At 57.9% G+C, this 57,671-nt stretch carries 51 protein-coding genes and 5 pseudogenes (1 of these 56 running past the window's edge); 24 read left to right on the plus strand and 32 right to left on the minus strand.

Annotated elements, in window-relative coordinates; all coding sequences use genetic code 11:
• From NKH13_RS23900 to NKH13_RS23930, 6 genes and pseudogenes are all read right to left on the minus strand, one after another.
• Positions 1-602, minus strand: a 602-nt coding sequence (locus tag NKH13_RS23900; RefSeq protein ID WP_352914744.1) for an extracellular solute-binding protein, incomplete at its 3' end; no start/stop codon positions are given.
• A gap of 973 nt (positions 603-1,575) precedes the next feature.
• Positions 1,576-2,042, minus strand: a pseudogene (locus NKH13_RS23905) (transposase family protein); the annotation flags it as partial.
• A 209-nt stretch (positions 2,043-2,251) separates the two neighbouring features.
• On the minus strand, positions 2,252-3,145 hold the full coding sequence (locus tag NKH13_RS23915) for an NAD(P)/FAD-dependent oxidoreductase (RefSeq protein WP_502914578.1): 894 nt from the start codon (positions 3,143-3,145) through the stop codon (positions 2,252-2,254).
• Positions 3,142-3,348 (minus strand): hypothetical protein, encoded by a 207-nt coding sequence (locus tag NKH13_RS23920; protein WP_352914745.1) that lies wholly within the window; start codon positions 3,346-3,348, stop codon positions 3,142-3,144. Before NKH13_RS23920 ends, NKH13_RS23915 begins: the two co-directional genes overlap by 4 nt.
• Before the next feature lie 240 nt (positions 3,349-3,588).
• Complete coding sequence (locus NKH13_RS23925; protein ID WP_352914747.1) at positions 3,589-4,632, minus strand: FAD-dependent oxidoreductase; 1,044 nt, start codon at positions 4,630-4,632, stop codon at positions 3,589-3,591.
• Between the two features lie 108 nt (positions 4,633-4,740).
• Positions 4,741-5,916 carry a M24 family metallopeptidase gene (locus tag NKH13_RS23930; protein ID WP_352914749.1) on the minus strand — a complete coding sequence of 392 codons (1,176 nt, stop codon included), beginning with the start codon at positions 5,914-5,916 and terminating at the stop codon, positions 4,741-4,743.
• 366 nt (positions 5,917-6,282) lie between these two features.
• Here NKH13_RS23930 and NKH13_RS23935 point away from each other — a divergent pair, with 366 nt between their 5' ends.
• On the plus strand, positions 6,283-6,549 hold the full coding sequence (locus NKH13_RS23935) for an amidase family protein (RefSeq protein WP_352914751.1): 267 nt from the start codon (positions 6,283-6,285) through the stop codon (positions 6,547-6,549).
• Positions 6,550-7,207: 658 nt separating this feature from the next.
• On the opposite strand, the gene NKH13_RS23940 is transcribed toward NKH13_RS23935, so the two are convergent.
• The gene (locus tag NKH13_RS23940) at positions 7,208-7,774 is read right to left on the minus strand and encodes a LysR substrate-binding domain-containing protein (RefSeq protein WP_352914754.1); all 567 of its coding nucleotides are present in this window, start codon (positions 7,772-7,774) and stop codon (positions 7,208-7,210) included.
• A 431-nt stretch (positions 7,775-8,205) separates the two neighbouring features.
• Between NKH13_RS23940 and NKH13_RS23945 the strand changes: the two are divergent.
• The 5 genes and pseudogenes from NKH13_RS23945 to NKH13_RS23965 all read left to right on the plus strand — a co-directional run bounded on the left by NKH13_RS23945 (position 8,206) and on the right by NKH13_RS23965 (position 13,408).
• Positions 8,206-9,858, plus strand: a pseudogene (locus NKH13_RS23945) (MFS transporter).
• Between the two features lie 613 nt (positions 9,859-10,471).
• Positions 10,472-10,768 carry a DUF2604 domain-containing protein gene (locus tag NKH13_RS23950; RefSeq protein ID WP_352914757.1) on the plus strand — a complete coding sequence of 99 codons (297 nt, stop codon included), beginning with the start codon at positions 10,472-10,474 and terminating at the stop codon, positions 10,766-10,768.
• Positions 10,761-11,369 (plus strand): putative metal-binding protein, encoded by a 609-nt coding sequence (locus NKH13_RS23955; protein ID WP_352914759.1) that lies wholly within the window; start codon positions 10,761-10,763, stop codon positions 11,367-11,369. The genes NKH13_RS23950 and NKH13_RS23955 overlap by 8 nt, the downstream gene beginning before the upstream one ends.
• Before the next feature lie 98 nt (positions 11,370-11,467).
• Positions 11,468-11,854, plus strand: a complete 387-nt coding sequence (locus NKH13_RS23960; RefSeq protein WP_352914761.1) for a Mov34/MPN/PAD-1 family protein — start codon at positions 11,468-11,470, stop codon at positions 11,852-11,854.
• A 3-nt stretch (positions 11,855-11,857) separates the two neighbouring features.
• Complete coding sequence (locus tag NKH13_RS23965) at positions 11,858-13,408, plus strand: E2 ligase fold family C protein (RefSeq protein ID WP_352914762.1); 1,551 nt, start codon at positions 11,858-11,860, stop codon at positions 13,406-13,408.
• Between the two features lie 67 nt (positions 13,409-13,475).
• Here the strand turns inward: NKH13_RS23965 and NKH13_RS35690 are convergent.
• The 3 genes and pseudogenes from NKH13_RS35690 to NKH13_RS23980 form a co-directional block, all read right to left on the minus strand.
• A pseudogene (locus tag NKH13_RS35690) lies at positions 13,476-13,666 on the minus strand (DUF3363 domain-containing protein); the annotation flags it as partial.
• A gap of 340 nt (positions 13,667-14,006) precedes the next feature.
• Positions 14,007-14,600: a type II toxin-antitoxin system VapC family toxin gene (locus NKH13_RS23975; protein ID WP_352914764.1), complete on the minus strand. Its 594-nt coding sequence runs from the start codon at positions 14,598-14,600 to the stop codon at positions 14,007-14,009.
• On the minus strand, positions 14,590-14,886 hold the full coding sequence (locus tag NKH13_RS23980; protein ID WP_352914766.1) for a hypothetical protein: 297 nt from the start codon (positions 14,884-14,886) through the stop codon (positions 14,590-14,592). Before NKH13_RS23980 ends, NKH13_RS23975 begins: the two co-directional genes overlap by 11 nt.
• A 293-nt stretch (positions 14,887-15,179) precedes the next feature.
• Here NKH13_RS23980 and NKH13_RS23985 point away from each other — a divergent pair, with 293 nt between their 5' ends.
• Positions 15,180-16,289 carry a site-specific integrase gene (locus NKH13_RS23985; protein WP_352914769.1) on the plus strand — a complete coding sequence of 370 codons (1,110 nt, stop codon included), beginning with the start codon at positions 15,180-15,182 and terminating at the stop codon, positions 16,287-16,289.
• Between the two features lie 51 nt (positions 16,290-16,340).
• Here NKH13_RS23985 and NKH13_RS23990 read toward each other — a convergent pair whose 3' ends face one another.
• Entirely contained in the window at positions 16,341-16,745 is a 405-nt protein-coding gene (locus NKH13_RS23990) for a type II toxin-antitoxin system VapC family toxin (protein ID WP_352914770.1), read from the minus strand.
• Positions 16,742-16,975 carry an AbrB/MazE/SpoVT family DNA-binding domain-containing protein gene (locus NKH13_RS23995; RefSeq protein WP_352738937.1) on the minus strand — a complete coding sequence of 78 codons (234 nt, stop codon included), beginning with the start codon at positions 16,973-16,975 and terminating at the stop codon, positions 16,742-16,744. The genes NKH13_RS23990 and NKH13_RS23995 overlap by 4 nt, the downstream gene beginning before the upstream one ends.
• A gap of 413 nt (positions 16,976-17,388) precedes the next feature.
• Here NKH13_RS23995 and NKH13_RS24000 point away from each other — a divergent pair.
• The 7 genes and pseudogenes from NKH13_RS24000 to scpB form a co-directional block, all read left to right on the plus strand.
• Positions 17,389-17,897: pseudogene (locus NKH13_RS24000) on the plus strand (site-specific integrase); the annotation flags it as partial.
• 948 nt (positions 17,898-18,845) lie between these two features.
• Entirely contained in the window at positions 18,846-20,051 is a 1,206-nt protein-coding gene (gene repA, locus NKH13_RS24005) for a plasmid partitioning protein RepA (RefSeq protein ID WP_352810841.1), read from the plus strand.
• 75 nt (positions 20,052-20,126) lie between these two features.
• Positions 20,127-21,128 carry a plasmid partitioning protein RepB gene (gene repB / locus NKH13_RS24010; RefSeq protein WP_352914773.1) on the plus strand — a complete coding sequence of 334 codons (1,002 nt, stop codon included), beginning with the start codon at positions 20,127-20,129 and terminating at the stop codon, positions 21,126-21,128.
• A gap of 154 nt (positions 21,129-21,282) precedes the next feature.
• The gene (gene repC / locus NKH13_RS24015) at positions 21,283-22,488 is read left to right on the plus strand and encodes a plasmid replication protein RepC (protein ID WP_352914960.1); all 1,206 of its coding nucleotides are present in this window, start codon (positions 21,283-21,285) and stop codon (positions 22,486-22,488) included.
• A gap of 119 nt (positions 22,489-22,607) precedes the next feature.
• Entirely contained in the window at positions 22,608-22,877 is a 270-nt protein-coding gene (locus NKH13_RS24020) for a type II toxin-antitoxin system Phd/YefM family antitoxin (RefSeq protein ID WP_352914776.1), read from the plus strand.
• Between the two features lie 457 nt (positions 22,878-23,334).
• On the plus strand, positions 23,335-24,321 hold the full coding sequence (locus NKH13_RS24025) for a DUF1403 family protein (protein ID WP_502914581.1): 987 nt from the start codon (positions 23,335-23,337) through the stop codon (positions 24,319-24,321).
• A 4-nt stretch (positions 24,322-24,325) separates the two neighbouring features.
• On the plus strand, positions 24,326-25,015 hold the full coding sequence (gene scpB / locus NKH13_RS24030; protein WP_352914781.1) for an SMC-Scp complex subunit ScpB: 690 nt from the start codon (positions 24,326-24,328) through the stop codon (positions 25,013-25,015).
• Here the strand turns inward: scpB and NKH13_RS35695 are convergent.
• Together NKH13_RS35695 and NKH13_RS24035 are read right to left on the minus strand one after the other, a co-directional pair.
• On the minus strand, positions 24,977-25,246 hold the full coding sequence (locus NKH13_RS35695) for a hypothetical protein (protein WP_502914579.1): 270 nt from the start codon (positions 25,244-25,246) through the stop codon (positions 24,977-24,979). The genes scpB and NKH13_RS35695 overlap by 39 nt on opposite strands.
• The gene (locus tag NKH13_RS24035; protein WP_352914784.1) at positions 25,135-25,914 is read right to left on the minus strand and encodes a hypothetical protein; all 780 of its coding nucleotides are present in this window, start codon (positions 25,912-25,914) and stop codon (positions 25,135-25,137) included. The genes NKH13_RS35695 and NKH13_RS24035 overlap by 112 nt, the downstream gene beginning before the upstream one ends.
• Before the next feature lie 173 nt (positions 25,915-26,087).
• On the opposite strand from NKH13_RS24035, the pseudogene NKH13_RS24040 reads away from it, so the two are divergent.
• From NKH13_RS24040 to NKH13_RS24050, 3 genes and pseudogenes are all read left to right on the plus strand, one after another.
• A pseudogene (locus tag NKH13_RS24040) lies at positions 26,088-26,570 on the plus strand (XRE family transcriptional regulator); the annotation flags it as partial.
• Positions 26,571-27,145: 575 nt separating this feature from the next.
• Complete coding sequence (locus tag NKH13_RS24045) at positions 27,146-28,126, plus strand: AAA family ATPase (protein ID WP_352914786.1); 981 nt, start codon at positions 27,146-27,148, stop codon at positions 28,124-28,126.
• Positions 28,127-28,336: 210 nt separating this feature from the next.
• A complete protein-coding gene (locus NKH13_RS24050) occupies positions 28,337-30,748 on the plus strand; it encodes a S8 family peptidase (protein ID WP_352914787.1) in 2,412 nt (803 codons plus the stop codon).
• On the opposite strand, the gene NKH13_RS24055 is transcribed toward NKH13_RS24050, so the two are convergent.
• The 18 genes from NKH13_RS24055 to ehuB all read right to left on the minus strand — a co-directional run bounded on the left by NKH13_RS24055 (position 30,749) and on the right by ehuB (position 49,742).
• A complete protein-coding gene (locus NKH13_RS24055; protein ID WP_352914789.1) occupies positions 30,749-32,530 on the minus strand; it encodes a CHAT domain-containing protein in 1,782 nt (593 codons plus the stop codon). It abuts the gene before it with no gap.
• A gap of 136 nt (positions 32,531-32,666) precedes the next feature.
• On the minus strand, positions 32,667-33,908 hold the full coding sequence (locus NKH13_RS24060; protein WP_352914792.1) for an esterase/lipase family protein: 1,242 nt from the start codon (positions 33,906-33,908) through the stop codon (positions 32,667-32,669).
• A gap of 462 nt (positions 33,909-34,370) precedes the next feature.
• Entirely contained in the window at positions 34,371-34,580 is a 210-nt protein-coding gene (locus NKH13_RS24065; protein WP_352914795.1) for a KTSC domain-containing protein, read from the minus strand.
• A 1-nt stretch (position 34,581) separates the two neighbouring features.
• The gene (locus NKH13_RS24070; RefSeq protein WP_352914797.1) at positions 34,582-36,390 is read right to left on the minus strand and encodes an ATP-binding protein; all 1,809 of its coding nucleotides are present in this window, start codon (positions 36,388-36,390) and stop codon (positions 34,582-34,584) included.
• Positions 36,387-37,541 carry an SIR2 family NAD-dependent protein deacylase gene (locus NKH13_RS24075; RefSeq protein WP_352914799.1) on the minus strand — a complete coding sequence of 385 codons (1,155 nt, stop codon included), beginning with the start codon at positions 37,539-37,541 and terminating at the stop codon, positions 36,387-36,389. The genes NKH13_RS24070 and NKH13_RS24075 overlap by 4 nt, the downstream gene beginning before the upstream one ends.
• Positions 37,542-38,094: 553 nt before the next feature.
• Positions 38,095-38,940, minus strand: coding sequence for a sugar phosphate isomerase/epimerase family protein (locus tag NKH13_RS24080; RefSeq protein ID WP_352914801.1), 846 nt, complete (start codon positions 38,938-38,940; stop codon positions 38,095-38,097).
• A gap of 7 nt (positions 38,941-38,947) precedes the next feature.
• Positions 38,948-39,937, minus strand: a complete 990-nt coding sequence (locus NKH13_RS24085) for an alcohol dehydrogenase catalytic domain-containing protein (protein WP_352914802.1) — start codon at positions 39,935-39,937, stop codon at positions 38,948-38,950.
• A gap of 112 nt (positions 39,938-40,049) precedes the next feature.
• The gene (locus tag NKH13_RS24090) at positions 40,050-40,712 is read right to left on the minus strand and encodes a GntR family transcriptional regulator (RefSeq protein WP_352914805.1); all 663 of its coding nucleotides are present in this window, start codon (positions 40,710-40,712) and stop codon (positions 40,050-40,052) included.
• Between the two features lie 98 nt (positions 40,713-40,810).
• Positions 40,811-42,046: an NAD(P)/FAD-dependent oxidoreductase gene (locus NKH13_RS24095; RefSeq protein WP_352914808.1), complete on the minus strand. Its 1,236-nt coding sequence runs from the start codon at positions 42,044-42,046 to the stop codon at positions 40,811-40,813.
• Positions 42,047-42,230: 184 nt separating this feature from the next.
• The gene (locus NKH13_RS24100) at positions 42,231-42,551 is read right to left on the minus strand and encodes a Rieske 2Fe-2S domain-containing protein (RefSeq protein WP_352914810.1); all 321 of its coding nucleotides are present in this window, start codon (positions 42,549-42,551) and stop codon (positions 42,231-42,233) included.
• 121 nt (positions 42,552-42,672) lie between these two features.
• A complete protein-coding gene (locus NKH13_RS24105) occupies positions 42,673-43,686 on the minus strand; it encodes a sterol desaturase family protein (protein WP_352914813.1) in 1,014 nt (337 codons plus the stop codon).
• 574 nt (positions 43,687-44,260) lie between these two features.
• Positions 44,261-45,040, minus strand: a complete 780-nt coding sequence (locus tag NKH13_RS24110) for an NAD(P)-binding domain-containing protein (RefSeq protein ID WP_352914815.1) — start codon at positions 45,038-45,040, stop codon at positions 44,261-44,263.
• A 34-nt stretch (positions 45,041-45,074) separates the two neighbouring features.
• Positions 45,075-45,794 (minus strand): GntR family transcriptional regulator, encoded by a 720-nt coding sequence (locus NKH13_RS24115; RefSeq protein WP_352914818.1) that lies wholly within the window; start codon positions 45,792-45,794, stop codon positions 45,075-45,077.
• A gap of 86 nt (positions 45,795-45,880) precedes the next feature.
• Positions 45,881-46,699, minus strand: a complete 819-nt coding sequence (locus tag NKH13_RS24120; RefSeq protein ID WP_352914962.1) for an aspartate dehydrogenase — start codon at positions 46,697-46,699, stop codon at positions 45,881-45,883.
• The gene (ehuA, locus tag NKH13_RS24125; protein WP_352914820.1) at positions 46,699-47,514 is read right to left on the minus strand and encodes an ectoine/hydroxyectoine ABC transporter ATP-binding protein EhuA; all 816 of its coding nucleotides are present in this window, start codon (positions 47,512-47,514) and stop codon (positions 46,699-46,701) included. Before ehuA ends, NKH13_RS24120 begins: the two co-directional genes overlap by 1 nt.
• Positions 47,514-48,179: an ectoine/hydroxyectoine ABC transporter permease subunit EhuD gene (gene ehuD, locus NKH13_RS24130; protein ID WP_352914822.1), complete on the minus strand. Its 666-nt coding sequence runs from the start codon at positions 48,177-48,179 to the stop codon at positions 47,514-47,516. Before ehuD ends, ehuA begins: the two co-directional genes overlap by 1 nt.
• Before the next feature lie 3 nt (positions 48,180-48,182).
• Positions 48,183-48,848, minus strand: a complete 666-nt coding sequence (ehuC, locus tag NKH13_RS24135) for an ectoine/hydroxyectoine ABC transporter permease subunit EhuC (protein ID WP_352914825.1) — start codon at positions 48,846-48,848, stop codon at positions 48,183-48,185.
• Between the two features lie 60 nt (positions 48,849-48,908).
• The gene (gene ehuB, locus NKH13_RS24140; protein WP_352914827.1) at positions 48,909-49,742 is read right to left on the minus strand and encodes an ectoine/hydroxyectoine ABC transporter substrate-binding protein EhuB; all 834 of its coding nucleotides are present in this window, start codon (positions 49,740-49,742) and stop codon (positions 48,909-48,911) included.
• A 227-nt stretch (positions 49,743-49,969) separates the two neighbouring features.
• Here ehuB and NKH13_RS24145 point away from each other — a divergent pair, with 227 nt between their 5' ends.
• From NKH13_RS24145 to NKH13_RS24175, 7 genes are all read left to right on the plus strand, one after another.
• The gene (locus NKH13_RS24145) at positions 49,970-51,127 is read left to right on the plus strand and encodes a M24 family metallopeptidase (protein ID WP_352914830.1); all 1,158 of its coding nucleotides are present in this window, start codon (positions 49,970-49,972) and stop codon (positions 51,125-51,127) included.
• A gap of 69 nt (positions 51,128-51,196) precedes the next feature.
• Positions 51,197-51,412 carry a hypothetical protein gene (locus tag NKH13_RS24150; protein ID WP_352914832.1) on the plus strand — a complete coding sequence of 72 codons (216 nt, stop codon included), beginning with the start codon at positions 51,197-51,199 and terminating at the stop codon, positions 51,410-51,412.
• Complete coding sequence (locus tag NKH13_RS24155) at positions 51,405-52,811, plus strand: amidase (RefSeq protein WP_352914834.1); 1,407 nt, start codon at positions 51,405-51,407, stop codon at positions 52,809-52,811. The genes NKH13_RS24150 and NKH13_RS24155 overlap by 8 nt, the downstream gene beginning before the upstream one ends.
• 183 nt (positions 52,812-52,994) lie before the next feature.
• Positions 52,995-54,233, plus strand: coding sequence for an FAD-dependent oxidoreductase (locus tag NKH13_RS24160; protein ID WP_352914837.1), 1,239 nt, complete (start codon positions 52,995-52,997; stop codon positions 54,231-54,233).
• A gap of 19 nt (positions 54,234-54,252) precedes the next feature.
• Positions 54,253-54,519 carry a sarcosine oxidase subunit delta gene (locus NKH13_RS24165; RefSeq protein WP_352914965.1) on the plus strand — a complete coding sequence of 89 codons (267 nt, stop codon included), beginning with the start codon at positions 54,253-54,255 and terminating at the stop codon, positions 54,517-54,519.
• The gene (locus tag NKH13_RS24170; RefSeq protein WP_352914839.1) at positions 54,516-57,401 is read left to right on the plus strand and encodes a 2Fe-2S iron-sulfur cluster-binding protein; all 2,886 of its coding nucleotides are present in this window, start codon (positions 54,516-54,518) and stop codon (positions 57,399-57,401) included. Before NKH13_RS24165 ends, NKH13_RS24170 begins: the two co-directional genes overlap by 4 nt.
• 1 nt (position 57,402) lies before the next feature.
• On the plus strand, positions 57,403-57,671 hold the 5' portion of the coding sequence (locus NKH13_RS24175; RefSeq protein ID WP_352914842.1) for a sarcosine oxidase subunit gamma family protein. The gene runs 355 nt beyond the window's last position; only the first 269 of its 624 coding nucleotides appear in the window; its start codon is at positions 57,403-57,405; its stop codon lies off the right edge, out of view.

The following is a 57,671-nucleotide window of genomic DNA, read 5'->3' on the forward strand; positions in this document are numbered from 1 at the left end:
AGTTGATCGGCGGGTACGCCATCAGCCAGCAGGGCTTCCTCCCAAGGCCCTTCCGATCCGTACGCCCCTGACACCAGCGTTCGGATGCCTGGAAACTTTTCGACATCCCAGAAATCGGCCCAGGTTGTGGGCCTCGGCTTGCTGGCAGGAAACGATTCAGTATTGTAAACCATGTTGTACGAATAGACGGGCCAGGCGATGCCGGACGGTTGCTTGGCGAAGTCATACATGCCCTCTAGATCTTCCTTCTTGTAAATCGAATAATCGATCTTCTCGAGGAGGCCTTTTCCCTCTAAGGTAAGCAATAAACCTTGCCCCACAGCGCCAACGTCAAGCGTAACGTTGCTCGATTTCACCATCAACTCAATCGCGCCAGCGTTTGCATCCTCGGTGATCGGAGTCACCTTGATACCTGTCTCAGCTTCGAATGGTTTGACAAAGGCCTCGATGGTGGCTTTACCCACATCACCGCCCCCCACCGTCACCCTTAACTCACCCGATGATTGCGCCGAAGCCGGGCGAACGACGGAGGACAGTGCGCCGACTGCGACAGCCGACGAGGTCGCTTGCATGAAACGTCTACGATTTATCCAAAAGCGCATTTTAGTTCCCCTTTTCTTATGGTCTTGACTGAGACCGGCCGAGATTTCTTCTTTTCTCGAATCGGCCTGACTTCCGACCTCGGAAAGCCAGCAACGTCTCGTCCAAGTTCACCCAATGGCCTACGCCGGAAGGCTAGGACGTCGGGTTGTGCAAAACAGCGGTTGGGCCGTTGCCAAGTAATGTAAGCACCCGGCCGCACCTCGAGCATGTAGGCGAAGTCCTCCGATCCCATGCTCGGCTTGATCTTATCGTCCACAGTGGAAGCCCCACGAGACCCCGACGCCAAGCGATTGCCTCGCCCTGAACATCCCTGAAATTGTCAACGCTGGCCACGTGTACGTTCCGGAATTTGAGCGCTTTCGCTCAAAAATGCCACTGTCAGCGATAATCGGTGGAGCGGGAGTTTTCGTCAAATGCAGTTTGCATATAGCCTCATCTAGAAACGAGATGGAGCCTACATCTGAGGTGTGCTCATGTGATCCGAACTCTTTCTCATGACTGCGTTCAGGGCGGAGGTCAGCCGCTATGGTGCAAGGAGATCGGTGAGGCGTAGACGCGGCCGACGACGCGCTTCGTCTCAAAGTGGAAAGAGAAAGTGGCAGGGTGTGTGGTCGGCGAGGCTGCGGCGCTGCACGGAGTCACACTGTACGGGCGCCGACCTCTTTTTCGCTGACGGCAAACGTCGGTAGGGTTTCCGTTCAAATTCGTGTCGCAGCAGCTGGCGCCCACGATGCGGCTGACAACCGCCCTCACCCGATGGGGCCGGATCTTTCACTCCTAGCAGATTTTGCAGTTGTTGCTTCGAGCGTTCGATCTGTCACCACTGCGAGCTTAGCGACGCGATGTAGTTCCGGAGCCGAGTGGGACCGGTGGAGCCGGCGACGGCGTCGCAGTGACATTAATCACCGCAGCCGCCGCCACATGATTTAGGGTGAGGAGCCGCTATCGGCGTGTTTGCGATCGCCCCTTTTTCACCCGGATCTCGAAGTTGGGGTGAGCGACCCTGGCATCCTGCTTCAACTGCCGCAAGATGGTGTCGTCGCGGACCGGCATGCCGAGCCGTTGCATCAACCGCTCGCCAGGACGGCCGCCAGTGTGCTGTGGCCAGGCAGGCCAACAATCTCTCCGACCCTTCTCGTCCGGCGCGCATAAGGAGCAGCGATCATCGGCAGCCGGTCGGTGAACGTTTGTCGCTCGCATTTGCGATATGAGCATCGCCAGCGGCGCAGCAGAAGCTTCACCGTCACCGGCTTGGCCTGGACTGGCAGATCCTGGAGGTGACGTTGGACCAGCCATGCCGTTCGGCTTCGCCGACCACAATCGGGGCAAATGCCGATCGCGGATCTGGCAGCTGAAACAACCCAATTGTCATCAACAGAGAGCGCGACACCCAGAATCTTGACCCCTGGGCCGGGTGACCATTTCGTTTTTGTTCGCATGCAAGCCCATAGCGAGGGCGCGACTAACAGGGGATGAACCAAACCAAGTGAGGAAGAACCCCTTTAAATACAGCGCGACAGAGGCATTCGACCTCGGAAAGGCCATGACCCAGCGATGACAGAGCGAAACTCGGATTAACAACCATCCGCAATTAAAGGGCCGATTCACAGCCCAAATTCGATCAGCCGCGTCTTTTCCTCATGGACTGTTAGGCCAAAGCTGACAGCCACGCCTTGAGGGCCAACAGCATCTCCTCTGCATGGGCCTTCTTCTCAAAGCGCATGACCAAGTCGTCAGCGTAACGCACGATCACAACGCGACCGTGTGCATGGCGAGGACGCAGGCCCAGAGATCGAGGATGTAGTGCAGGAAGATATCGGCGAGGAGCGGGCTGATATTCCGCCCCTTGCGGAGTGCCCCACTCTTCAGGAAACGCCGCGACCATACCCCTCCGGCCACAACGACGGTTGAACAGCGCACCCGCCCGCCTCTCTGTAATGATAGCACTTACCCGCCCTGCCGACATTTCAAGGCCGCGCACAGCGCAATTGGTAAGGACGTGCGCACGCAGGCGGCGTGCTGCCAGTGCGAAAGCCGGGGCGACCAAAGCAGGCTCGGCTATGCCGTCGGAGGGGCAGTGAAGCGCCATTTTCCATTGCCCGCTTGCGCTCGGCAAAAGCGCGTCCAGCTCAACGCCGGCAACGCGGCGGACGTCGAGGCCGAAAGCGGCGGTCGCAACCATCCACTGTTCGTGGGCTTCGATCTCCTTGCTGGTTCGCGCCGCGAAGGTGATGCCTGAGCGGCGAAACCCGGTGGGTGCCTGCAGTTCATCTTCCAACCCGTCCCAGAGACGCTGGCTTTCAATAGCCAGAGGTACCTCCAGCGGATCCCGGCGCAGTTTACGCACCCAGCCCCAGTTACGGCTGGACTGCTCGGCGCCGACTTCACCTTTCTCACACATCAGGACCGAAACACCGGCGCGTGCGAGATAATATGCCGTGCAAGCACCTGCGATCCCGCCTCCAACTATTGCGACATCGACATGATCGGGAAGCTTCGCATCGGAGGTGACGGGCACCGGGGTGGGCGGACCGAAAATCATGAGATCCGGTCCTTGGCGCGGTAATAGGCAAATGCTGCCAGCATGAACCAGGGTGACTGGCGGTAATAAAATCTCTTCTGGAAGGCCAGCGAGTCCAGCGCTGTCGCCCCATCGGAACGACCCAGCATCTGCATGCCCACCTTAGTGCCGTAGTATGTCGCCAGCGAGATCCCTGACCCGCAATAGCCCATGCAGTAATGCACGCCGTCTACTTTCAGATGATCGAATGTATAGCCGACGAAGCCATGCCAGCTGTGCGTGATGTGGGCGCCCTTCAGCCGAGGGTACGTCTAGGATCGCGGCCCGCATGCCGGCAACCGTCACCTTCGAGCTTGATGAGCCGATCGTGATGCGCGTGCCATAGATCCGCCGGCGCTGGTCCGGCGATATTCGGAAATACGTCACCACCTCGCGTGTATCGCCGACCATCCGATTCTTCGGGATCAGGGACGTTGCCAACTGGGCGTCGAGCACCTCCGTTGCCACCATGTGGCTGGCAATCGGGATGATGCGCCGGCGCAGAAACGGATATTCCGGGCAGTATATCCGTTTGTAGCCACCAGAACCTGGCTCGACCGCACCACGCCTTCGTTGTCCTGGTCACGAAGCCCGCACCTGCCCTCGATGTCCCCAAGGCCCGGCATCTTTCGACGATACCGCGCCGGCCGCCTTCGCGGCCTTGAGTAGCCCGGCGTGGTATTGTGCCGGGTTGATTGAGCAGACTCTCGGGTTAACCATACCCCCATTGTATCGGCGCGAACCGATCTCCGTCTCCACGTCACGGGGATCGACAAGCAAATATCCCTGTCCGGATTTACCGCTGCTTTCACCTTTTGGTGGTCAAACGCACGACGGCTGTTGGCCCCAACGAAGCGACCGACCTGCTGGAAGTTGCAATCAATGCCTTCGCTCGCCACGAAGTGGGAAATGAAACGCAGCGCCTCATCTGAATCGCTCATTAACTCGGCTGCCACCGTCGAGCCGAACCGAGCGGTCAATGTCCGCAAGTCGCCCTTGATCGAGCGACTGACTTGCCCTCCGTTGCGGCTGCTGCACCCACAGCCCAGATGCCCAGACTCCAGGATGGTCACCGAGCGCCCGCCCCGAAGCAGCTGCAGCCGCGCAAAGACCAGTATAGCCGGCCCCACAATGACAACATCGCCGGCTGTGGGTGGCTGGGTTTCGCCAGCCATCCACTCTTCAACAGTATCCCACCAGTACGGCTCGAGGCGGATTTCGGATTTGTCCAACGCGCCGTGAACGTTCATGGGTAACCTCGAATCTTCCGCGTCGCGACAGGATGAGCGCCGTTGCCCGGACGTCGACCTCTGGAAACGAGGACGCTCGCCTTCCACTCCGTCGATCCAGTCAGGGACCAGGGCTTGGACGAGCAGATCTGTGCCTTGACCTAACCGTTGGCGTTGAACCAGATCGTCTTCAGGTCGGTATATTTGTCGCTCGCGAGCTTCGCGCTCGATTGCGAGCATCGTTTCGACAGCTTGAGCTCAACGCGCCTCCTCTGTTCAAGCCCAAGCCCCCTCTAATGCGCCGCCTGACCCCAGATAAGTTACCGCTCTCACCGGCAGCCTTATGCATTAGGCCCGATAAAGTGTTGGCGGGATTTCGCTCAGGAGTTCCGCGCCCCGCTCTGTCACGAGCACGTGCGCGCCGGCACCGAATAGGTAGCCGCTTTCGCTGCACAAAATGTTTGGCATGTGCAGGGTCATGCCCGCTCTGAGTGGTTCATTGGCATCGGGCTCGAGGCTCAGGTCGCCGCGCTCAGTCCAGTTAATGCCGGTTTGGTACCCTGTTCGTTGGCGAAACACTCCCTTGCGACCAGATCGCTTCAACACCTCGCCCCCAGCAGCGTGAACATCCGCCGGGGTTGCACCTGGGCGAATCGAGGAGACAAGAACTGCATTGACCTCCTCAGCCAAGCTGTGCAAAGATTCAGTTTCGGGATGTTTGCCAAGGACTGCGCATCGAACCATTCCTACGGTATACCCGTGCTTCGAAGCCCCTATCTCCAGAAAGGCTGGCTCGTTATTGCTGAGAGGATGATGGGTCGCTGGGGCATGGGGTAACTTCACCCGCTCCCCAAATAAAATGGTACCCGGCGCCAGCCCGATATCCCCAGCGGCATTGCCGGGATCATTGTTTACCGCCGCGGCCATTGCCGCAGCCATCTCGATTTCGGTTATACCGGGCCGGAGCGACTTCTGGAAAGTTCGCACTGCCAAGTCAGTAAATCGAACAGCAGCGCGCATACACGCCAGCTCAAGTTCTCCTTTCACTGAGGACACTGACGAAACCAGTCGGGCGACGTCAGTGATTTTCAGATCTGGAAGCCGGTCCTGGACTGCACGCACATCGGTCGGTGCGAGATTCCAGCATCCAAGCTCGAAACCAACTCGTTTATTGTGCAGACCGAGCCGGCGCAATACATCTGTGCAGGTCGTGCCAAAATCCGGCTGATGTGTATAGGTTACGATTTCGTCGATGCAACTATATGAACGTACTGCTTGCTCGTCATATTCTCGAACGACAAATATTGGGGCCTGCCCCGGCATCAAAATAAGCGGAAAAGGCGCAAAATATCCACCGCTCCCATCGTAACCGCTGAGATACTTCAAGTGGCCGTGCGCGGTTACCACAATTGCGTCCAAGCCTGCAATGGCAACTGCATTCAGCACATTGTTTTGCCGGCGCTCATACTCTGATATCGGGAACGGGACACCAGTCAGAGGAATCGCGGAGCGTATCGTCGCCATATCTCACCTCAATGATTATGTTGTGGTTCGGTTGCGCAAAAATGCGCGATCGGATCGATGTTCGAAGTTGTCACAGACGCTTCGCAGGCTCATCCGGTCTGACAATCCACTTTCCTGGCGGCTTACGTCAAATGCTGTTTTTATATCGGCGTCATCTGGCAGCGAGATGCAAATACTGTCCGCGCTCCACGCCAAAGGCGGCCAGCGCTTTTTTCAATCGACATCAAAAGGCGCACAACGAGGCTTGACGATCACGCCAGCGGAATTCCAGGAAGCGGTTCGGTTCGAGCTTTCCGCTCCCATGGCGAAGTTTCACGAAGACTACGATCTTCTGGTCACACCGACAATGCCTTCGCTCCGTTCCCAGTGGGACGGGACAAACCCGATGAGAGTTTCAGGGGGTGGGTCGACTGGACGCCGTTCACCTATCCCTTCAACCTGACACAGCAACCTGCAGCGTCGCTTCCATCCGGACTGGATGATCAAGGGCTCCCTGTGGGGCTCCAACTGGTTGGTGCGCGCTATTCCGACACCACCGTTCTTGCGGCGGCAGATCGAAAGCCGCCTGGGGCATGTTTCTTTGGCGAGGAACAGCTTCACCGCGGCCGCAGTAATGGAGTGAGGCCATGTTGAGACTCTCGAAGGCGACCGGTCCACTCTCCAACGCTGAGACACTCTATACATCTGCTAACGTCCTGATCCGTAGTTTGCGAAACTCGTGATGTCCCCCGCCGGGACGGTGGTTGCGGCACCCTCGGTCAAATGGCTGACAGCAGTTCATCTGCATCTCGTTGGAAACGTTGAGGCGCCCGACCCGAACATCATCATAAGGCACCCTCGGAAAGGACCATGACCCCGGCGATGGCAGTGCGAGAACCGGATTGATAACCACCCACAATTAAAGGGTCGTTTGACAATATGCAGTGGGCGAAGCAATTCGAGCACGATAGTGAACCGCAGGTCAGTCGCTGACGGAACCTGAAATCCCCGGCCCTCAGCGGCAGCCTGGTGGGTAAAACCGACGCGGTAAGTTGAGCTTGGCCAGTTCGGCGTTTCGATGGGTGAGCGGCTTGGGTGTAAGCCGATCGTGCTCGAATGAGTTGGTTTGGGCGGCCACATCCTCCCCCTGGATGCTCACCCTCACCGCAGACTGCGTTGGTGGAGCAAGTCCAGACCACCTACATTTCTACGTTATTTCCTTCGGAGCCGAGAAGCTTCAGTTGCAGCAGTTCATAGGCCAGGGTTTCAGCGAAAGCGCGCACCAGCTTTGAGAGCGGCCGGTGCGCTGGCGTTATGATCGTAAATACCAGCTCAACTTTGGGAATGAACGGCACAAGATGACTTTCTGTTCCGCACCCCTGTAAAGCCGGTAACTCTGGGCGCTGATGGGATCGATGATCGCGCATGCCAGTCCGCTTTCTACAAATGTCATCAGAGGAATAAAATACTCGGTTACGAAACGAGGATTGAAAGTAGCGCCCGCTACAACGAAGGCTTCCTTGGTTTGCTTGAATGTAGAGTGATCGTGATCGAGAGTAGCAAGCGGTTTGCCATCGAGGTCCAAGGGCGAGATCATCGTTTTTTTACTCAAAAGATCATCCGCCGGCACCGCACAAAGACATTCAAAAGGGGTGCGCCTGTGTTCGACGAGTGATGACAGGTCGTTTTCGATCAGGCTCAAATCCGCCAAACCAAGGTTGTCTTGCTGCAGCGCGATTATGTCCTGCACCTGATTGGAACTCTTGGTGATCAGGGAGGCTGTAACGTTCGGCCGGCTGCTGACGAAACGGCTGATGACGTCGGGAAGGAAAAAGACGGACGGTCCGGGCATTGCAACAATTGGGGTCGTTGAGGTCAAGCTACGGCATCAAGCTCGGCACTCCAGGCCGCGAGTCTGCCCGGCGCCCCATAGGACACCGACATGCCCGGCTGCATGCTCCCTCGACGAGGTGGACCTTCTCGCCTATCGTCCAGCGCTGCACTGAGGTGATCAATTCAACACGCCGCAGATGGGAGGCATAGTCTTAAACATAGGCGTAAGCCTCGCCTACGGTGCTTGTCCGCTCAAAACGGGTGCGTTCCAGCGGGTTTTTACTGAGCATCGCCCGATACGCCTTGAAGATTGCGTATCGCTGCACTGTTGTGGTCGATTGTCCGCCCGGGACCATCTCGCTGCTAGATGACTACAATACAAAGACTGCATTTGACGCATCCGACCGGCAATTGGATCGTGTCCCGCCAAGTGGTTTTAGTTCGGCGGGACACAATGGGACACAATCGGTCGGGGCAATGAGCAGAGCGGCGGGCGCAGATGCAGATGTAGTTTCGCCAGCGACGTTCGCGCCCCTCAGGAATCCGACGTTTCGCTCGATCTGGCTGGCATCTCAAGTGTCCTCCCTCGGCTGGCTGATGCAGACTGTTGCCATCAGTTGGCTGATAGCAACAGTCTCGACTTCCGATTTGATGGTCGCGCTGGTGCAGGCTGTCGAACCTGCCCGCTTTCATTTTGTCCGTCTTCGCCGGGGCTCTCGCCGACAATTACAGTCGGCGCCGGGTCATGTTCGCCGGCCGCTGCCTTATGGTGATAGCCTCTGCGATGCTCACTGCGTCCGTGGCGCTGGGCTTTGTTAGTCCGTGGATGATTCTCGGCTTCAGCTTCTTGATCGCATGCGGCGGCGCTCTCAATGATCCCGCCTGGCAAGCTTCGGTTGGCGATATCGTGGTTCGACGCGATGTCCCAGCTGCCGTCACCCTGCTCTCCGTTGGCTTCAACACGGTCCGGACCGTCGGCCCGGCGCTCGGCGGTATCGTGGTTGCCTCGTTCGGGCTTCTCACGGCCTTCGCTGTGACCACCCTCACCTATCTGGTACCCCTTGGCACCATATGGCGCTGCAAGTGGAAGGTTCGTTCGTCACCTCTTCCACGCGAGCCGATGAGGACGGCGATCTATGATGGGCTACGCTTTACGGCGATGTCGTCGGAAATCAAGACAGCGATCGCGCGCGGAACCCTCTTTGGCATAGCGGGCATCGCCACACTTGCGCTGTTGCCGCTGGTTGTCCGCGATCAGTTAGGGGTGGACCGCTCGCCTATGGCGCGCTCATGGCCGGCTTCGGGACGGGCGCCGTCTTCGCCGGCATCTCCAGTAGCCTGTTTAGACGCAGTCTGTCACAGGAACGACTGATAACGCTCGCCTGCGTCGCCTGCGCGGCGTGCTCCCTCTCCCTTGCACTGACCTCTTCGATCGCAGTGGCGGCAATTGGACTCGCCTTGGGCGGCGTGGGTTGGGTCACCGCCTGGTCCGGGGTTGGCGTGAGCGTGCAACTGGCAAGCCCGCGCTGGGTGGTGGGGCGCACCATCTCGATCTATTATGCATTGATAGACGGCGGCATAGCGGCCGGCAGCTGGGTTTGGGGCACGGTGGCGCAGAACCATTCCCTGTCGTGGGCGCTGGAGGGTTCAGCTCTGGCTTTGTTGCTTGTAGCTGCAGCCGGGTTTTTGTTTCCTCTTCGCGACCGCCACGAATCTGAGCCCGATCCTTTGGAGGAATTCAACGTCCCGTCAGTCGCGATTGAGCTGAAGCCGAGTAGCGGCCCAATAGTAGTCAGGGTCGAGTACTTAATACCTGAGCAAGATGTAGAGGCTTTTCTGGATCTCATGCGCGAGCGCCGGCATGTACACAGCCGCGTTGGTGCTCGGAACTGGACGCTCCAGTGCAACCTGCAGAAGCTTTTGCGATGGACAGAAACATTTCGCACGCCCACTTGGACAGATTACCTTCGCCTGAACCATCGTCTCACCGAGGCAGACAAGGAACTGGACGAACGAATCTTTCGCCTGCACGGAGGAGACCTTCCACCTCAGATCACACTTTCGATCGAGCGACCGACAAGCGCCCCTCGCAAGGCCGAGCAATCGACACCTTTTTTCTCTCGCCATTGAACCGGAGAGGACAAGAGTCTCAGGTCAAATTTGATGAGCACGGCCGGATGACAAAGATAGATGTAAGAGGACGTCACTGCAGCACAACAACGTCGAGAAGGCCGTAGAATAATGAATAACTGCCGCTCGGATTTACGGGGTAGACCTCTCCCGTGAGGCCCGCCACTTCGATCATTCGAAGCATGTCGTTTCCAGGACTGCCCACCCGGGGGCTCGCTCCGACGAAGGCAATCGACCGGGGTGCCAAAAGGGGCGCTAATTGGTGGGTCATGTGGAGCATGTCTCTGGCGCCAGCGTGCGCAAGTGGGACTAGGAAGATACGCCTTCGGTGGCGAGCTTGAGGTAATTGTAGACGGCCGCGCGGCTGGGCCATAAGACAATGTTTTTGCATTGCTCTAATCGATTATAGTTGTGAAAAGAAATTCCGGCCTCGTTTACTTGCGGCTCAAGTCAGGCATAAAAAGATGTAGCACCGATTCGGTAGCTTATCCCCTGTCTTTCACGTACTCACGGTCTAATGGCGCCGAGTGGACGATTGAAGACCACCAGCCCGCTTACTGGAAGGTCGGCACTGGCGCCTTGGGGCGGGTTGGCAAGCCACAGGAGTAGGACGATGTCGAAGCATTCGGGTAAGGGCGATAATCACGGCGGAGGGCCTGGGAAGATCGAGATCACGGTCGTGGTGAACGGCCAGCCCACGCAGGTCGAAGCCAATCCCAACCAACCGCTCCACGTAGTTCGCACCAAAGCGCTTGAGAATACGCAGAACGTCGCCCAACCAGCCGAGAATTGGGAATTCAAGGACGAGGCCGGCAACTTGCTCGACGTCGACAAGAAAGTTGGCGATTTCGGTTTCGCGAATCCTGTGACCTTGTACCTCAGCCTGAAGGCGGGCGTCGCAGGTGCCTGAACCCCAGACTGTCGATCCTGTTGTCTCCCGAGCGAAATTCGATCGGGAGATCGGCTGGTTCCTTGGACAAGCGGGTGTTTATCGGGCGCAGGGATGCTTCCTGATCGAAGCAGTCTTCCCGAGCGCCTTCTTCATCTTTGCGCCGCCGAAGTTAAAGCCACAGGTAATCGGTGCAGCTGTCGAGATCGACTTCTCCAACTACGACCTTCGACCTCCCTCGGTGGTCTTCGTCGACCCCTTTAGGCGCCAGCCGATTGCCCGCAAGGATCTACAGCTTAAGATGCTGAGACGGTCGCCTCTACCCGGACCCCCAACGGAGATTGTTCCGGTCTTGCCGCAGAACACCGTGCAGCTGACGGACTTCATCCAGGCCAATAGTATGGAACACGCGCCGTTCCTGTGCATGGCAGGCGTGCGGGAATACCACGACAATCCAGCCCATTCAGGTGATTCATGGCTTCTCCATCGGGGTTCTGGAGAAGGCTGTTTGGCCTTCATCCTTTACCAAATAATCAAGTACGGGCTCACTCCAGTAGAGCAGCTTCAGCTCCAAATTTCAGTGGTGGGGCTGGCAGCACCTCTGCCAGCCATCCCGGAATGACCGCTCTGGAGGATGTCAGGACAGTCGCCCTTCCCCGAGACTGTGTGTCCGCTGGACAGGCGCATCTGCGGTCGGTTGGACAGCAGGGCTATGAAGGCATGGCGCTCTGGGTCGGCGTTCAGCAAGAACAGCACTTTGCCGTAACAGAAACGATTATCCCGGCGCAACGTCACATCCGGACGAGCGACGGCGTATGCGTGATGGTTCCTGCCGAAGAACTGCACCGGCTCAATGTTTGGCTCTACAAACGTCGCCTGACGCTCCTGGGGCAGATCCATAGCCATCCGGGCCGGGCCTACCATTCGACGACCGATGACGCCTACGCGATCGCAACCACGGTAGGGTGCCTGTCGCTGGTAGTGCCGAATTTCGCCCGCGAGCCTTTCGATCTTGCTCGCATGGCCGCCTATCGGCTTGACGGAAAGGCCAACTGGAATGAGGTCGCGTCCGCGGCACTGACGCGAATGATCACAATAACGAGTTGAACAATGGCCTTCGCTAACTTCATCGACCGCGCCGCCACGGCGGCATCTCAGGTCTTGGCCGATTTTCATCTGGGCGACTTCAAGGCGGCACTAGACAAGCAGGTCGTGGCCGTAGCCTTCGATGATGAAGCCGCTTCTTGCGCCGAAGGCCAGGCGACGCTGGATCTTGCGGTGAGGTTGCTCGCCAGACTCTATCCGGTTCTGGCAATACTCCCCTTGGACAGTGCGGCGAGCTCTCAAGCCCAAGCGCTGGAACGCCTGGCAAAGTCGATCAATCCAAAAGTCGGCATCCGGCGTTCCGGCAAGTCTGCCACGGTCTGCCTAGTTGTGGGTGTGACGCGTCCGACACTCCGGTGCCCCACTTTTTTCATGGGATCGGACGGATGGGCGGCAAAGCTGTCGCGTACGGAACCGGTGGGCTCTGGCTCTAGTTCGCTTCCCTATGGAGCCGGCGCCGCCAGTTGCTTCGGCGCCGCCAACGTCTTTCGAACCATCTTCGCCGCCCAGTTGACCGGGGCCGAGTTGGACGAAGACATCGACCTCTCATTGTACAGCTACAACAAGAGCGAAGCCGGCGATGCTGGCCCGATTGACCTCCCAGTCGACCTTGGCGAAACGCACCTCGTTGGGCTCGGCGCGATAGGCCATGGCTCGCTTTGGGCGCTGGCGAGACAATCCGGTCTCTCGGGTCGATTGCACGTAGTCGATCATGAAGCGATCGAACTCTCAAACCTGCAGCGCTACGTATTGGCCGGTCGGGCGGAGGTTGGCATGTCCAAGGCGGTCCTTGCAACCACCGCGCTTCGCTCCACCGCCCTCGAGGTTCAGGCGCACTCGCTGAAGTGGGCAGAATATGTTGAGCGCCGGGGCGACTGGGTTTTCGACCGAGTGGGTGTGGCGCTTGACACCGCCGCCGACCGTCTCGCCGTCCAAGGTGCTCTGCCCCGATGGATCGCGAATGCCTGGACACAGGAGCACGATCTCGGCATTTCCCGACATGGTTTTGATGACGGCCAAGCTTGCCTTTGTTGCATGTACATGCCGTCCGAAAAATCCAAGGACGAGCACCACCTGATTGCCGAGGAACTCGGAATACCGGAAGCACACGAGCAGGTGAAAACGCTCCTGCAGACCGATGCCGGTGTTCCCAACGACTTTGTGGTTCGGGTGGCTACAGCGATGGCTGTCCCGTTTGAACCGCTCGCCCCGTTTGTTGGACAGTCCCTGCGCTCCTTTTATCAGCGGGCTATCTGCGGTGGTCTGGTGTTCCAGCTTAGCGGCGGCAGTCGTCTCGTACAGACCGTGGTTCCGATGGCGTTTCAGTCAGCGCTTGCCGGGATCATGCTTGCCGCGGAGCTGGTCAAACATAGTGCGGGCTTTCCCATGAGCCCGACGACGAGCACCCGCGTCAATCTCCTTCGTCCTCTTGGATCTCACCTGGACGATCCGAAAGCAAAAGAGTCCAGTGGCCGCTGCATCTGTAGCGACGAGGATTTCATTGCCGCGTATCGGCGCAAATACGGCGAACAGCTAAACAACGTGTCCGCCGCCTAAGCTAAGCAGAGTCTCCGTTACGCACGGCGGGGCGACGGGTTGTGTGCGATGACAATGCGTGGCGCCACTATGACACGCTCGGCCCGCTCCTCTGCCGCCCGACGGCCTAGGAGTCCCCTCGCCGCGGATGATTCCCGAGACGTCATGGCCGATGTGGCGGTCGAGAACCGGCCGCCATGGAACGAGAGTGAACTCCCGCGACTTATCGATCACGGCATACTTTCCGCTGGCTAGCTCGACCGATCGGCGCAGCGTCCCAGGCGCTGCCGCCAGGCGCCGGTCCATCGCTCCTGCCGGCGGACCACGCATCGAGCGCGCCATGGCGGCGCCCGCGGCGTCCTCAATGTCATCGAAATCAGCATGAATCAGCGCGGCGCTTATAGCAATCTGTAGCGGATAAAACCGCCGCGCCCGTCGCCAATCAATAACGAACGATAATGTTGCATTATCGATCGTTTTGTCCTTAAGTTAGAAATGGCCGTTGTCGCCCGCGTTTTAACGGTCGCAGGAGAGTTTCAGCGACCTTTTTGAAGTGACTGATGGTCATTAAAGGAGGTTGGACGATCACGGTGCACGGGCATATCTGCCACAGACGCTTTCAACCCTGCGGGCGCAAGTCTGTCACCGGCCGGTAGAAGATCACATGCACCGACGGAACAAGCTGGTTGAGGTAATCGAAATCCCGAACGTTGCCGGTCAGGACCGTCGCGCCCAGCAGACCGGCCTGATGAAAGATCAGCGCATCGTTGAGGAAGCGGCGTTCATGCCCCTCCGCTTTCGGCAGATGGCTGAGCCGGAACAGCAGACCGGCAAGCATGCCAGCGCGTCCCCAGGCGGTGGTGTCGGGAGCATGCAGCCGGTGCGCTGGAATATCCTCGAGCGTGTCAGCTACCACTTTCAGGACCGACTTCGTCGTGGCGTGGGCCGGGTCGAGACGGCCGAACACATGGCTGAGCTCGGCAAGGCATACGGCCGAGTGGTGGCAGAGCCGATAGGTGAGAAGGCCATCGACCCCTTCGGGCGTGCGCCCCTGCAGGACATCCAGATAGACGCTCGTGTCGAGAAGCAATGCACCGCCGACAGGCGGCTGGTCCGCTGCCCAGGACAGAGCGGAATCCGGCCGCCGTTCCAGCCCTGCGGTGCGGCGCTGTGGCTTGAGGGAACGCAGTGCGCTCCCGAGATCAAACGCCAAGATCGATGTCCGCCGGGATGCTGCCCTTGCGGCGGACGAGCCGGATGCCAAAATCATCCTCGAGGGCCAGCCGCGACAAGGCGAGCTCCAGCAGTTCGGTGTCGGAAGTCACATGAGCGCGCTTCTTTGCCGCCTCAATCAATTCCGCCGGCACCCTGCCGGAAAGGCGTGTGTTCTTGGCCGCGCCAAGAAGGCCGACCGCCCTCGCCTGCTCAAGCACCAGACGGTTCCGGGTGTGGGCAATCCGCTCCTGGCTTTCGGCTGTCGTCGCGCCACGTATGCTCATCCTGGATTCTCCTGTTGAACGAAACATAAAGGATGTTGAACGCGAGTGCAATGAACGGCAAGGAAGGGCAAGCCGTGGAAGCGATCGCCGCATCGTCCATAAGTGGCCCGCCCGACGCGGGGAGCAGCGCGCCCGGCCCTTTGTCGTGTGTGGCGGGGAGCAAAACTCGGGGCTATCGTCAGGTATCTCGCGGTGGACAATTCGGCGGTTGGGTCGCACGTTGTGCTCTTCGAATCGCACCACTGCGACATTCCAAGGAACGAAAGCCCCCAATGAGCAGTGCCCGTAATTTCATGACGCCCGTCGACGCGATCGACACCGACGACCTGCCTGACATTGTCGACGTCGTCATGGAAATGGGGCGCCCGGATGAGGCTCCCTCCCCTCCCCCGCAGGTCCTTGAGTCGCGACAAGCAACACTGCCCGCGCATCTCGAAAAGCTGGCCGACCGTGCGCGCGATTATGTCGAGGCAGCAAGTTCGGCAAACACCCGTCGCGCCTATGCCGCCGACTGGAAGCATTTTTGCGCCTGGTGCCGGCGCCAGTCGTTTGATCCGCTGCCGCCAGATCCCCAAGTTGTCGGCCTCTACATCACGGCCCAGGCCTCGGGGTCGGCAAGGGACAAAAAGTCTGTGTCGACCATTGAGCGCCGCCTGTCGTCCCTCACCTGGAACTATACGCAACGCGGTCAACCCCTCGACAGGAAGGACCGGCATATCGCAACCGTGCTGGCCGGTATCCGTAACAAACACGCCTCCCCTCCCCGTCAGAAGGAAGCCATTCTGCGCGACGATCTTGTCGCCATGCTGGAAACGCTCGACCGCGGCACGCTACGCGGTCTGCGTGACCGCGCCATGCTGCTTTTAGGCTTCGCCGGCGGTTTGCGCCGTTCTGAAATTGTCGGCCTTGATGTTGCGCGCGATCAAACCGAGGACGGTCGCGGCTGGATTGAATTTTTCCCGGACAAGGGCGTGCTGGTTACGTTGCGGGGCAAGACCGGCTGGCGCGAGGTCGAAATAGGTCGCGGCTCGTCCAACGCTACCTGCCCGGTTATCGCGATGCAGACCTGGCTGAAGCTGGCCCGCATCGCGCATGGCCCCGTCTTCCGCCGCGTCACCGGGCAAGGTAAAGCGGTGGGAGCCGAGCGGCTCAACGATCAGGAGGTGGCGCGGCTGGTCAAACGAGCGGCCCTAGCTGCCGGCGTGCGCGGTGATCTTTCCGAGGGCGAGCGCGGCCAGAAGTTTTCTGGCCATTCGCTGCGCGCAGGCCTCGCTTCCTCCGCCGAGGTTGATGAACGCTATGTTCAGAAGCAGCTTGGCCACGCCTCGGCGGAGATGACGCGCCGTTACCAACGCCGGCGAGACCGTTTTCGGGTCAACCTCACCAAGGCAAGCGGGCTTTGATCGCAATGCCCCCACCCCTGCCCCTCTGACAGAGTTGTGCCCACGAGAACCTCAGCCGTCGGGCGCGATCAGCTTTACAGACGGGAAATACGTGCGGTAGCGGCCGACGTCGCGGGTCAACAGCGGCAGACCGCCCACGGCGGCATGGGCGCCAATGAAGAAATCAGGCAGCACGCCGGTGCGCGCTCCGCCAGATTTGCGGTATTGCGTAAAGATCTTGCCCGCCAGAAACAGGGCATCGCGCGGGATCGAGGCGAGTTCCAGGGCGGCCTGTTTGATGAAGGCATCCAGTTCCTCGATTCGGTTGTAGCGAACCGCAAGCTCTGCGTAGACAACATCGTTGATCAGCAGCGGGCCAGCGATGCTCGCGGCCTCCAGCTTGGCAAGCGACCAGTCGGCCCATTTCGGATCATCGGTGACAAGGTCGAGCAGAATGTTGGTGTCGACGAGCGTCACGCTTCGCCACGCGTCAGCGCCATGATTGCGTCGGTATCAAGCCCCTTGCCGGCGTGGCCACGCAATTTGGCGAACCGGCTCGCCGGTCGTTTCTTGTCGGCGCGCGCGAGTACCACGCTGCCATCGGCGGCGCGCACGAAATCGACTTGGCTGCCTGGAACGATGCCAAGAAGGTCGCGGACCGATTTGGGGATGGTCACTTGTCCCTTAGCTGTGACTGTCGTGGTCATGCTTGCACCCATCGTAATACCATATTGACTAAAGGTATTACCACACACGCCGATTTGCAATCTTGGCTGCGAAATTGCCGATCCGGCTACTAAACGGTCCTGCTCAAAGTCGCGCGTATGCCCGGTCCGCTGAGGGACCGGGAGGTTGCCCGCCTGTTCAAGCGCACCGCTCCGGCCGCCCGCTCGCAGAGGATCTCTCGGAGGGTGATCGAGGAAAAGAGTTGCAGCCCATTGATTGCGACCGGACATGACGCCCTCGGCTGAGGTCAAAGGGCGTTACGTGCAGAAGCACCTTGGTCGCACGAGTGCCGAAATGACCTCAAAATACGAACGGCGCCGCGACCGTTCCGAGTGCACCTCTCCAAGTGCCCGGTACCGCTCTACCCGCCTTCCCTTTCATTAGCCACACAGCGCCGGGAGATAAGGAGGCCGTCCTGCGCGACGATCTAATCGCCATGCCCGAGACAGCCGTGGCTCGCTGCGTGGCCTGCGCGACCGACCTATGCTGCTTTTGGGCTTCGCCGGCGGCTGCGGCGCTCCGAATCGTCGGCCTCGATCTTGCTCGCGACCAAACCGAGGATGTCCGCGACACGATCGATTTCTTCCCGGACAAGGGGCTGGTTACCTGCGCGGCAAGACCGGCTCGGGCGAGTCGAGATCGGCTGCGGTGCGCCTGACGATGCCTGCCGTGTCATCGCCCTGCAGACTTGGCTCAGCCTGGGCCGCCATCGCCCACGGCCCCCTCTTCCGCCGGAACACCGGAAAAGACAAAGCGGTGGGAGCCGAGCGGCTTAACGATCAGGAAATCGCAAGTCAAAAGCCCTGCGGGCCGGGGTGCGCCGCAATCTTGCGGAGGGCGAGCGGGAGATGAAATTCTGGGGAACTCGCTCTACGCGCCAGCCTCGCCTCCTCGACTGAGGTTGGGAACGATAACGTTCCTCAAGCCGATCAAAGGTCGAACATCGTGATCGAGAAGCGAACCTGGTCCGGAAGGCACCATTTGTAGAAAACCTTTCTGAGAGAAGTTCTCCCGGCCATCCGGACCCCGCCGAGGAGTGTCGGCGTGGTTCATCAGACGCTCCATGGGCGAGACCTCGAGATGACCATAGCCCCCGCGCTCCGATGCCAGCTTGCAGCATATGGTATAAGACGCCGATCGACGGACGCGGCCGTCGTTGAAACGACTGTGAGCGGACGCAATCGCAATGATGCGAAGGGGGCCTCTTTCCCCCTTATTGCAGACGGCTTCTGGAGCGGACGCATGAAGTCGGCGATACGTGCGGATGACGGGGCTGATGGCGGCGGTGATCTCTTGGCCGGCCTGCGATTCCAGCTTGGTACCCCTCCGGCCGCTCTGTAAAGCAGAACTCATCGATCTATGTCTGGCTTAGCAACTCACCTCGGCGGCACAGCGCTTCGATCTTATGCTGGACTTCAACATGGCCTTCGCCGCTTCCGAAATTAGGTCGCCAGTTCGGCAGTTGAAGGGGTGGCGACCAGGCCAAGTCGCCTCCCGCTGAAGTTCGGTCCACAGGACGGCCCAGCACCGTTCATACCTTGCAGAGGGCCTACGCCAGCCAGGGAAGCGTGCCGCTGGCCTCTAGACTTGACAGCCGTGCAAATCGGACAATTGCCCCATCATTTCAATGGCGTAGACGCTCGAATGTCATGTCGATCTTGCGCTGGCTTTAAGGTTTGTGACAACGGCTCCCACAGCTCAGAGAGGCAATTCTAAATTATGCTTTCGCGGCGAGGACGCCCATTAACCTTCTGTTAACTAAAAACTTCTTGCTGGATTACCCGAATCGGGCATTAATCACGCTTGAAGTGACAATCATGTCAGAAAAGCGTTATTCTGGAAATTGCCGAGATGAATTTGATGCCCGATCACGGCTTGGAGTTCGATTTCGACGAGGAGATTCTCGAACAGGGAGAGCTTATCTCGGACAAGTTGAACATGCTGCGGCTTGAACAGTATCCCCCAAATGCGATGAAGGGACTACGGCAATTTTCGTCGGTCGAGGTCGCGGACTTTCTCGGCGTCACCCAGAACCATATCAAAAAGCTGCATCTCGAAGGCAAGGGACCCGCACCTGAGGTTTCCAGTTCGGGTCGTCGTTCATACACCGCTCGGCAGATGCTCGAATTGCGTCAATACCTCGACAAGCACGGTCGTTCGGACTTCAAGCGCTATGTTCCTCACCGCCGTCAAGGCGACACGCTGCAAGTCATCTCCGTCGTCAATTTCAAGGGTGGCTCCGGCAAGACAACAACAGCTGCCCATCTAGCTCAATACCTCGCTCTAACAGGGCACCGCGTTCTCGCAATTGACCTTGACCCGCAGGCTTCCCTGTCAGCTCTGCATGGCATCCAGCCTGAACTCGACAAGAATCCGTCGCTTTATGAAGCGCTCCGATACGACGAGCACAAGAAATCAATCAAGGAGATTATTCGGCCGACCAATTTCCCGGGTTTGGACATCGTGCCTGCCAATCTTGAACTGCAGGAATATGAGTACGACACTCCACTAGCCGCTTCTAACAAGAATTTACCAGAAGGGCGCTTGTTCTTCACGCGCATTTCTGCGGCGCTCAAGGAAGTTGACGACCGCTATGATGTGATTGTCATAGATTGCCCACCGCAGCTCGGTTACCTAACGCTCACATCTCTTACAGCTTCGACGTCGGTGATTATTACCGTGCACCCGCAGATGCTCGATGTGATGTCGATGTCTCAGTTCTTGCTCATGCTCGGTGGGATCCTCCAGTCCATCAAGGGGGCCGGGGCAGCAGTGAAGCTGAAGTGGTTCCGCTATCTCGTGACTCGATATGAGCCGACTGATGGTCCCCAGGCCCAGATGGTTGGGTTCCTTCAAGCACTTTTCAACAAGCGCATGCTCCAGAACCAAATGGTGAAAACTACGGCCATCTCAGACGCAGGCATCACGAAACAGACACTTTACGAGGTTGAGAAAAGCCAATTCACGCGATCAACATATGAGCGGGCGGTTGAAAGTCTGAACGCGGTCAATTCCGAGATTACGTCGCTAATTCACAAGGCATGGGGGCGGAAGTGACCATTTTGACAGCCGTGCAGAACGAAAGTTTTGGGAGCAATTTCAAAAAGATGAGAGCAGTTCTGAGAGGACAGAATGGCTAGAAAGGATCTTCTGGCAAGCGTAACTGCGTCACTTACGCGGGAACAGCCCGTGCATTCTGCGTCGCAGGCTAGGTCCGACTATGCCAAGCGTGGCGCGTCGCGTTCGATGATGCAGTCGCTGGACGAACTGGCCGAGAATTCAGTGCGGATGCTGGATGGCGAAACCGTGGTGGCGATTGACCCCAAGGATCTCGATGGTTCGTTCATTGCTGATCGTATAGGGGAGGACGACGCAGAATACCTGCAGCTCAGACACGCCATTAGTACATCTGGCCAGTCGACACCGATCCTTGTGCGACCGCACCCCCATGACATAGGCCGCTACATGATTGTATTTGGCCATCGACGGGCAAAGGTCGCGCGCGATCTCGGCATTAATGTCCGAGCGGTCGTGAAGCGCTTGGCTGACATTGAGCATGTCATCGCACAGGGCCAAGAAAATACTGCTCGAGCCGACCTGTCGTTTATCGAGAAGTCGTTGTTCGCTCGGAAGTTGATTGAGAGCGGTATGACGAAGGACACTGTCAAATCAGCTCTTACGGTCGATGACACGCTGCTGTCTCGTATGCTGTCGGTCGCTGAAACGGTTCCCGAAGCGGTGCTGAGTGTCGTTGGGGCCGCGAAGGGCGTTGGCAGGGATCGTTGGGAAGAACTCAAAAAACTAGTCCAGATTCCAACCAATGCTACCAAGGCGATCGAGTACGTTCGGACCGAGGAGTTTGCAGCAGGTCAAGTGAAGGACGAGGTCTTCAATCTACTCCTTAGTCATCTGAAATCATCCAAGACGCCCAAGAAGCTAAAGGTTGCCCTCGGACCCAAAGCCTGGGCTCCTGCCGACAAATCACTGAACGTTGCGATTAGAGGGACACAAAAGAAAGCTTCGATAATAGTCGAAGCAGCTTACGGTCTCCATTTTGCGGAGTTCATAGCAGGCCAACTGGACGGTCTTTATGAGGCCTACAGGAAGCAGGAAAAGGAAATCAAAGGAGACTAAACCGCAAAAGAAAAAGGCCCCCGACGGCGAACCGTGGAAGCCCTTCTCGATCTTTAGCAAGCCGAGAATCTCATTTCCGCGAATCAGTGTCAAGCGTTTTAAGCGTCGATTCGGCGGACGGATTTCTTTTGCCTAATTGAAGGCGAAGGAAGAAATGGAGACGGGTATTGCAACGACGCCCTTTGGGCGGCGGCCGATGTCGCTTGCCATGCTGGCAGCGCAAAACGATTCACGTGAAATTCCCGAGGGCAGGGTCGTCGACAAGTGGCAGATTTACCGCAACCTGTGCGAGGGTAAGAGCATCGTCGGCATCGGCGATCGCGCTTTGGCCGTGCTGAATGCGTTGCTGTCATTCTATCCTGACAGCGAATTGAGTGGGGAGAACGACCTCATCGTCTTTCCCTCAAACGCACAGCTGTCGCTCAGGGCGCACGGGATGCCTGATGCCACGCTCCGGCGGCACCTCGCGGCTCTTGTAGACTGCGGGCTGATCATCCGTCGGGATAGCCCGAACGGCAAGCGTTACGCCCGCAAGGGCCGGGGAGGGGAGATCGAGGAAGCATTCGGCTTCTCCCTGGCGCCTTTGCTGGCCCGTGCTTACGAGTTCGAGGCGGCGGCCGAGCGTGTTCGTGCCGACAACAAGGCGCTCAGGCTAATGCGCGAGCGGATCACCTTACACCGCCGTGACATCCACAAGCTGATAGAGGCGGCCCTTGACGAAGATGTCCCAGGCGACTGGGGAGGCCTGTGGAAGCGTTTCCGCCGCGTTGTGGAGGCAATTCCGCGCCGAGCTTGCATTGCCGAGCTCGAACCGATCGTAGCCGATCTTGCGGCCTTGCGTGATGATGTGGATAAGCTGCTGGAAATCCATATGAAATCCACGAATCCGAGCGGCAATGACTCTCAAAACGAGCGGCAGCAATCTGATTCAAATACCGACTCTACTTTTGAATTTGAACCAGCTTTAGAAAAAGCCAGGGCGACGGCCGAGCCCAGGACTAGGACCGCAGAGGCGCCGAAAACATACCCGCTGGGGATGGTGCTGAAAGCTTGCCCGGAAATTGCTGACTATGCAGTCGACGGGATCAGTAACTGGCGCGATCTCATGATAACCGCCGCCCAGGTGCGGGGATATCTGGGTGTTTCGCCGTCAGCGTATGAGGAAGCCTGCCATGCGATGGGCCAGGAGACCGCGGCGGTGGTGATTGCCTGTATCCTGCAACGTGCGCAGCATATCAATTCGGCCGGCGGCTATCTTCGGGCGCTGACTGATAAGGCCAGGGGAGGGGCTTTTTCGGTCGGCCCGATGCTGATGGCGGCGCTCAAGGCCAACGGCGCCACAGTAAGGATGACGGGATGATGATCGCCAATCCCGCAGCTTATCGCTTTGCGCCCAGCTCAAGCGCGAATTACGATGGCCGGCTGATACCTGTGGAAGCCCGCAAAAGCCGCATCTTCCGGAAGATAAGAGTTCAGCCGATGACTACCACTGTCACCGCCGCCGCCATCTCGAAATACTTCGGCGCCTATCAGGATGCCGCGGTTCACGACCCTGTCATCATCACCAATAACGGCCGGCGTCGCACCGTGCTGCTGGCTTACGAGGATTTTGTCCGGCTGTCGAAGCGCGACCGGCGGGTCGATATGACCGCGGAACTCAGCGCCGAAGAAATCGCCGCTGTCGAGGCCGTCGAAATGGGGCCGGGCCTTGACCATCTCAACGGCGAGATTCCTCCGGCAAAGGTCTGACGGATAGAAGGACGCCCTCCGGCTCTTTCCAGCGCTTGGCTGGTCTTGCCAAACCTGACGCGGTCCGCGCAGCGACACGGTGGCCAGCAATCCGGCGCTGCACCCAATCATCCCTGCAATTGTGGAGTTCAACTCCTAATTTTGCAAGAAAGAATCGAAGCTCACGCGGCGTAGGCTGCTGCGGTCGAGGGCTGCCGCATGTCGACAGATCATCCGGCAGCACCGCCTCTTCTGGGGCGGGTGCGGCGTATTTGTTGCGCCTGCCGGTCATGACCGCCGCGATATGATTGTTCTTGCCCAACGCGCATTTCCGGGTTTTGATCGACGAGAGAGCATCTCCTCTAGAAAGATCAAAACGAAAGGTACGGTTTATCGTTCGTTTTTAACTGTCGACGGGCACGGCGGCTTTCTGCCATTTTCGTTGCGAGAAGCGCCGCGATGATTCATGCTGTCGATGATGATTCTGCGCCCGAAACTGCTTCGCCATGCACCTGTGGTCGTCACCTGTGCAGCCCCGGCTGCGCTGGCCACTCCCGTGCCGACCTGGCTGCGCGCCGTGGCGGCCGGTCCGGACTCGATCGAAGACGCTGCGTTTGCCGCAGCTGCGGCGCTGACCGCGCTCGATGCGGTGGTGCGCCGGCAGGAGAGATGGGCCGGCGCCTGGCGGCAGCGCCTGGCACTCGGGGCAGCGGCGGCAACGGCCAAACGCGCCGGCCGGGTCGAGGACGAGGCGGCGCTGCGCGACGCGCTGCTGCTCACCCGTCCCGGCGACGACGTTGGACCCGCCGGCCGTATGCTGGTTGCCTGGCGAACGCTGGCATCGCGTCCGGTCGCGGCGTTGGTCAGCGAGGGGGTATTGGTCGATGTCGCCGCGGATCTGGGGAGCGCGCTTGACGTGGGGGCGGCCGGCCAAATCGGTGACGAAATCCAGGCGATCGCTGGCGCGGTCGGTAATGCAGTCGCTGGCGCGGTCGACGCGATCGCGGTGCTCGAGCGTCATCACAGTCGCGCCGCGCGTGAGCTTGGACCGTGGGTTGCGGACGCTGTTCTGGCCGACCGGCTAGGGTGGGCGCATGCGGTGCCCCTGTTCGGCTTGCATCCGGTGGCGGGCGGTCGTCGGTCAGCCCATGCCCAACGGGAACCCGGGCAGGCGTCCCGGCAACGCATTTGGGCGGCTTATGCGCAGGCGGCGCTGCGGGCGATGGATCTTGCGGCCGAGCTCGGCCGACGCGCCGACCGCCTGCTGGCTGTCGCCCCAAAACTGCGGGCGAAAGGGGCGGATACTGTCGTCGAGAAGCTGCTGTCCGACGACGCGATCGTCGCATCCTCAAAGATCGCCGGCATCAGCGACCGCGGTCTGCGCCGCCTGTTCGACCGGCTGATCGAACTTGGCGCCGTGCGCGAGCTATCCGGCCGTCCGACCTTCCGCATCTACGGGCTGTGAGACCATGGAGCAGGCGAAGGGGAGAAGGGCAAAGGAGCGATCAGATGATCACCTGTTCGACCGCGAACTGGATCACCTGCCGCCAGAAGTGCGTTGGCGCGAATGGATGAACCGCGTCGAAGCAACCATCTTCGCCGCCAGCGAGCCGGTCAGCCGCGAGGTGCTTACCCGCATCGTCGGCAAGACCTGCAGCATCGACCTTTTGATCGACGACATCCGCGAGGAGCTGCGGGGCCGACCTTACGATCTGGTCGCGGTCGCAAGCGGCTGGAAGCACCTGACGCGGCCGGCGTATGCCGACGCCATCCGAACGGCCGTAGGCTCTAACGAACGCGCCGTCGACCTCACGCAATCCGAAGTGCTAGTCTTGATGTGCATTGCCTTCTTTCAGCCGATCACGCGCGCCGAACTGTCGTCATTCTTCGGCAAGGAGATCAGCCGCGACCTGATCGGCAATTTGCGCTCCTTCGGCCTGATCGCCTCCGGCCCGCGAAGCCCGACACCAGGCGCCCCTTATACCTATGTGACGACGAAACATTTCCTGCTGGAATTCGGGCTTGAAACCTTGCGCGATCTTCCCGACTTCGAGGCTCTCGAGGATGCGGGGCTGCTGTCGAAGGAAAAGCTTCTGGCGGGCGACATCATGCCCGGTTTTTCAGGCCCCGGCGAGAATGATGCCGACGCCGACGAATAGAGCGCCTGTGCCTGGCCGGACGACCGCCATCGTCACCGCAACTTCTCGAGCGATATAACGGCAAGATCGATTTTTCCCTCGAGGTCCCTGAACGGCGCACAATCCGGATAGTCTTGCTATCAGCATGGACTGTGCGAGGCGGAGGTCCTCGATGTGTTGTTCGCCAGCTTTTGGCATTCCTCCGGCGGAATTCTCTCCGTAGTAAAGGTCGAAAAACACCGCATCGGGCATGGCCGCCCGATCGTGTTCGCATTGAACCCAGTCATCAAAAGCTCGCTTCGGACAGCATCAACGCGCTTGTAGACGCCTGCGCGCGCTCGCATGTCGGTCAGCACACCCTTCAGCAGGGTGCCTATCCTGGCATGCGCGTCCACAGGCATCGCCGCCTCCGGACGCCGGCGCCGCTTGCCGCTGAGCGGCAGCCGGTACTCGACAGTGGTTGTGGGGCCGCGTTGCGGGGTAGCTTTTCGTTGGACGTTTCTCGCGAGCTTCGCCTCGGCTTTAGCCTTCTCTCCCGGAGTCACAAAAGGAGCGAGACCGTCGATGGCGACCCGGTCACAATTCGCGGGCACGATCGGTGAAGGGCCTTTAGAAAGCGCCTTGAGGAGCCCATCCAGCGAATATCCCTTCGACGCATCGGCATACAGGTAAAGTTCACAGCTTCCCGGATAGTACATCCCCGCCCATTCCGGCCTTGCGAGCGACCAGTTGTGTCGCCGCGCCCAGGCGTCACGCTCTTTCGACGCAGCACTCCCTTCGTAAGGTTCGTCGGCCCCGACGTGATGTTTTGCGACGGGATCGTACCAGGCACTTCCATGATCACGTCCAGGCAGGCGGGCCGAATATTCCGCTCCGGGTTCGACATCTGCCTTGGATGGCTGCAGGCCCGTGATATCCATGAACTGAAGTACCCTCGCAGCTCCGCAAGCGATGTCCAGAGCCGCGCGCGCCGAGTCTGGTCGATACTCATCGACCACATGGTCTGAGGCATGACGCCGGAAATGACCGAGCTTATGAGCATATCGATACTGAGACGGCTTGATCAGTTCATCAAGCGGCTTTGAAATGGATGACGATCACGCCGGTCGAAGAGCAACCGATCGCTTCAGACGATACCTTTCCCGTCGAGGACACGGGCATGCCCGATGCCGAACTCGAGGCGGCTCTTGCCGGCGCGCGCGCGCGCGGCCGCAAGCGTGTCGCCGAAATTGTCGCCGGCGAGGACATGCTGAGCGCGGATGCCTTTGCCAAGCTGCTTGGCACGTCGCGGGTGACGGTCAACGCCAGGCGGCAAAGCGAACAGGTGCTCGGGATCGATGGCGCCAAACGCGGTTTCCGCTTTCCTGTCTGGCAACTCGACAAGGACGGTCGTCCCTTCGGCGCACTGCCGGCACTCCACGAGACGATCGGCAACAGTGCTTGGGCCGTCTTTCGGTTTCTGGGGTCGCGCCATGGTGCCCTCGATGGGCGGACGGACCTTCGAGCCCTTCAACAAGGCGATGACGCCTCGGTTATGGCCGCGGCGGAAGGCATGGCCAGGGGCGATTTCGACTGAATGCCCGGCGTTCCACCTCCACCCGATTTAGCGCGCGCAGAGCTCGAAATCGAGACCATACTCGCGGGGTCGGACGTTCGGTCGGGATCTACTGGAGCACCTATCCTGATCCACTGGGATATGGAAAATCGCCGAGCGGGTTCAGCGATCCTCGACGAGATACTGACTTGAACGGTACGCTATTTTATGCAATAAACGCAACATGCGCGGTCGACCTAAGAGACAAAGCAACAATGCATTAATCGAATCACTGCAAAACGCTCGCAGGCAGGCCGGTGCGAGCTATGCGCGTATAGCCGAACTTGCTGGGGTGAGCACGTCGACGCTGACGAGATCCATTCGCTGCGGGGGCTTTTCGGAAGATCTAGCGGCCAGAGTGACAACTCTGCTGGAGCGCGGAATTCCCGAGTCCGAGTGGCGATCTACGCGACCGGCGCGCAAGAAGGGCAACGTGCCTCACGTCACAAGTGATGCATTGCTTATATTGCACAAATTTTTTGAGATGGTGCCTGAACTCGAAAGTGCCTTTAAGATCGTTTTTGACGCGTCCGCAGCGAGAGGACAGGGGTAGGTGCATGACTAATTCAAGACAGGTCATCGCGATGATCCGAAGCCATGTCGCGGGCGACAGCGAGCAATTCCTGTCGATCGCCGAGCACATCGCGGCGGACGCCGTCCGCTCCGGAAAGACCAAAGTCGCAGACGAGATCAAGGAGATCACCGACGCCATTCGAAAGGCCGCCGCCGATAGGCGGCCGAACCGTCCGATTCCGATCGGGTTACCGCGAGGGGAGCTGGCGGGTCTCGTTCGGGCAACATATCCCGAAATTCACCTGGCAGATCTGGTTCTCGGCCAAGACCTTAGACGCCGGATAGTTCGACTGGTTCGCGAGCATCGCGAGAGTGCAGCCCTAGAGGAGCGCGGTTTGGAACCGAGGCGGAAGTTCCTATTCTCCGGCCCTCCGGGGACGGGAAAGAGCATGACAGCCTCGGCCATAGCCGGCGAACTGGGTTTGCCGCTTTTCACCATTCTGTTGGATGGCGTGATAACCAAGTTTATGGGTGAGACCGCCTCAAAGCTTCGACTAGTCTTTGACGCGATGCATAACGTTCGCGGTGTCTACTTCTTCGACGAGGTCGACGCGCTTGCCTCGCGGCGTGGCGCCGACAACGATATCGGCGAGGCGCGGCGGATGCTCAATTCGTTCCTTCAATTCCTAGAGGAGGACCAATCAAGAAGCGTAATCATAGCCGCGACAAACCACAGGGCGCTGCTCGATCCGGCGATATTTCGTCGTTTTCATTCGGCCTTCGTCTACGCGAGGCCGACGGCTGAGGAAGCAAGACAGGTCCTGCGGAACCACCTGCTTCATTTCAAAGTCGACGCGTTTGATTGGACGTCGATCGACGGGTTGACCACTGGTCTTAGCCAAGCAGACCTAGTTGCAGCTGCCGAGGACGCCGCACGCGACGCCGTGTTGGACAACAGCGGCGTACTCACTTCCGAAGTGTTATATCGGTCGCTTCAAGATAGGATTAGTATTCACCGCGAGTGAGCGTCCGAATCGAGTCGCTCCGCTGGGGCGGGTCCTGTGGCAATGGCAGATGTTCAATTCTATCGGCACATACACCTTCGTGGCCTTGGTAAGGCATCCGAAAGATTTCGCGCGCCGGGCGGCGGGTCCAAGAAGCTTCCCGAACCAATAGCCGACAGGTTCGAGCACGCGGCGACTCTTCGCGAACAGCTTGATACGACCGTTTCGCAGATGGACACCTACCTTGCCGAACAGGCGATCGAGAAGGTTCCACTTGCGAGCAGGGGCATGCCGGTTACCGTCATGGCAAGACCCAATGTCTCCTTGGATGTCGGCGCCGCGAGGTCGAACACGCGCGGGTTGAAACTTCTGAATATTCGCAGAGCCCAATCCGCCGTCCGGCCTGATGGAAACGACAATGCGGATCAAGCGACGCTTTTCGTCACGCGGAACATGCTCGCTTCGCTAAGGAAGAATCTCGATCGGTACGCGGAGTGGGAGGACACCTTTCAGGACGCCCAGAAAACCGTCGCATACAACGAGGACGATGGCGACAGCGAGGGTGAGGAAAGGCGGCCGCGGAATTTTTGGCTATTCGAGACAAGCGCGGCCATTCGCCCGACCACTCTAAGGGATTTGTGGACGGATGACGTGGAACGGTTTCCCAGGTCCGTCGGCAAGACGAAATGGGAGGTTTGGACCAGGAAAGGTTTCCAGGACTCCTTTGTACGGGCAGTGGAGCGTTTCGGTATTCTCAGCGTTGGCAGACCGACCGAGTTCGTTGAGACTGTCGTCCGTAATGTGGTCGCCAGCCCTGAGGAGCTTCAGCGGATCGTCCAATCCAGCGCGGCAGTGGTCGAGCTTCGAAGCGCGTCCAGCTTCGTCTCGGATTTTTTCGACATGATTCCCGAGCAGCGGGCGAAGGTGATTGATCAGATCGCGGCCCGGATCTCTGGCCCGCTCCCGAATTCCCCGCGCACGACAATCCTAGATACGGGCGTGAACCGTGCGCATCCGTTGCTTTCGCGCTCACTGCCGTCCGCCCGTTGTTACACGGTGGACCCGAATTGGGGAACTGCGGACCAGAAAGGGCATGGAACGAAGATGGCCGGGCTTGCCCAGTTCGGTGACCTTGCGGCAGTCGGTTCCTCTTCCGCACCGATTATCCTTAGCACGGAGCTGGAGTCAGTGGTGGTGGCCGCGCCGCAATCGCCCGGCGACGTTCCGGCCAGGGACGCTATCAAGAGGGCCGTCGACCTAGTGGAGAAGGAGAGAGCCCTTCGCATTTTTTGTTTGGCGCAAACCGCTGAAGGCGAGGCTGAAGATGGCAGGCCGACCAGCACTTCAGCCGTTCTCGACCAGCTGGCATATGGAGACGGCTCGGATACCAGGCTTTTTTGCGCGGCAGTCGGCAATGCGCCGCGCACGCCGACTGAACCCTACCAAGTCGCCGACTACGAGGACCGCAACGGTCGCTTCGGAATCCAATCCCCGGCTCAAGCGCTAAACGCCCTATCGGTCGGCGCCGTTAGTCTGAAGGGGAACGACCAGGAAGTCGCCGACCTGTTGGCTCCTATCGGTGACTTGATGCCAACGTCTAGAACGGCAACGAGTTGGGCGAAACCGCACGCCGCGAAACCGGATATCGTCATGGAAGGTGGCAACTTCGAAATGGACGCACTCGGGCTGTATGCCCAGCCATCGGCAAGTCATTTCGTGATGACCACGTCGCGAGACGCCCCGGAGCGGCCGCTCGCGTTATCCGGCGAGACGAGTACGGCGACAGCGTTGGCGGCAGGACTGGCAACGCGGTTACTCGCGCGGTACCCAGACTACCGCATGGAGACGATTAGGGCGCTCATGGTTCATTCGGCCGAATGGACGCCCGCGATGCGGGCGCAAGCTCGGAGGCTGATATCTGCCGGCATGCCATCCGGCGAGGCATGGCGTATCATTCTTGATCGCTTCGGCTGGGGTGTACCTAACCAAGAACGCCTATTCTTCACGGCCTCGAACGCTTTGACACTCATTGCGGAAGACGAGCTTCTTCCATACGAGCGCGTAATGAAGGACGGCCGTCCGGCAGGCATTCGCTTGAGGCAGATGAAGTACTTCAAGTTGCCGTGGCCTCGGGAGATACTCCGCTCGCTCTCCAATACCCAGGTCGAGATGCGTAGCACGCTGTCTTATTTCATCGAGCCCGATCCCCACGCGGTATCGCGCGATCGGGTCGTCGAGCGCTATCCGTCACATCGACTGAAGTTCGACGTGAAGCGATTCGGCGAGAGCGACGCACGCGCGCAACATCGATACAATCTCCTTGTGCCGGAGGATGGCAGCATCAGCGCCGGCAGCGACGAAGGATGGCTGCTTTCCGGATTGTCGCAACGCGGAACGATCGTTCAAGATATCTGGCAAGGCCCAGCGTATAGGCTGGCCGATCGCGACGGCATCTCCGTCGCACCGGTGCGGGGATGGTGGGGCGACATGTCGAACTTGGAGAACTACGAGCGCTCCGTCCGCTTCTCGCTCGTGGTATCGGTAAGAACACCAGAGCAAAGCGGTGACCTCGTGGCCGAGATCTCTAATAAGATACCAGCCGGCGTGCTCGTCGAACGTGCTGTAGCCACCCTTCCAACATGATCAAGCGGTTGGTTTTGCGGTGACCTTCGCCATAACGTCGCCATGGCAAACATAAGCATATGGCGTTGAAGATTTCTCGCGGTGTCCGGCGCGAGCCTTCAACATCGCGTCTCCGATCGAACTCCCGTCAATGAAGAGCTGGAGATAGTCGCGAACGACGTTCGAGGCGGTTTCATCCTGCACGGCCCAAAGGGGTGCCAGTACGCCCCCGAACCCCCGTTCTGCAAGGCGCGCGGCCCAGCCTGAAACCAATCCGAGCTGATAGTCGGAGGTGGCGACCTCACAGGCGTTGATGACCATGAACGTACCGAACGATCGACCAAGCTTCACGCGGCTGTTAATATCGTTACACGTCAACCAACTCTTGTCGGAAAGCCTCAGCTTTGCATTGCCACCATCTCCAGCAACGCCGTGACCGGCGAAGTGGAGCACCGTCACGGTTTCAATGGGCGCCTTCGGACCCCAGAAATCCGTGAGCGACTGGTAGGTTGCCTCCATCGCCGTCGCGCCCAGCTGGGAAACAAGCCACTCACCTTCGGCGAGCGCGGCCGGTAGTTCGGTCCCATCGTCGTAGGTGGGAACGAAGCTTGCTATCGAGCCTGCCGCGAAAGAGTCGCGCATTCGTCCCTCGCTCTGCAAGAACCAACGGCTCATTGGATGCGTCATGAAGAGATGATCCGGCTGATCGATGCCCGCTTCGTCGTCAGGAAACATCATCTCCCACGGCACGTAAGGCTCATCCGTAACCAGTTGTATTGGGAAACTCGGCCCGAATTTCTTTCGAAGATCGCGATAGAGTTCCTGAAATGCCTTGGGACTGACGGCCCAGATACTTTCGCCGATGCCTTGAAGTACGCTGGCGTGGGTTCCCGGACGAAGCTTAGGACAATCCTTCATCAAGCCGAGCGCGAAGACACCTGCGGACTGACCCAAGTTGATGGGAGCCGACCATGAGGATGGTCCAAGCCCCTGGCCGCGGGGTGCATCGAGACTCCAGATATAAACCCCGGGGTTGCCTCCTTCCAAGATCTTGATCGTCAAGTCAGGCGCCTCAGCGGAGGGAACGAAGGCTATGGTCCCGAACGGCGGATCAAGTGCAGACTGTCCCGAAGCATGCGCGGGCTCGGGGTCAGCGGATGACAGTTCGAACGATTTTCGCGCGATCCCGCTGAACCGGCCGCGATAGTTGAACATCGCGACCACCTCCATCGGAGTGCCGCCATCTAGACTCGCGATGGTCACCGCTGCATCGAAAATGGCAGGGACGGAACCTGCGCCCCTCGTGATGGCGATCTGCTTCCTATTTGTTCCTGGATCGAAGGTGAGTCCGGTTGAGAAAACCTCGACATCGATCGTGAGCGTCGTCCAATCAGAGGCGACATCCGAAAGGCTCACCTCATCTCCGGAGGTGCCGGCGTCCGGTTGTAGCGACAGGTCCACCTCGAATTTGAACCTCTTTCCTTCCAACAGTTTCTCTGCCGATCTGATCACCGGAAAGCGGTTTACCGTGACCAGCGAGGCCTTCGCCGGGCTGTCAGTCTTATCCAATTTCGTGTCGAGCTGAGAGCCGAAGCGGGGATCACCGATGTCCGGATCCTCCGCGGAGCGGAAGGGGGCCGTCACTACAAGGTGGGAATCGATGGGGCGACCGCGCCGAAAGTCTTGCAAGACCTGTTCGATCGCGCGCTTGCCGCTTTCACTGACCACAGTTCCAGTAACGGATAATCCGGATGTCGAGACGCGGATTTCTATACTGAAGATTAGATTCGAAAGCTGAAGCAATTTGCGCTCGGCCTCTGCCCATTCGGGCCATCTCCCGCTCCTATCAGGCGCCGCAAGCCACAGAAAGACAGGGTCATGGCCTCGTTCAAACGACCACGACCATCTAACTCGATCGGGAATCAATTTCGCCTCTTGATCATTCGTCTGCCACCAGAAATACGTCGCTCACGGGGTGGAACCCATCGAGTGCCATCTTCACGCAGTAGAGGCCAGCCGCGAGACGCAAGTGGGCCACGTAGCGCGCGCCATGTGGCCGAAGAACCGCCGTTGCATCAGGTGCTTGCGCGTCAACGCGCGAGATGGTCGCCGAGATCGACTGAACAAAATCCGATGGCATTGCGTTGATTTCAACAGATGAGCTGGACACATACGCGTCTTGGACTGAGAGGCCGATCGTGCCGACGCCAACCTCTCGATATTTGTCCATGTCGACATCCACTTCGGTGAGGATGCCCCGCAAGTTACCGATTGCGCCCTCGTCACTCTGCAATGCCGAATGTGTGGTTGCGACATAGGAGGCATTTTGCTGGGGGACCTCCAATGGAATTGCCGATGCTCGCGGGACCGTCGCGTCGCCTTTCAAGTCCTTGCCCTCGTAAGATTGTAACAGCGTAACCGCGGTCCCGTCGAACTTGGCAGATTGGAACGTCGGCTGCTCGATGCCGACGACCGGACGGACTTTCGGCCCCCATAACGAGTAGGCATCAGTCTCGGCATTCTGCTGCTGCGCCATACGAATTTCCTCGTGGAACGCCGCCGCAGCGGAGGCGCGTCCTCGGTCGAGGTTCGGCAAAGTCACTTCCGACAACCTGCCGAGGCTTTGGCCCCCGTTGTCGACAAACGGGTAGACCGGGAGCAGCTGGTACACGGAGTCGAACGATCGGATGGCCTTCGTGCCGTCGAATGCCTTGAGGGGGCCAACGTCCCATGCGAAGCCGTTGCAAAGGAATCCGACCGCGTTGCCGGAACCGCGATACGGCGTACCGAAACTCAGCAGTGTCCGCGTGGTTTTCCATCCCTCTAAACACTCGATGTAATAGCGCGCCACCAAGCCGCCCATCGAGTGTACGACGAAGACCACCTTCGCGTCAGGATTGCCGCTCTTCTCCCGCCAAATCTTCAACCATTCCGGCACGACGCGCGCGAGCTTCCTCGCGGACAACCTGTTGTTACGCCGCCAATCGTATGGGAATTCGCGGTAGTTTTCGTTTTGGGTAAGACGTAGCCCGCTGACGAGTTGCTCCGCCAAAATGGAGTAGCCCCCTTGCTTCCAGAGCCCCGGCACGATCTGGATGTTCTCCAAAAGCCCCGTTGCGGTGACCCCGTCACCGAGATCTTCGCGTTCGTCGTCCGCGCCCTTGAGCTCCAATTGCTCCAACGCAGTTCCTGCGACTACCCGCCACAACGCGCCAGCCGAAACGCCCCAAATCGGCGTACCATCCTTTGATAAAACGGATCCTATCAGACCTGGCACGACAACGACGAGGTCAGGGAATGCGTTTGGCACGTTTGCTCCAACTTTCATATGGCGATTTTAGCTGAGGCGCGGGCGATTCGTACCACGGCATTATTGAGTCGGTCGAGGAGCAGATACCTACAAGGATTCTCGCGCGAGTTTTCGCGAGCGAGACGGCCTGCAGAGTGCCGTGGCCGAGCTTGAAGAACGACTCACGAGCGAGCTCGCCCTTGACGACTTCAGCCAAGCACGAACCATATCAGACTGACGTAGCCCTGCAGGCACGCGAGGAGCCCATCCCAAGCTGGTGTAATGATGTTGACGATCTACGCTTCGGGGGAGCTGTCCTTGATAATATTTCGCCTCGACATGAGGGCTGCTCGATTACATTTTGGCTTCGGGGTAATGTCCCTTTATGTCCGTATTAAAGAAACGGCCAAGAGATTCTGCGGTCATCAGGCGCTCGTTCATGTACGCGGGCACGTTGTAATATTGATACACGCCTCCGTGGCGGAATTGGACCTCGAGTGTTTCGAGATCGGGATCGTAGCCGACTTCGGCCAAATTCCCGGACGTTACGGATTGCCGTTCCACTTCAGTTTTCCTCCTCATCCTCTATGACAGAAGCCGCCGGTGCCCACCTCGGATCTTGCGCTCGCCAGGATGCGACGAGGTCGTCGTAGCTCTCGTCCCCCCGCGGTTGCTTCCATCTCTCAGCTACGAGCGGATCCTCACTGTCAGGTCTGCGATCCTTGGGCGGCAGCGTCACGCGGCACCGAACTGGCAATCGTGCGGCTTCGCCCGTGATGATTGCCTCCCCCGTTCGAAGAACGGAAAGGCTGTCGGCGATCCCGCTCAGATTGTCCGGAAGCGCAGCCTGTACTTTGCTGCGGTCGGTCGAATTGGTAAGCCTGAGAGCGACGAAGGTTCCGCACTGGGAAAGTATGGTGTCGTCGATCTCCGAGGGCCGCTGACTAACAATCATCGCGCCAATCCCAAATTTTCGTCCCTCTTTGGCAATGCGCTGCACCATCTCACGTGCGGGGTTGCTCGTCTCGCGGCCGAGATAGCGATGTGCCTCTTCCATTACGATGAGTTGTGGCCGCTTGCGGCCGCCTTCTGCGCGGTCTCGCCCCCAGAAAAGTGCCTCATAGATAATTGAAAGGATGGCACCGATGAGTTCAAGGAGGACAGAGCTGGGGATGCCCGACAGGTCGAGCACGGTGATCGCTTTCTCGTGTCCGATCCAGCTCTCTAGAAGCTCAGGTAGATCGTTTTCGGTGTGTCCATTTAATCCAGGTTCCCATTGTCCCGGCTTTAGAAGGAATTCGAATTGCCTATCCAACAGGCGTGAACGCATGCGGTCGAGCTGCTTCCGAATTCCCAGAACGCCGATGTTGTTGAGGTAGGGCGCGCTGTTGGTCGTAGTGTGCGGCTGATATAAAGGAAGCCGAAGCGATGCGGCATCGCCGGGAGTGACCAGCGCCGGCTGCGTCTTCGCCTGATCAAGCCAAGTCTTCACTTCCGGATCGATCAATTCATGCCAAAGCTGGCGGAGGCTGTACGGGATTGGGCTGTCGACGGTCATCGAGTTGAGATCGACGCCGGCGAGGCCATCCGTCTGCGCAATTGCGCTTTTCGCAGCGAAGATTTTGTCAAGGATCGCGGTTGTCGAGCGATCGTCCATTTTCCCGCAGAGGAAGTCGATCATCTCCGCCGGGCGCAAAGCCCAAAACGGGATCACGAGCGGCTTCTCGCCCTCTGCAGGCGCAATGCGAAAGATCTCCGCATTATCCCCGAGAGCTCGCGCATACTCACCGTGAATATCCAGCAAGAGAATACGTGCGCTTGGAAAGCCAGCACTGCCTGGCATCGAAATTGCCCGCAAGAGGCTTGCCACGGTGGTGGATTTTCCGGATCCGGTCGATCCAAGCACGGCGCTGTGTCGTGTCACCAGCTTGTCGAGGTCTAGGCGGACAGGAATGCTCTCGGCGTTGGCTAACCGGCCCACAACGATCTGTCCCGCAAACTCGGCGCCATAGATTTTGGAAAGATCATCCTCGGTGACAAGGTGAACCTCGTCATTCACGTTAGGGTACTGGCTGATGCCGCGTTCAAACGATGCCTCTACGATCTCACCGACCAGTTGCACGGTCAGCCAGCGCTCACCCCGATCATGTGCATCCGTAAAAGCCGCGGGGGTCGCACTAGCGCCGACCTCGGAAATGATCGCATAGAGGTCGTGATATCCCTGAGGGATCCGTACGAAACTACCGACTTGGCCCACCCGATAGCTGCGGCCGCCGATGATCGCGATGCCAGAGGCAACGCCTTCGAATTGACGAACGCTGATTGTGGCTCCCGCGACCGAGCCAACGTGACCAAGGAGCGTAGAGACACTCATGCTGCTGGCGGCACGGCGACAGGTGGCAGCATAGTGGGAGGCGTTGAGAAAGCCTGTATCGATTTCGAAGCCGCGAAAAAGCGAGCAAATGGCTCAATGCCACCGAGGGTGAAGTTGCCGTCTGTGTCGAGATAGGTTGAGCGTATCGGTCCCCAGTCCTTGCTCGGCAGATCCGGCGGGGCCTTCCATGGGCCTCGCATCCCATTCACTTTCGCTTGGTCTCGTGCGTAAAGGCTGAAATTCGGCAATCGCCGCGCGAGGTCACATGCCGAGTGCTCTTCGTCGAGATTCTTATATTGAAATGCGAAGACGCTTGCAGCCGGATTGGCCGCCAATGCCTCGTCCAAGCGAGCAGCAATATGCGCATCGGCGAAAGAAAAGCCGATCGAGATTAGAAGCGTGTCGGGCGTCAGCAGAAAAGCGCGAAGCCGATCAAGCAGTGCGGCATACGGGGCCTTCTGCGTCTGGTCGTACTTCAGATGTTCGGGGAACACGAGATGGCTGGCTGAACTTTGGCCGGTTCGAATGACCTCGCCCTTGTCGCTTGCTCTCCAGCCCAAGGACCCATGCAGTTTCCACAACCGGGTCCAGCGCGCCGGCAAGTCGCAGCGTGACACCGAAACAGGATCGAAGAACGGCTCACGGCCACCAGTGAATCCATCGAAATATGGCGCTCGAACGGATTCAAACGCTTCCTCGAACAGGAGGTCGTAGTTCGTCGTAAAGACTTCGATCGGATAATCTCTGCTCGTCCCCGTTATCCAGTTCACCAGATTGGCATAGGCCGATCCGGGCATAGGTAGACGCACATCGACGATTTTACCGATCTCGGCACAGATGGCTTCGCCAAACGTCGCGAATCCGGGCCCATCGAGGTCGTGAACCTTGGCCGTGCCAATGACTTTGCTCAACGACCTAATGCGCGACAAAATCGTTTCGATATCATGCTGCGCGAGCTCAGCCTTGAGGCCGTCAATCTGCGCCTTGTAGGTTGGCTCGAGAATACCGAGCACCTTGTCAGTCAGTCCTGCCACTGCAGGGATGAGCGGGTACGAGCCGTCCGCTTTGGCCATCCCGGCCGAAGCGCCTGCGCCAACGAGCAAGCCGATGCGCTTGCGTCCCTGGGCTATAATCGTGCGGAGCGCGGCCATATATTGGTCGGGGTTGTGCACGCTAACTGACAAATTATTCCCCGATCCATGATGGCGAATCCTTCCGCCCACTGTTCACTATATCCTGATGAGCCGTGGGTCATCCCTTTATAGTTATTTCCACAGTAATTCGTGACAGAGCGGCCATTGTTGTGAAGCAGCCAGCATCGCCATTGTTCGGACAACACGTCGCCGATCTTACTGGTGGCAACTATGGCCGTATGGTGCCAACGGCCCAGTGCTGGGACGACGGGGCTAGCGATCGAGAGAACGTTGGCCGGCGCGTGAGCCCCCGTAGCCAATTTAGAAAAAGTCCGCCGAAAGTCGCATAAAAGGCAGTGTGGAACGGACGTCGAGGCTGGCGAACGAGGCGCAATTCCCATGTTCAATTCGAGCAGATGTGGTCCGCCTCCTTATCCGCAGCCGTCAGGCGATGATTCAGGCGGGAACAACATTCCTTCCAAGCAATGCTCCGTAACACGAACGTCGTTAATCCGAATTGGCACCGGTACGGAAAAGCCCTTCATCCCCCGCATGATCTCGATATGCGGGCCTATGTGCCCGTTTGTGCTGACGCTGCCCAAATTCCCATTACAAGTTCCCGCATCAGCAGTGCTTCAGCCCAACGGTCCGTCGAGTCATTAGCAGCACTCGTTGTGATTGCGTAAGGGCGCGGCCCAAGCTCACAAGTAAAGCTTAATTGGGCATCAAAACCCGCGCGGCGGCGCCAACTTTCGAACCCATAGCGCCACCAGCCAGCGAATAAATTCACCCATATCTGATGATGGGGAAATGAGATCTCGATCTGGACCTGTTCGCGCGATGCAACGCGACCGTGGAATGCCCAGGATGAATCTAAAATTCTTTCGATCAGCCGATGGTTTTCGTCGCTCACTGGCCAAGCAAATTCGCGACCTACAAGAAAATGCGACAAGTCCGCAAGCAGCGGCATGGTTGGCACGGCTTCCAGCAGATCGAGTGTGAAGAAGAGGTCCGTCGTGAGCCGATTCCGGTGCGTCTCAAAATAAACCGGGAGGCCAGCGCCGTCGCCGATCTTCATCCACCGCTCAATAAGTTCGATCCCGTCGGTCAGTCGACGCAGTCTTACGTCGGGTTGAACATTGAAATGTAGAGCACCAAGCTCCCCAGCAAAATCGATTTGCCGCCGCAAATCATCATCGCACGCAGGGAGCCCGCACGCTTCCACAAGAAGGTCGGTTCCGCCGAGGGCCTGTTTGATCGCCTGAGTCTGCTCCTTACTGCTGACGAAAATGCTTACACCATCAAAGGACGCTTCTGCAATCATACGGAGGTTTTCGTCTAAAGTTCGCTCGAACCCATCGGGTTCGCGTCGTTCCATTGCCCAGATGGATTGAAGTACCTTGAGTTGCTGCATCACGCCTTCCTTAGTAAACGACGACGCTTCGGATCGACTTGCCCTCATGCATGAGGTCGAAGCCGTTGTTGATGTCCTCGAGCTTGAGCGTGTGGGTGATCATCGGGTCGATCTGGATCTTGCCGTCCATGTACCAGTCGACGATCTTGGGCACGTCGGTGCGGCCGCGTGCGCCGCCGAAGGCGGTGCCCATCCAACTGCGCCCGGTGACCAGTTGGAACGGCCTGGTCGAGATTTCCTGGCCGGCGCCGGCGACGCCGATGGCGACCGACTTGCCCCAGCCGCGATGCGAGGCCTCCAGCGCCTGGCGCATCACTTTGGTGTTGCCGGTGCAGTCGAATGTGTAGTCGGCGCCGCCGATCTGGTCGGCGCCGGCAAGCTTCAGGCCCTGGATGACGTTGAGGCCGATGCCGCCGAGGCCGAAGACGACAGCCGTTGCGCCTTGCTCGACCTTGGCGGTGTTGATCACCGCACCAATGCCGGTGGTCACGCCGCAGCCGATGTAGCAGATCTTGTCGAAGGGGGCGTCCGGATTGACCTTGGCCACCGCGATCTCCGACAGCACGGTGAAGTTCGAAAAGGTCGAGCAGCCAATAAAGTGAAAGATCTTGTCCTTGCCGATCGAGAAGCGCGAGGTGCCGTCCGGCATCAGGCCCTGGCCCTGCGTGGCGCGGATCGCCGTGCACAGGTTGGTCTTCCTCGACAGGCATGACGGGCACTGCCGGCATTCCGGCGTATAGAGCGGGATGACATGGTCACCCTTCTTGACCGAAGTGACGCCCTTGCCGACATCGACCACCACGCCGGCGCCTTCATGGCCGAGGATGGCTGGAAAAAGGCCTTCGGGATCGGCGCCTGACAGGGTGAATTCATCGGTGTGGCAGATGCCGGTCGCCTTGATCTCGACCAGCACTTCGCCCTCGCGCGGACCGTCGAGTTGCACGGTCATGATCTCAAGGGGGTTTCCGGCCTGAACAGCAACAGCGGCGCGTACGTCCATAAACGAATTCCCCCTGGTATAGTGCTTGCGAGAAAAATTCAGCCGTAGCCGTTGTGCGTTCTGTCCGCCACAATGGGCGGATCGCTGGCATCAGAAGTCTGGCAGAAGGGTGCTACGCTTGCTGCTTCGATGAGATCCGCTTCCAGGAAAACTTTATGTAGTTTCGTTTGATGTAACCGATTGCCTCGATGTCATTCTCTCGCATAGCTGTGAGGAGATCAGTTATCTCTAGCTGTAGCAATCGGACCGCATCTGGCCAGATGTCGCGGGACATTTCATACCAGGCTCGGGCCGCCCTAAAGTAAAGATTGTGCCACACGTCAAGGAAAACTTTATTCAGCAAGAGATCGCTAATCGCGAAATGGAGAATGTGGTTGATTTGCCAATGCTCACCGACATCGAATTTCTCTGCCAAGTTCTCCGACCGGTTAAGCAAAGTCTCTAACACAGCCACATCCGCTCTCGTCGCATCACGTGCTCCAATTCGCCCAAAAAGCTGCGCCATTTCAATCCTAAGGTCAAACACCTCACCCAACTGGACGGGGTCAAAAGGGGTTACGAAAGTACCAATGCCGTTTCTCACCTCCACGAGTCCTTCAATCGACAGGCGCTGGAAAGCTTCACGCACTGGTGTCCGACTAACGTGGAATTCAACGGCGATATCATTCTCGCGAAGCATTGCTCCGGGAGCATACTCAAGAAGGCAAATGCGATCTCTCAACAGATCGTGGATCTCGATTGCACCCACCTTCTTTGATTCCTCTTCTCCGCTCATTCTCAGCAACTCCAATTGTCATTTGCTCCGCCTTTCCGAAGATGTCGGTATCAGATCAACTTGCTTCGGTCATTGCTGTAGGGCGGTCCCCTTCTATGCTAAATCGCCAAGGATTTGATGGCGATTGCCGGATTTGCAAGCGCGTCGGCATCTGGGCGGATACGCCTCCCAATCATCGTCTCGGCGATGCGTATATCCTTACTTATGGCGGCAAGACTGCCAAATCCGCAGGCCGCCACTAACCGTCCGTCTGGGGCCAGGTAAAAGGAGATCTGCCCCTTGTCGCCAAGATCCCTGTTAATAGCGGCATCAGAATTGCTATAAATTCCAGCAATCTGGAGCGTCTCGTCGTACTGGTCTGACCAGAACCACGGGACACTCTCATACGCAGATCCCGACCCCAACATGTTGGCCGCTGCCACCGCGCCTTGTTGCCATGCATTCCGCCACACCTCTAGCCGCACTCGTTCCTCGTAAAGACGATGCAGGAAAGAACAACAGTCGCCGGCCGTAAAAATGTCAGGATCGGAGGTAGCAAGCGTGGCGCTCGCCGCAATCCCTTTTTCGATCGCTAGCCCGGCCGCCTGTGCAAGTTCTACGTTTGGGACGGCACCGACTCCGACCAGAACTAGATCGGCAAGGAAGGTGCGGCCGTCGGCCAATGATACCAGAGATTGTTGTTCCGTGGCCTCGATACCAGCAACCGTAGCATCCAGTTCAATGCGTACGCCGGCGTCCAGGTGCTTTGCTTTAATCCGCTCAGCGATGTTGGCGGGTACTGCTCTCATGAGCAGCCGGGGGCCGGCCTCAAGAACCGTCACAGAGGCGCCCCTGGATACCGCACTTGCAGCAACTTCAAGCCCGATGAAACCGCCACCGATCACTACGACACCACATCCTGGCCTGAGGGTCTGTCGAATAGCTACAGCGTCGGCGTAGGTGCGAAGTGTAGCCATGCGACATTTTGGGTCGACTGGAACACCCAGCATTCGTGGGCGGGCGCCGGTTGCCAAGAGCAAACGCTCGTAAGATAAGAGCTCGCCTCCTTGAAGCGACACTGTATGTGTCGCCCTATCGATCGATAGGACGTTGACCCCTGCAAGGTATTCGATTGCCAATTCTCTCAACCGCTGGGCAGTAATAAGGAACTTCGGTCTGCTATCTTTGCCCTCGGTCAAAAGGCCTTTTGATAGTGGTGGCCGTTCATACGGTAGCGTAGCTTCACTGCCAATCAGAATGACACGTCCGGGCCACCCGCCCTGCCTTAAGGCAACAGCTGCAGCCGTTCCGGCCTCGCCCGCACCGACAATTACCATAGCACGTTCTTGTTTCATGCTGGCAGTCCAACAATGTTGCCCCGCCGGATGGCCAATCGTTGTTCAGCAATCTCCGATCCCACAGCTTGCTCTACATTATTTGTTTCGTCCGACGACTTAACCGAATACCTTATTTCGCTCGCAAAGCGTGCCGTTGCGGCGAGGTATCCATCCGACATCTTACTTCTCCCGATAGGTCCATTCAGATCTTGATGAACACAACATTGGAATCCACCTTGATCTCGTACCGTCGTAGATCGACGCAAGCGGGCAAAGCTCGGGCCTCGCCAGTTCGGTAGTCGAACGTCCCAAAATGCTTGGGACATTCGATGATGTCACCGTCGACTATACCGTCTGCGAGATGAACCTTTTCATGGCTACAATGCCCGTCAATCGCGAAGAAGTGACCCTCTAGCGACCGGATGATCGCAAACGAGCGTTCTCCATGGGAGAACCGTATTGCTTCCTCGGGCGCTAACGCATCCGAGGTGCACACCTCGACCCACTCTCCTATTGTAGTCATGTTCTTTCCTCTCGAATCTAGTTGGCAATACAAACACGGCTACCGATTAGAACCGCCGTGCCAACTAGCTGCACAGCGCTAGTCGGGCATCCAAATTTGGAGAAGTGCGAGCTGGCAGAACCTATACCTTGGACCCGCCACGGCTGAAGTTCTTGGCTTTCGTTCGTTTGTACATCGCCTCGTCGGCCTCCTGCGAGCCATCATGCGCCGTACCGAACCACTCATCGAAGGGAATTAACGTGTCGCCGTAGTTCACCTCAAAATACCTGTGATGCAGGTAGTGGTAGTACCCATCGGCATCGAGATGCTTACCGCCTTCGGAAACGATCTTGTCGAAGCCCAGATGGCCCAACGCCGGGATTAGCGCCTGGATCATGAGGCAGAACATCACGTTCATCGGATGAGAGGGCACGAGGAAAAAGAACAGCACCCCCGAGAAATACAGGATGTGCTCAAACGTATGCATCGACAAGCCCGACCATGGCCCTGGATTAACGTTATTGTGATGCACCTTGTGGATGATGTGGTAGAGAGGTCCAATGTGGATCAAACGGTGGACCATGTAAAACTGCAGCTTCAACCAGGCCGGAGTTATAAAGAGTAGACCGACAAAATAGATTGAGTGCTGCGTTATATCCACTTGCATGGTGTAACCATTCGAATACATCCACCACGCGAGCACCTCGTACGCCGCCCAGACAGGCACACCACTACACATGGTCCAAAAGACATTTTCGGCGGTCTGGCTCCGGAACAGAAATACGGAGTTGTCGGTGTCGGGCCACTTCGAATTGTATTTGAAGTTTGTCTCCTGGCGACGCTGAATGTAGAGCAGCATGTGCAGTCCACCGTATACAAGAAAGGCCAGCGCGGCGTTGCGCAGGAGAATGGCCGCCACCCAGCCGATGCTGAGCTCTCTCATCGTATCCGTTGTGGGCGTTAGATAAACCCACGCGACAACGGAGATGCCGATCAGGAGCGCGTTCCAGGGCCACAGATATCCAGGAAACCCGAACATCCATACGAGAAACTTTCTCGGTTGGGCCGGCCATACTAACAAGGGCTCGCGCGCGGGTCGCTTATGAGGTGACCACTGCCCACGCTTGTCACGACTTCCATACAGCTTGTCGTCCATCCGGTTCTCCGTTGGCGAAACTCTGCGCCACTTAATTCGAAGATAATGATGTATATAGCAGTAGAACACGTTCTACGCGATGTCAAGGGATTTTGCCATATCGACAGGTTTTCCGCGTAGTTTGCCGACGTCCTAGCCGTAAGCTGTGTATAGCTGGAGCGTGAGGCCTGGTGCTGAGGGCAGGGGTTCCCATTGGCGCTGCGCAGCCCGCAAATCCCTGAGCGCAGGATGGCGCGTGTAGTCCTAACGGTAGCGTATTGGGCCGCGGTACCGGACAAACCAATTGGACTGGTGGCTGCAAGGCGGTGACGCCGGCGCAACTTGAGTATCCGCGAACCGGGAAGGAGGGGATCCGGAATCCTCGTCCCGAGCGATATGACTATCAGCTTAAATGTGCGGTTCTCAAATCTCTGGTAGGTTGCCTGAGCCAGCCCAATCTACTAAAATCTTCGTCGGGGCTTTCGTTGGACAATTACCTCAGCTTCGCCAGACCTGCTTCGTTCGGCAGGAATGCACTGCAGAGACCGCGGGAGACCGGCTCCATTGTTGTGTCTCCGCTGTCGATCACTCTTGACTAGCTCAACAAGTTCAGCCTTCGGAAGACGATATCGAGAGCCTCTAACCAAGGCAAAGGGGCCTGCCTGGCGGCAAGATGGTCCAACCCTAACTTGGTAAAAGTGCCTTCCGTTGCGATCCCGTCAGATACGATGTCAAGTGGCACCTCCGCACGTGCTAGCGCGTATCCAGTCGCTCCCGCGATATTTCCCGCAACAACTAGCCTCGCTTGAGCAGACGTGAGCCCACGCTCCAAGAACCAAGATTCGAGCGTTGCTATGAAGCTATAGATCCACCCGGCGAGGCAGGCCCCCACCATGGCAAGTTCAAATTGATCTTCGGTTTCGAAGGTCACAATCCTACCGGCCGTGCCCAGTACCACTGCCACGTCGTCCGAGGCGGGATATATGGGTACGAGGCCTCTATCAATCGTATCAATGTAACTCGATGGCATGATGCGGACCACCGATATGTCTTTGCCTATCGCCGCCTGCAGTTCAGCAATTGTGGCGCCTGCGACAGCTGAAATTAATACCTGCTCTGGACGCATAGCCAGATTGGGCAACGCATTGGCAAGCTGTTCGGGCCGCACCGCCAAAAGGATCCAGTCGGCCTCGGCGAGCATGCTCGCATCATCCGCGGCTACCGTGCAGTCGTGGGTAGTGGCAAGCCGCTCTGCCTTTACTCGACTATAGGGCGAGAGAAGAATTCGACCGCCAAACCCACCCCTTCGCAGGGCGGCGATTAAGTAGGCGGAGAAGTCGCCGGTTCCAATAAACCCAATTGTCGGCGTGTTCATATGGTGACTCCAATATCGAATGCCGCCCGAGCTTTCAAAATTCCGACCGGTTTGCGCTAGCTGCCTCCATGGCGTCGAGCCTGGATAACACCATCGCCAGATGCGATTTATGAACCGTCGCAACCAGACGTACATCCCGAAGCTCCAGGCTTCTTCGTATCACGCGCAGCTCATCGATAAGGTCTTCTACCTGCTGCCGAAAATCCATTTTCTCAAGAAGCAGGAACCAAAATCTAGCTGACTGGAAGAAAAGGATATCGTTGAAGTCCCTCAGAGGGCCATTGCTACTCAAACCATGCAGAACTTTATGCAGTCGGATAATGATTTCGGCAAATTGCCTTTTATCCTTTACATCTAACAGTTGTCGACAGGTTTGCTCCAGGTCTTGGATTTCGCAAAGGATATCGTCAGTCACGGGAAGAGGTGACGACTCGGCCATAGCGTCCATCAATCGCATCCGAACGATGTAGATATCGCGCATAGTGCTCAGATCGATCGATGTGACTTCAGTTCCGTTGCCGTGCTGGCTTACGATCAGACCGTCGTACTCCAGGCGTTGCAAGACTGTGCGAAGGGGAGTCCGACTGACACCAAATTCCGATGCGAGTTCCCTCTCGTTGAGCCGGCTACCTGGCTGATAGTCGAGCAGGCATATTCGGCGCCGTAACTCGAGGTATATTTCCTGTTTGCTCATTTTTCCGGCGGGTTGCCTCTCGCCGTCCATAACCCCGTCTTTGTCTTCAGGAGCAGTCAAGGTGGTTTCGTTCGTAGGTACCAGGGAGCCGTGGCGTGTCATCGCTAGCTTTCTCTAAGCTGCAGCAGGGTATGAACGGCATCGAGTCACGTTCCAACGCGCAAAGTCGAGTTCATTTGGCGTAAGTACGCGATTACGCTCTGCGCGGTAATACGCCCGGTGGCCGGGTTCTCGTCGCTTGGTCGATTTTGTATCGACATCGAAAAGTTCGAACTGTCGGATTCCACATCTACATTGTGGGTGTTGAACATTAGACTTGGATCTGCCCAAATCTCCATCTGCGTGCGGTCCGGTCCGAGCCCCGCCAGGCTCAGAGCCGCAGCGACATTCACGTTGGCTGGGAATTCCTTCGCCACGTCGCTTACGGTGCCTCTTAAAACGCAAACGGCTTCCTCAAGACTTTCCAAGTTCAACCCGTTGCGAACGACATAAGGTGCGGTTGCAAGGCTCCTTGGTGGTTTGCAGGTGCGGATCTTCACCTTGCGGATCTCACCAACTGCCGCGGCTTTGATGGCGTCGAGCCCAAGCATCGCCCCGGATGGGACCACAATCCGCCCTCCCATGCGACGCGCCAACTCCACTAAATCTTCTCGACCGAGTAGCTGGCTCGCAGACATAGCTATGAGGGCCTTGCCGGCGCTCAGGACAGGCAGCGCGATAGCGTCGAACATCTGTGGCGGGAGACCCTCCAAAACTGTATCACACTCTCTAGCCAAATCTTCAAACGAGAGGCAGGGAACACGACTGTTTAAAGTGGCATTGAACTCTGCGGCCCGATTTTGGCTCCGGGCCGAGATGGCCACCAGTTCGCACCCAACTATTTCCCCCCGATCCAATGCGTGTGCCACGGACGAGCCTATGGCGCCAATCCCAGCTATTCCAATTCTGATAGGAGCCCCGACCATCAATCTGCCGCTTTGACTGCGCTCAAAAATTGTTGCGTTCGCTTGCTTTTGGGATTGGAAAACAGTTCAGCAGGGCTGCCTTGTTCTTCGATCTTTCCACCATAGAAAAAGCAGACGCGATCGGAAATATCACGAGCAAAACCCATTTGATGGGTCACCATAAGCATCGTCAGCCTGTGCTTGAACACCAAATCCTTAATCACATTCGTGACTTCGCCGATTACCTCGGGATCAAGGGCAGAGGTAACTTCGTCAAACAACATAACCTTGGGCCGCATCGCCAGCGCGCGGGCAATCGCTACACGCTGTTGTTGGCCGCCCGAAAGCCGGGAAGGATGTTGGTCCTTCTTGTCGATCATGCCAACCATCAGGAGAAGCTCTTCGGCACGTTCTCGAGCCTCGCGGCGCGAGAGACCCAAGACTAAGACCGGCCCCTCCATACAGTTCTGTAGCGCCGTCATGTGGGGAAACAAGTTGAAATGCTGGAAGCACATTCCTATCGAGGAGCGGGCTTTTCGTAGGTACTTTGCATCTGCCCGCACCAGCACGCCGTTTGTTGGCATGTGGGTGAGGGGTTTGCCATCCACATAGATGACGCCGCCGTTGATGGTCTCAAGGGTCATCAGCATGCGCAGCACCGTCGTTTTGCCGGATCCCGATGGGCCAATAATGCTCACCATCTCACTTGGTGCGATGTCCAAGTTCAGGTTGTCCAGAACGATAAGGTCGCCATAGCTTTTACGGACCTTCATGAACCGTACCATTGGTATGTCTGGGCCGACGAGCTCGAGGGGATATGACGAGAGATCTTCCATCATTGCATTCCTAACTTACGGCGAACGGTCGCTTCAAACCAACGAATGGCGCGCGCGGCGGTCAGTGAGATAACTAAGAAAATAACGCCCACCATCGTGTAAGGCTCAAGGTAGCGATAGTTTTGTCCGCCTACAGCGTTTGCTGCCTGCATCAATTCGGCAACACCAATTACAGACAGAATTGGGGTATCCTTAAAGATGCTGACTAGGTAGTTTCCCATTCCAGCAATTGATGGTGGGAGAGCCTGCGGCAAAACAATACGCCGATAGGTCTGCATTGTCGTTAGATTGATAGCGGTGCATGCTTCCCATTGCCCCTTCGGGACGGACTCAATGCCACCCCGATAAACTTCAGAGAGATAGGCAGCATAGTGCAGGCCGATAGCGATCATGCCTGCCACCCAAGGGCTCAGGTAGAGCCCGTATTCGGGCCCAACATAATACACAAAGAAAATTTGCAATACGAGGGGAGTTGAGCGGATGAACTCGACAATTTCCCGAGTAATATACGTCAGAATACGCAACGGTGTCCGCTGAGCAAGTGCGAACAATAGACCAATGACAGCGGCAATGGCGTATCCCATGCCAGCAGCCAAAAGGGTATTGCCCGTAGCCCAAAGCATCTTGGGCAGGATTTCGGCTGTGAATGCGAAGTCCCACTGCATCGCTTAAGCCCTTCCTATCCGCCGAGCCATGATGCGCTCGGTCCAGCGCATGCAAGGCGTGATGAGAAAGCGAGAGAAGACGTAGTAGATGACCAGGGCTGTCCCAAAAGTCCACGTAGAGAGATAGGTTGTATTGTTCAGCTGGCGCGCTTCAAACATAAGATCTGGAACTGCTATCAGCGCCACCAGCGCGGTGCTTTTGAGCAGCTCGATCACCAGGTTTCCCCAAGCCGGCAGCATGGTGACAAAGGCCTGAGGGATGATAATCCGTCGCATGCGTTGGGCTGCCGACATCGACAATGCGTAAGATGCCTCCCACTGGCCGCGGGGAACTGACTGTATGGCGCCCCGAACCAGCTCAGCGCCGTAGGCGCCAAGGTTCAGGCCAACTGCAAGAAATCCGGTAAGAAAATTGTCCAACGTGATGCCAAACAGGGGCAACACGTAGAACAACCAAAAAAGCTGGACCAACAGTGAGGTGCCGCGAAAAAACTCGACGTAGCCTACTGCGGCTCTCCTTAGCGCCGGGTTTGACGATAGCAGCATCAGGCCGAAGAGGTTGGCCACCACCACGGCCAGACCCAAGGAGCAAACGAATTGGATGGCGGTTACGAGCGCACCGTCTACAAACCGGCTACCATAATCCGCAAGGAAGGAGGCGTATGTCATAGGAGCTCGCTTCGGCAATGCTGACGAGCTGCCTCATGCGGCTCGTCAGCCAACTCATTGTTACCGATTGGCGCAGACCCATTCGGTTTTTGCATCGCCCGGAAGCTGAGCTTTCGTGTATTGAAACTTCCCGACTGCCTCCAGCATTTCCGGCGAACCGAGGTACTTTGCCTGGGCCTCGTTATACGCCTTCAGAAAGTCCTTGTCCTCTGGCTTGAATGCAATCGCTACCCAATTACTCGTCCAATCAGGTAGAGCGGCCGGGTCAGTCACTTCGATGTCGTCAGGTGCGCTAGCGGCCAGATTTTTGGCATCGAAATAGTTACTGGCCCCGGCGTCCGCGCGCCCCGCGCGAACGGCAGCCAGCAGTTCAGTAGGGCCTGGCACCTGCATAATCTTGCTTTCAGGGACTCCTTCCTTAAGTGCCTCGTCAACATTGACGTAGCCGGAGACAGTCACCATCGTTGCGTCCTTCGCCTTGATGTCCTTATAGTTCTGAATCCCCTTCGGGTTGCCTTTTTTGACAATAAACGCGTTGCCGAATTTCCCCATTGGTTCGGCAAAAGCGACGTTCTTGCAACGCTTGCCGGTGATGTACATTCCGCCGGTGATAATGTCGAAGCGCCCCGCCTGGAGCCCCGGTATCAAGCCACCCCAATCGGTCACGACTGGCTCGATGTTATTGTACCCCATAGACTTTAGGACGCCGACCGCCAGTGCGTTCGCGAATCCCAGCGGTTCGTTTTTATCCCCCGGATAAGCCCATGGGATTTCATGAGCGAAGCCAATGCGTATTGGTTTTCCCGCTTTAGCGCTGTCCGTCAGCCCGTCAGCGTGAGCGACGCCGATAAATAGAGCAGCAGTCGCGGCGATTGCAGCCAAGATAGCTTTCATTTTCATCCGTTCCCTCTGTTTTTGGGTTTATGCAAAATTGCCTGAGAGGTATACCACTGCACCAGAGAAGTGGCAAGAGGGCGTTGCTGCCCGTCGAAATTTTCGCGCAATTTGAGCCAATTCGGCCGGCTCTGGCAAAATTGCCCTTGTCATTTTTCACGAGTGGCGGTACGAGAGGTATACCTATTTCCGTTGTTGAAAACTGGATACAGCACCCGAGGGGCGACATGACCTACCTTTTACCCTTTCCAAAAGATGAGCTTGATCGTCGCATATCGAACGCGCGTAAGGCGCTCACAGAAAACAACCTTGATGGCATCTTGATTGCCGTTCCTGAGAACATTTATTATCTCACCGGGCTTGATCACTGGGGATTCTTCGCTGCGCATGTGCTCGTTCTGAATCAAAGCGGAGAAATGGGCCTCTGCTGCCGCGCGATGGAGCAGATAACGGTAGAGAACCAGGTCCGAAACGCGCGGTTCTACGGGCACAAGGATCACGAAGAGCTTTCAGACTACGTCCACCAGGCCATGAAAGACCTGGGTCTGTCGGGTGGCCGCGTCGGGATCGAAAAGCGTAGCCTTTTCCTTACAGCGCGACACGCTGAGCGCATTCAAGACGAGCGTTCCGGCGTAAGTTGGGTGGACGCTTCCGGGATTCTTGACGACCTACGTCTTGTGAAGTCCCCGCTCGAAATGGAATACACTCGCAAGGCGGCGCATGCAGTTGACCTAGGCACGCTGGCCGCGGTTGACGCGGTGCGCGACGGCGCAACCGATTACGAAGTTTCCGCGGCTTACCACAGCAAGATGATATTGGAGGGAAGCGAGTATCCCGGTTTCGGCCCGTTCATTCGTCCGACTAGTCGTCTAGGTGAAGAGCATACCACCTGGCGTGGCGAGGTGTTCCGAAACGGCGATGCAGTTTTCCTTGAAACCTGCGCTTCATATCGCAAGTACCAATCTCCGATGGGCCGGCTTGTCTACGTCGGTAGCGCGCGGAAGGGTGTCGAGGAGTCTGCCGAGCTTGCAATTCGCGGCATGAAGGCAATTTGCGAAGCCCTTCGTCCGGGCGCAGATGCGGGTGACGCCTATGAGGCTTGGCACGAAGTGGCAGCGAGCGCGGGCCTCGTCGACTATCACCGTCATCACTGCGGCTACCTCGTTGGGATTGGCTTTCCTCCGAGCTGGACAGGCGGATCCATGGTCACCAGCCTTTTCCCCAAGTCGACCCGTAAGATAGAAGTCGGCATGGTCGTCCATGCACATTCTTGGTTCACCAACACGAAAGTCGCGGACTATTTCGTCTCCAACACCGTGATGGTGACCGAGAACGGTGGGGAGATCCTCACAAACAAAACACCCGAAACTCTGATCGTTCGCTGATTACCATGGGCCGTCGCTGGCGACCTGGTTGGGCAGAACGCTCTTCGCGATCGTTGTTCGAGGATTCTCATGCAGAAACTCACAAAAGCTACGCTAACCGGCATATGCACCCAGATGGCATCGCATCATTGGTCAGACAACGAAATAAACGAATTAGTCGATCCCCAACTGGGGATCATCACCGGATTCCAGGATCTCCTGAAGGAGCTTGAGCAGCTGAGGAAAATCGACCTCGGGACCACGCCACCGGCTATGAGCGTCCAAGGTGCAGACAGCCATGAGTAACAATATCGCATTTCAAAGCGTCAAGAGCCTGAGGTCGATGCTTCAGCGCGGTGAGGTAACCCCAGTCGAGCTTGTGGATACATTCGCCGAGAGGATCGAACGACACAATCCACAATCAAAGGCGTTCATCACGACGACTATTGATACTGCGCGAGAAAAGGCGTCGCTGCTCACGCGTGGTGATTTGACCGGCTCCTCGTTCGCCGGAATTCCCTATGCCTCCAAGGATTTGTTCGACGTGCAGGGTGTTCGAACGTCCGCCGGGTCGCGGGTCTTCCACGACAGGATTGCCACAAAGGATGCGTTTGCAATCGCCAAGCTGCGGGCAGCCCAGGCGCTTAGTCTTGGCAAAACGAACCTGCATGAATTCGCATACGGCGCAACGGGCGAAAACGAGCTTTATGGGACAGCCGTCAACGCTTACGATCCGACGCGTCTCGCGGGTGGCTCGTCGAGCGGCTCCGCGGCCGCGGTGGCATTTGGTCTGGTGCCGGCGGCACTTGGAACGGACACCGGTGGCTCCGTCCGAGCGCCCGCTGCGTTGAACGGGCTTGTCGGCTTTAAGCCCACGATCGGACGTGTCCCCACTTCGGGAGTGGTGCCGTATTGCTGGACGCTGGATCACGTCGGGTTGATGACGCGCACGATCGCCGACTGCGCCGATCTGCTGAGCATCGTGGCGGGCTACGATCCCAGCGATCCCGCTTCAGTCAATCGGCCCGTTGAAAATTACTCTGAAGCGCTCGATCAGGACATCTCAGGACTGCGCGTCGGTATTCCGAGCAACTTCTACTACGAGCGTGCGGACGACGAAATCCTCGAGGCCATTGAACGGGTGAAAGAGTATCTCGTCGCAAACGGCGCAAAGCTTGTGCCGGTGACATTTCCGGATATGGAACATAGCCGCACAGTCTCCCTCACCGTGCAGATGCCTGAAGCGCTCAGTGCGCATTCGGCTTATTTGCAGGAGCGCGGCGACCTTTATTCCGCGGATTTCCGTGCTGGTTTGGCGTTGGGGCAGTGCATTCTGGCGGAGCACTATGTCAAAGCGAAGCGGTTCATCGAGACCTACCGACAGCAGACGAATAGGCTTTTTGACCAAGTCGATCTGATCCTCACCCCCGCGACGCCCGAAATCGCCCAGAAAGTGGGCACCGTCAAGGTGACACGAAACGGGGTCAACGAAGCGATCGGAAACGCGATCACCCGGTTTACGACATTCTTCAATATGACCGGTCACCCGGCGCTGACAATGCCATGCGCGATGCATACGCAGGGTCTCCCGATCGCACTGCAATTGGTAGGCCGGTATTTCGACGAGATGACTGTCTTGCGTGCCGCACACGCGATTGAGCGAAGCGACCAGTTCTCAATCCCGCTACCGAAAGTAGACGGCTGAGATGGCACATACGTCCCGGAGATATGCCTTCTCACGACGTTTTGCCGAACCTGGAAAGGCTGCGCGGATGCGTATCGCATCGCGTGTGTTTGGACCCCGCTTTGACCAAACGACGGTTATTGGCATCGCTCCTGCAAGCGAGCAAAGCGTCCACGGCTCGGCCGCGCTCCTAGAGGGAGAAATATGGTGTTTGCGCTTCTAAAGTACGGCTTTTCAAGACGTTATCCCGAACGCGATGAGATACCGCGCACTCCGGATCTACAATCCCACTACGACGTCGTCATCATCGGCGGCGGTGGTCACGGAGCCTCATTGGCTTACCACCTGGCGAAGCACCACGGGATCACCAACGTTGCAATTCTGGAGAAGGGCTATCTTGGAGGCGGGAACACCGCGCGCAACACCACGGTGATCCGCTCGAACTACACGGATCAACGATCGATACGGTTCTATGCGAAGGCCCTGAGACTTTATGAATCCTTGGCCAATGAGCTCGATTACAACATGATGTATTCCCGCCGGGGACAGCTGACGTTGTCGCACTCGGACGGCGTTTCGCGATCTCTTCGCCTGCGCGCCGACGCCGGCGTCTTTTGTGGTGAGGCTAACGAGATTGTTGATCGCCAGCAAATCAGAAGCTTGGTGCCTTCGCTCAATCTCGATATCAAGGGCATGCCGATCCTTTGCGGTCTTTGGCACCCAAGCGCAGCCATCGCGCGTCACGACGCAGTCGTATGGGGATATGCTATCCGCGCGTGTGAGCGTGGGGTCGAGCTTCATCAAAGGACGGAAGTCCTGGGGATGGAAGTCGCCGGGAATAGGGTCACACGCCTCCGCACAAATCGCGGCCATGTTTCAGCCGGGACCGTGGTGCAGTGCGTCGCCGGTTACTCCTCAGTCGTAGCAAAGATGGCCGGTTTGAAGCTGCCGATCCGCAGCTATCCACTTCAGGCAATGGTGACGCATCCTGTCAAACCCTTCTTGGATCCGATGGTGTCGTCAACCGCTCTGCATTGCTACGTTTCGCAATCGGCCAGAGGCGAACTCGTCATCGGAGGCGGCTCGGACCCATACGAGCTCTACAACACTCGCTCGACCCTGGAGCTCAAGGAAGGTCTTGCTGCCTCGGCGTTTGAGATGTTCCCGTTCATTGGAGAACTCAAGATTTTGCGCCAGTGGGCCGGGATCACCGATATGACGCCGGACTACAGCCCGATCATGGGTCAGGGTCCGCTCTCGAACTATTGGCTGGACGCAGGTTGGGGCACCTGGGGCTTCAAGGCGACTCCGGCCAGCGGATTCTTCTTGGCGAAGGCCATTTCGGAAAACCGCATTCCTGACGAGATCAGGCCATTTCAGTTAAGCCGGTTCCACAGTTTCGATCTGGTGAATGAGATGGGCGCTACCGCTGCAAGCCACTGAGGAACTAAACGTGAAGTTGATGACTTGCCCTCTGAACGGGCCACGCAACATAACCGAGTTCCAGTGCCATGGAGATGTGCATCGGCAACCTGAGCCATCCGGCGCGAGCGACCACGAGTGGGCGGAGTACGTCTGGATGTCTAACAATACGGCGGGCGTCGTGCGTGAGTGGTGGTGTCACACACCGACAAACTTCTGGTTCCTTGCGGAACGGAACACAGTGACCGATGAGATTCTGGCCACATTTCCTGTACCGGCAGATGGACCTCTGGGAGAAGCGTCATGAAAAGCGCGACGCCACGCAAGGGCCTGCTTATCGACGCGTCGAGAAAGCTTAAGTTCACGTTCGACGGGCGGGAGTATGAAGGCCTATCCGGGGATACGATCGCCTCAGCGCTTGCGGCTAACGGCGAATGGATATTGTCGCGGTCATTCAAATATCACCGACCGCGCGGTATCCTGACCATGGCCGCTCAAGACGCGAACACACTTGTCCAACTCGGGAACGAGGTAAGCGTCTTTGCCGATCGTCATCCTATATCAGACGGTCTGACCGTACGTGCCCAAAATGTTGGCAAGTCGGCACGCAGGGACAGCGGGTTCGTCATGAACAGGCTTTCCCGCTTCATGCCGGTCGGCTTTTACTATCGGACCTTCTACAAACCCAAAGGAATTTGGGAAAAAGTGTGGGAGCCCATCATTAGGGCCAAAGCGGGGCTGGGTAAGCTCGACGTCACAAAACCCACCGAAGGGTATTACGACAAGGCCTATGGCTGGTACGATGTGGTCGTCGTCGGTGCGGGGCCTGCTGGTATGGCGGCGGCGATTGCTGCGGCTGATACCGGCGCGTCAGTCTTGCTGTTGGACGAGAATCCACGGATAGGCGGGGCGCTGAACTATGCGCGACTGGCAAGCGAAAGGGACCTAGTCGGCGAGGCGAAGGGTCACGACAACATCGAGATCTGGACCGACGCGATCTGCAATGCGTGGTATGCTGATAACTGGCTGCCGGTACTTCGCGGTAACCGATTACACAAGCTGCGGGCTAAACAGGTCATTTTCGCGACCGGGCTCATAGAGCAGCCGTCACAGTTTCGAAACAATGATTTGCCCGGCATCATGCAGGGCTCGGCGGCTCAACGGCTCATTCGACTGTTCGGTGTGAAGCCTGGTAATCGTGCAGTCATACTCGCTGCCAACGATGACGGATATGGCGTGGCGCTTGACCTTCTTGAGGCCGGCGTCGACCTGGCGGCCATTTGCGATCTCCGAAAGGCCGGCCACCACGGACCATTGCGTTCGGAGCTAACGCAACGAAAGGTCTCGATTCTGGATGGATGGTGCCTCTATGAGGCACGACCGGAAAAGGGGGATTTGCACGTCCGTGGGGTAGAGCTTGCCGAAATTGATGCGGAGGGCACTGCAGGCAAGGGGCGCCGAAAGGTCGATTGTGACCTAGTCTGCATGTCCGTCGGCTATGTTCCCGCCTATCAGCTACCACTGCAGGCGGGTGGCAAGCTCGCTTACGATGATGCGGCCGCGCAGTTCACTATCGATGGGCAGGACAAAGGCGTTCTGCTTGCCGGATCGGTCGACGGATTTTTCGACCTGGACGATTGCATAGCTCATGGCGCGGCACAGGGCTTAGCGGCCGCGATCAATTGCGGCTATCAGAGCAAACGTCGGCCCGCGCTTCCAACTCGGGATCGAGGTTCCCCAAATCATCCTTGCCCGATCTTCCCGCATCCGAAGGGAATGGACTTTGTCGACTTTGACGAAGACCTTCAGGTCAAGGACATCAAGAACGCCATTGCGGACGGGTATCGCGAGCTCGAACTCGTAAAGCGGTTTTCGACCGTCGGCATGGGGCCAAGTCAAGGCCGGCATGCTGCTCTGGCGACTGCAATGCTCGTATCGAAATACACAAATCGGACAATAAATGAGGTGGGCGTCACCACCGCCCGGCCGCCTGTCACAACGGAAAAAATCGCGACTTTGGCGGGTCGAAAGTTCACGCCATTTCGCCAAACACCGATGCATGAACAGCATACCGCTCAAGGAGCAGTATGGCTGCTTGCGGGAAATTGGCTGCGGCCCGCCTACTATGGTCATGAACGCGATGGCAAGAGGCTCATTGCCGAAGAGGTTGTGAACGCAAGAAACAACGTAGGCATGATCGATGTTTCGACTTTGGGCGGGTTAGATGTGCGCGGCCCCGATGCGGCCGAATTTCTAAATCGGATGTACACGTTTGCCTATGTAAAGCTGCCCATTGGCAAGACCCGCTACCTGCTTATGACCAATGAGGCAGGCACGGTCATTGATGACGGTGTCGCGTGTCGGCGCGGCGAAAACTATTTCTACGTCACGGCGACCACGACGGGCGTGGACCGAATATACCGCAACATGCTGTGGTGGAACGCCCAATGGCGCCTCGACGTGGATATCGCGAATGTTACGGCCGCTTACGCGGGGGTTAACCTGGCAGGGCCTAATGCCCGCAAGGTACTTGCAAAACTTAGCGATGACATTGCCTTGTCGCCGCAAGACTTTCCATACTTGGCTTACCGTGAAGGGACGGTAGCGGGCATCCCTGCTCGGGTATTTCGAGTGGGTTTCATCGGCGAGCTTGGCTACGAAATACATGTGCCCTCACGCTTCGCTTCAGAACTCTGGCGGGCCGTCGGGGATGCGGGGCGTGCTGCCGGTATTCGCCCATTTGGCCTGGAAGCCCAAAGGCTCATGCGGCTTGAAAAGGGGCATGTGATTATCGGTCAAGACACTGACGGCATGACCACGCCTGAGGAGCTTGATATGAGCTGGGCAGTCGCTAACTCGAAGCCCTTTTTCATTGGCAAGCGCAGTTTGGAAATCCGGAACAAGACGTTGTCGAGCCGAAAGCTGGTCGGGTTTGTGCTCGACCGGATGCCGACGGCTGGGCTCCAGGAGTCTAATCTGGTTGTGAAGAATGGATCCATCGCAGGGTTCATCACCTCAATCGCTTTTTCCCCGACTTTGGGACGAGTCATCGGTCTGGCCTATGCGGACCGCTCAGACGCCGATCTTGGAAGCCGAATTGTGCTGCGCGCAAGTGACGGGAGCGAGCACCATGCGCAAGTCGCCTCCCCTCATTTTTACGATCCCGAAAACCTGCGGCAGGAGATGTAAGGTGGGCGCTATAGCTAGAAGTCCGTTCGCTCATCGGTTGACCGGCGCGAGCCAGACTGCGCCGAACGGGAATGTTGTAATCCATGACCTGTCGACGCTGCCGCGGATCGGCTTCAAAGGTAACGGGACGGCGGCATGGCTGAGTTCGAAAGTCAGCGCTATCCCGCACGTTCCCAACAAAGCTATCAGCCTGTCCGATGGCTCTCTCATCGCGCGGCTCGGTAAGGAGGAGTACCTAGTCCTGCCCGATCGAGACGCGGTTGGTAGTGT

The sequence above is a fragment of the Mesorhizobium sp. M1348 genome, from assembly GCF_040317925.1.
Lineage (GTDB): Bacteria > Pseudomonadota > Alphaproteobacteria > Rhizobiales > Rhizobiaceae > Mesorhizobium.

Excerpts from the sequence above, each read along its gene's own strand:
- NKH13_RS24045 (WP_352914786.1), top strand. The coding sequence starts at position 27,146 with ATGACTAATTCAAGACAGGTCATCGCGATGATCCGAAGCCATGTCGCG.
- NKH13_RS24050 (WP_352914787.1), top strand. The coding sequence starts at position 28,337 with ATGGACACCTACCTTGCCGAACAGGCGATCGAGAAGGTTCCACTTGCG.
- repC (WP_352914960.1), top strand. The coding sequence starts at position 21,283 with ATGGAGACGGGTATTGCAACGACGCCCTTTGGGCGGCGGCCGATGTCG.
- NKH13_RS24095 (WP_352914808.1), bottom strand. The coding sequence starts at position 42,046 with ATGAAACAAGAACGTGCTATGGTAATTGTCGGTGCGGGCGAGGCCGGA.
- NKH13_RS23930 (WP_352914749.1), bottom strand. The coding sequence starts at position 5,916 with ATGGCGACGATACGCTCCGCGATTCCTCTGACTGGTGTCCCGTTCCCG.
- ehuB (WP_352914827.1), bottom strand. The coding sequence starts at position 49,742 with ATGAAAGCTATCTTGGCTGCAATCGCCGCGACTGCTGCTCTATTTATC.
- NKH13_RS24075 (WP_352914799.1), bottom strand. The coding sequence starts at position 37,541 with ATGGCCGCGCTCCGCACGATTATAGCCCAGGGACGCAAGCGCATCGGC.
- NKH13_RS24155 (WP_352914834.1), top strand. The coding sequence starts at position 51,405 with ATGAGTAACAATATCGCATTTCAAAGCGTCAAGAGCCTGAGGTCGATG.
- scpB (WP_352914781.1), top strand. The coding sequence starts at position 24,326 with ATGGAGCAGGCGAAGGGGAGAAGGGCAAAGGAGCGATCAGATGATCAC.
- NKH13_RS24070 (WP_352914797.1), bottom strand. The coding sequence starts at position 36,390 with ATGAGTGTCTCTACGCTCCTTGGTCACGTTGGCTCGGTCGCGGGAGCC.
- NKH13_RS23980 (WP_352914766.1), bottom strand. The coding sequence starts at position 14,886 with ATGAGCATACGTGGCGCGACGACAGCCGAAAGCCAGGAGCGGATTGCC.
- ehuD (WP_352914822.1), bottom strand. The coding sequence starts at position 48,179 with ATGCAGTGGGACTTCGCATTCACAGCCGAAATCCTGCCCAAGATGCTT.
- ehuC (WP_352914825.1), bottom strand. The coding sequence starts at position 48,848 with ATGACATACGCCTCCTTCCTTGCGGATTATGGTAGCCGGTTTGTAGAC.
- NKH13_RS23915 (WP_502914578.1), bottom strand. The coding sequence starts at position 3,145 with ATGATTTTCGGTCCGCCCACCCCGGTGCCCGTCACCTCCGATGCGAAG.
- ehuA (WP_352914820.1), bottom strand. The coding sequence starts at position 47,514 with ATGGAAGATCTCTCGTCATATCCCCTCGAGCTCGTCGGCCCAGACATA.
- NKH13_RS24090 (WP_352914805.1), bottom strand. The coding sequence starts at position 40,712 with ATGAGCGGAGAAGAGGAATCAAAGAAGGTGGGTGCAATCGAGATCCAC.
- NKH13_RS23950 (WP_352914757.1), top strand. The coding sequence starts at position 10,472 with ATGTCGAAGCATTCGGGTAAGGGCGATAATCACGGCGGAGGGCCTGGG.
- NKH13_RS23985 (WP_352914769.1), top strand. The coding sequence starts at position 15,180 with ATGACGCCCGTCGACGCGATCGACACCGACGACCTGCCTGACATTGTC.
- NKH13_RS24025 (WP_502914581.1), top strand. The coding sequence starts at position 23,335 with ATGATTCTGCGCCCGAAACTGCTTCGCCATGCACCTGTGGTCGTCACC.
- NKH13_RS24150 (WP_352914832.1), top strand. The coding sequence starts at position 51,197 with ATGCAGAAACTCACAAAAGCTACGCTAACCGGCATATGCACCCAGATG.
- NKH13_RS24160 (WP_352914837.1), top strand. The coding sequence starts at position 52,995 with ATGGTGTTTGCGCTTCTAAAGTACGGCTTTTCAAGACGTTATCCCGAA.
- NKH13_RS24105 (WP_352914813.1), bottom strand. The coding sequence starts at position 43,686 with ATGGACGACAAGCTGTATGGAAGTCGTGACAAGCGTGGGCAGTGGTCA.
- NKH13_RS24145 (WP_352914830.1), top strand. The coding sequence starts at position 49,970 with ATGACCTACCTTTTACCCTTTCCAAAAGATGAGCTTGATCGTCGCATA.
- NKH13_RS23925 (WP_352914747.1), bottom strand. The coding sequence starts at position 4,632 with ATGCTCGCAATCGAGCGCGAAGCTCGCGAGCGACAAATATACCGACCT.
- NKH13_RS24035 (WP_352914784.1), bottom strand. The coding sequence starts at position 25,914 with ATGGATATCACGGGCCTGCAGCCATCCAAGGCAGATGTCGAACCCGGA.
- NKH13_RS24110 (WP_352914815.1), bottom strand. The coding sequence starts at position 45,040 with ATGAACACGCCGACAATTGGGTTTATTGGAACCGGCGACTTCTCCGCC.
- NKH13_RS23995 (WP_352738937.1), bottom strand. The coding sequence starts at position 16,975 with ATGACCACGACAGTCACAGCTAAGGGACAAGTGACCATCCCCAAATCG.
- NKH13_RS23960 (WP_352914761.1), top strand. The coding sequence starts at position 11,468 with ATGGCGCTCTGGGTCGGCGTTCAGCAAGAACAGCACTTTGCCGTAACA.
- NKH13_RS23965 (WP_352914762.1), top strand. The coding sequence starts at position 11,858 with ATGGCCTTCGCTAACTTCATCGACCGCGCCGCCACGGCGGCATCTCAG.
- repB (WP_352914773.1), top strand. The coding sequence starts at position 20,127 with ATGGCTAGAAAGGATCTTCTGGCAAGCGTAACTGCGTCACTTACGCGG.
- NKH13_RS24085 (WP_352914802.1), bottom strand. The coding sequence starts at position 39,937 with ATGGACGTACGCGCCGCTGTTGCTGTTCAGGCCGGAAACCCCCTTGAG.
- NKH13_RS24020 (WP_352914776.1), top strand. The coding sequence starts at position 22,608 with ATGACTACCACTGTCACCGCCGCCGCCATCTCGAAATACTTCGGCGCC.
- repA (WP_352810841.1), top strand. The coding sequence starts at position 18,846 with ATGAATTTGATGCCCGATCACGGCTTGGAGTTCGATTTCGACGAGGAG.
- NKH13_RS24100 (WP_352914810.1), bottom strand. The coding sequence starts at position 42,551 with ATGACTACAATAGGAGAGTGGGTCGAGGTGTGCACCTCGGATGCGTTA.
- NKH13_RS24120 (WP_352914962.1), bottom strand. The coding sequence starts at position 46,699 with ATGGTCGGGGCTCCTATCAGAATTGGAATAGCTGGGATTGGCGCCATA.
- NKH13_RS24170 (WP_352914839.1), top strand. The coding sequence starts at position 54,516 with ATGAAAAGCGCGACGCCACGCAAGGGCCTGCTTATCGACGCGTCGAGA.
- NKH13_RS35695 (WP_502914579.1), bottom strand. The coding sequence starts at position 25,246 with ATGCCCGATGCGGTGTTTTTCGACCTTTACTACGGAGAGAATTCCGCC.
- NKH13_RS24165 (WP_352914965.1), top strand. The coding sequence starts at position 54,253 with ATGACTTGCCCTCTGAACGGGCCACGCAACATAACCGAGTTCCAGTGC.